This is a genomic window from Nonomuraea sp. SYSU D8015 (assembly GCF_008065375.1).
In the GTDB taxonomy this organism is placed as follows: domain Bacteria; phylum Actinomycetota; class Actinomycetes; order Streptosporangiales; family Streptosporangiaceae; genus Nonomuraea.
In genome coordinates this window covers 801,282-846,424 of the sequence record NZ_VJYI01000003.1, presented here as the reverse complement: position 1 = coordinate 846,424, position 45,143 = coordinate 801,282, and the positions used below count along the sequence as shown (strand labels likewise).

The following is a 45,143-nucleotide window of genomic DNA, read 5'->3' as shown; positions in this document are numbered from 1 at the left end:
GGAGGGCCCGTGGAACCCCGCCCACCCGACGCGACAGCCGGGCCGGCGTGCTGACCACACCACGCAATTCGACCTTCAGCCGGACCGTTTAGCCGACCACACCTTGATCACGAAAGATCGAGGCTAGCTGTAGCTATGCCACTGGCCCCCGGATGGAAAGCCAGCTGGCCATACTCTGCAGCGAACTCACGACGCTTCGAGTCGGTCGGTATGGCCATAGAGCGTGGACACCAATCGAGTGGAATGCCGACTATCCGTGCGTGTCGATCAGAGGAAATCCATAGGCACGACCGGGCGTGCGGAACCAGTTCTCGTCGAGGAAGCGGCCTGTCATCCGTCCCACGATGGTCAGAAAGGCGTGCGCCAGCCGTTCTTCGCCCTGAATTGGATACTCGTCCCGGGGAAGCCCTTGGGCGTAGGGCTCGAACAGCTGCCCGGGCAGCAATTCGCCCGACGGGAGTGCCGGAATTTCTGCGATCACATTTCCATCTCGGTAATAGACGAGGTCGGAGAGGCCATTGATCTCCCGGTGCCAATCGACCATGAGCATTCCTCGATTTCCGGAGCTGAGCCACCACCCTCCCGTTTCCGGGCCGCTTGTGCTGATCACAACAGACCAGCCAGGACTGTGGGGTCCGATCCAGAGACTGTCTTTCTCATCGAGCGGGACGGACCAGTCCGTCATCGTGGCCGCTTCCTCGATCAAGCGCACGTCACGCCTGGATCCTGGATCCAGGCGCAGCAATCCGGCGAGCTCGTCGAGGTCGTCTCGTTCCACCCAGAGCCCGAAGAAGGCTTGATCGAACCCGTGCGCCGCCAGCAGTCCATACTGATCATGTTCTGGCGATGCGGTTCGGATTGCGGTCATTTCGTCTTCTCCAGTTGCTCGGGTCACCCGTGTTCGGGTGCCGCCCAGGCGGCACCCGAACACGGTGTTCACAGATCAGTGCGGCCCTGGGAGCTCAGTTGACTATCCAGACCCAGAACTTGTCGTCGGGTAGGACCTGTTGCGGCTGTAGAAGCTCCCCAGGGCCTTTCGTGACTTCCGGGAGCGGTGCTGTTATGGCTCTTTCCGGCCGCGCGGAGAGAGTAGTGATTCTTCATACCGCTCTCCGCCGCGTTGCCGGCTTCGGTCTTGGTCGAGGCGAAGGGATGCCTTGTCACACTCGGCCCTCTTGTAGACCGGATCGAGCGACGACAGTACGGTAGCGGCTCCCGATGCGCACCAACAGCTCCCGCAGATCGGCGTAGCCGTGTTCGCGGGCACGGGCGTCGTGGCGCCGGCGGACCTGGCGGCTGCGTTCGGCGTTCGCGCGAGCGATGCTCTCCTGGAGGCGTTCGCGGACCTCCGGGCGTTGCATCGCGACGCGGCTGGCCGCGATTGCCTCGGCGCGGTGCTGCTGCAGCTTCGCGGCGTTGCGGCGCTGGGCATCGCGCGGGCCGGGCTCGCCGGTTAGGCGGCGCTTGAATCGCTCGCTCTGACCCCGCCGCACGTCGGCGGCCTCGAGTAAGACCGTCCTTGCCAGGCCGTGGCGTTCGCGATAGTCCTGAGTTGAGATGTCCCCGGTGTGCCATGGGGACGTGCTTGGTCAGGCTGCGATACCACCGTCCGCATTCCAGGCATTGCAGCCTCAGCCCGTCGTTGGAGACCGGCTGGACGCCGGGTAAGACGTCGGGCGGAGTCCCCGCAGGCGCCTGCGTTGTTCGGCCCGAGTCGCGCTGTAGGCCGCGTTGACACCGTGTCGCTCCCGCAGCTTCCTGGCCTGGCTTTCGGTGAACCCGAACCGCTCCGACATCTGCTGCAACGACAGCGCGCTGGTCTGGATGAGCAAGTCACTGATGTCGGCATACCCATGTCGGCGGGCGATGCGGTCGTTCTCCTCCCGGATTCGCGTCGCGCGGATCAGGGACGCGTTCAGAACGGCGGTTCGCCGGGGATCCGTGCGCTCCGAGCCCGCCTCGGGGGTCCGGAACAAGTTGATCGACCACGACGCGCCCCTTTCGGCTCATCGGCATCCTGCGACTGGTCCAAGCTGTGGCCACAGAATATGGTTTCTTGATCGCTGTTCGCCGGGTCAGCGCCCTTCGATGTTCACGAGACACACAACTCCCTACTGGTTAAGGTACGGGTGTGGCGCAGGAGTTCTCGATCAGTCTGCCCGACGACGTGTACGACCTCGTCAAGGCAATGGCCGAGCAGGAAGGCACCACCGTATCCGGCTATCTCGCCGGTCTCGCCAAGGAGCGTGCTGACGTTGACCGGACGTCCCGCGAACGCCTCGCCCGGCTGACCGCGAAGGATCGCGCCGCTGACCCCGACGCCTACGACCAGCGACGCGAGGAGATCCGCCAGCGCATGCGCGCCGCGAAAGTCGCAGCCGACGAAAAGAAGCGTGCCCAGAATGCCTGTTACGTCCTGCCTGACGCATCGGTGAGCGGCGGAGGCATGCAGCGAGAGGTTCGCGGAGCCGGCTGGGAGGACATCCGCGCGCTGAGCTACGGAGATCGTCTGTGATCGCTGCAGACGCGAACGTCCTGGTTCACGCCCATGAGTTCCACGCGGCCGCAGCCTCGAAAATCAGCGGCTGCGGAGCTCTTACACCTGCTGCTTCGTCAGCCCGATCATCTCGCCGATCCTCTTGGCCGTCAGATGGGTGGTGACCTTGAGGAACTCGGTGATGTCCGGTAGTCGACGGCCTGCGCTCGGGCGTCATGAGCGGTGCGGATGCGTTGGAAGCGGACCCGGAAGGCGTGCCGGGTGAGCATCCTGGCGGCGGTGCGGCCTGAAGCGAGGTGTCAACGCTGCTGGTGCTCAGAACTGCAGGTCGTCCCAGTTGATAGTGAGGGGTAGGGGATTGGTGATCGTTGGGGCGGGATCGGCTTCAGTCATGAGCGTTCCCACATTCTTGTAGAGCATCGAGGCGGGGTCGAGCCGGTAACGCTCAATGGTCGACACACCGGTTTGGTCCAGGTGGACGATCCAGTAGTGGGGGATGCCGGACTTGGCGTATTCAGCGAGCTTGTCGACGGTGTCCTGAATGACCGAGCCGGGCGACACGATCTCAACGACCAGCAGCGCATGCTGCGCGCGGAGTCTCTCGCCGCCTTCCTCGTCCAGGCATCGGTACAGTACGACGTCCGGGCGACGGTTGTGCAGCGGTACGTCTCGCAAGCGGAGATCCACGTCGTTAGCGACCGTGAGACACTCGTATCCGTGGCTCATGGCCTCTTTGGCGTAGCCCTCCAGGAGATTGGCCAACCGTCTGCCCGCGATCTGATGCCTCGGCGACGGAGCTTCGCAATAAGCCACGTAGCCGCCCACGATCTCTATGGCCCTTGAGATCTCTTCTGGGAGCTCCTCGTACTCCTCGGCCGAGATGAGGCTGGGCTGCGGACGGATGCTGCGGAACCAGCTGTCCTCCGGCAAGGCTGTCATCGGCAACTCCTCGGTCGTGCGCGGCAAGGCTAGCTTACGGAATTCGGCCAGTGGGCTGCGGCGATGGCGGTGGATGCGTCGAGGCCATTAGTGAACGTTGCGTTTCTATGCGATGGATCCTATTCTCATTAGAGAACGGATAGTTCTCTAAGGGGGCGTCATGGGGCTCGTGCTGTCGGGGCTGATACTGGCGATGCTGCTGGGTGCGCTCGATCAGACGATCATGGCTCCCGCCCTCCCCGCCGTGGCGGCCAGTCTCGGTGGGCTCGACCAGATGCCGGCCGTGGTCACCGCCTACCTCGTCGCCGCCACCGTCGTCATGCCCGTCTACGGCAAGCTGGGCGACCGGTACGGACGCAAGCCCACCATGCAGGTCGCCATCGTCGTCTTCGTGGCCGGCGCCGTGCTGTGCGCGCTCGCCACGTCGATGCCGCAGTTCATCGTCGCCCGCGCGATCCAGGGGCTGGGCGGCGGCGGGCTGATGATCGGGGCGCAGGCGATCATCGGGGAGATCGTGAGTCCGCGTGAGCGGGGGCGATACCTGGGGTTCATCGGTGCCGCCTACGTCGTGGCGGCCGTGGGCGGGCCGCTCGTCGGCGGGCTGTTCATCGATCGGCTCGGGTGGCGGTGGATCTTCGCCATCTATCCGCCGCTCGGGTTGCTGGCCCTGGTCGTGCTGAGTGCCACGCTGCGTCTGCCCAGGCCACAAAGGCGGGCGCCGCTGGACGTGGCGGGCGCGCTCACGCTTGCCGTCGCCGTCGTGGGCGTGGTCATGGTGGGGCAGACCGGGAATCCCGTCTTTCTGGTGGTGGCGGCCGCCGGGCTGGTGGCGTGGCTGGTGAGCGCGCGATTCGCCAAGGACCCGATTCTGCCGCTGCGGCTGTTCCGGGATCGGGCGTTCGCGGTGCCGGTGGCGATCAGCCTGCTCATCGGGTTCGCGTTGTTCGGGACGATCACGTACATGCCGGCGTACCTGCAGATCGCGCTGCGCACCAGCGCGACGCAGGCGGGGTTGCTGGTGACGGCGCTCATGGGCGGGGTGCTGCTGACCACGACCCTGTCCGGGCGGCTGATCACCCGGACCGGGGTGTACAAGCCGTATCCGGTCGTCGGCACTGCGGCGGCTGGGGCCGGGCTCGCGCTCATCGGGCTCGTAGGAGGCTCGGCGGTGGCACTGGCCGGCGCGATGTTGCTGACCGGGCTCGGGGTCGGGCTGGTCATGCAGGTCATGGTGCTGGCCGCCCAGAACGCCGTCGCGTACGAGGACCTGGGGACGGCTACGTCCTCGGTGACGTTCCTGCGGCAGATCGGGGCGTCGGCCGGGGTCGCGCTCGTGGGGGCACTGATCACCTTGAGGTCCGGAATATCCGCCACCACCGCGCCCGCCGAGTTGCCGGAGAGCGTGCGGGAGGCGTTCGCCGAGGCCGCGCCGCCGGTCTTCGCGGCGATGGCGCCGTTGCTGGTCGTGGCGTTCCTGCTCGCGCTGGCCCTGCCGGCGCGCCCGCTTCGCACCACCGCTTACGTCGAGGAGAGGGCATGATGAAGCTCGTCGCACCGTTGGACGCATTCGGCCGGGGCGACCTGGCCATGGCCGGGGGCAAGGGTGCCAACCTGGGGGAGCTGGTCAGGAGCGGTTTCCCGGTGCCCGGCGGGTTCGTCGTCACCACGAATGCCTATGATCAGGTCGCCCAGGGGCACAGCGGGCAGGCGTACTTCGAGCAGGTCGAGTTGCCCGGTGAGCTGCGGGAGGCGATTCTCGAGGCCTACGCCGCGCTCGGCGCGGGGCCGGTGGCCGTGAGGTCCAGTGCCACCGCGGAGGACCTGCCGGGGGCCGCGTTCGCGGGCCAGCAGGACACCTACCTCAACGTGGTCGGCGAGGAGGCGCTGCTCGACGCGGTACGCCGCTGCTGGGGCTCGCTCTGGACCGACCGCGCCGTCGCCTACCGCGCCAAGCTCTCCATCGACGACTCCGAGGTGAGCATCGCGGTGGTCGTGCAGAGCATGGTGGAGGCCGAGATGGCAGGCGTCATGTTCACCGCGAACCCGGTCAGCGGCGACCGCGGCCAGCTCGTCATCGACGCCAGCAGCGGCCTGGGTGAGGCGGTCGTGTCCGGGCTGGTCACCCCCGACCACTATGTGGTCGATGCTGAGGGGCAGGTGGAGTTCACGCCCGGGCGTCGCGAGGTCGTCATCCGGGGCGCGGCCGGGGGCGGTGTCACCCGGGAGAAGGGCACCGGGGCCGAGCGGCTACCCGACGCGGTGGTGGGGGATTTGGCGGTGCTCGGCAGGCGGGTCGCCGGCCACTTCGGGCGGCCGCAGGACATCGAGTGGGCGTACGCGGGTGGCCGCGTCCACCTGCTGCAGGCCCGGCCCATGACCGCGCTGCCGCCGCCCCCGGTCGGCAGCCTCAATCCGCTCCGGCGCAGGCTGGCCGCCGTGCTCATGGAATACCTGCCCGTGCGGCCGTACCCGATCGACATCACGACCTGGATCCCGCATGGCCCGGCGGGGCTGATGGGCAAGGTGACCGGTGCCTTCGGGCTGCGGCGCGGGTTCGAGGGGTTCCTGAGCGAGGAGGACGGGGTCGTCTACGCGTTCATACCGCCCAGGCCGCACCCCACGGTCGGGGTGCTCGCCGCGCCGTTCCGCATCCTGGCCAAGGCCCGGCGGTACGACCCGGCCCGCTGGACCGAGGACCCCCGCTTCGTCGCCTACTTGGCGGCCGTCCGGCGACTGAAGGAACGCGACCTGGCCGCGATGCCGTGGCCGGAGCTCGTCCGCGTGCCCAGGCAGGCCCTCGCCCTGGTGGCGCCGGTGGCCGACCTGCGCATCGACTACCTGCCGGGCACCGGGCTCGCGCTCCTGCGGCTGCTGGTGGCGGTCAAGCTGCTGCGGCGCGGCAAGCTGTTCGGCGACCTGATGTCCGGCGCGGTCACCCGCACCACCGAGGCCAACCGGGCGCTGGAGCGGCTGGCCCAGCTGGCCCGGCGCACGGGCGCGCTCGACGCCGACCCTCCGCCCGCCGAGTTCCGGGCCGCGTTCGAGGAGTTCCTGGCCGAGTACGGCCACCGCGAGACCCTCAGCCCCATCCTCGTCACCCCACCCACCTGGAGTGACGACCCGGAGACCGTCCTCGGCCTGATCAGGGTGCTGGCCGCCGAGCCGCCCCCGCGCAAAGAGGGCGACGACGCGCTGGACCGCCTGCTCGCCCACCCGCTCCTGCGCTCCCCGCGCCGCCGCGCCAGGATGCGGCGGTGGGTGGCGGCCGCCCGCGCCGGCATCGCCTTCCGCGAGGACAGCCACTTCTCCTTCACGATGCCGCAGCCCATCCTTCGCAGGTCACTCGTCGAACTGGGACGGCGGCTGCGCGACGAGGGCGTGCTGGACGAGCCGGAGGACGTCTTCCACCTGCGGCTGGAAGAGCTGGAGGCGATCAGGGACCCGGCCGAGGCGCGACTGCGCGATCTCGTACGGGCGCGGGCGGCCAAGCGGGAGGAGCTGGCCGGCGTGCGGCTCATCGACCCCGCCGCGGTCTTCCCGTCGCTCGCGACCGGCGACGCGCTCGTCGCGGGGTCGCCGGCCAGCGGCGGCATCGCGACCGGACCGGTGAAGGTGATCAGGGGTCCGGCCGAGTTCGGCAAGCTCGACGGCGGCGACGTGCTCGTCTGCCCGTACACCAACCCGTCGTGGACGCCGCTGTTCCAGCAGGCCGCGGCCGTGGTCGTGGACAGCGGCGGCGCGGCGTCGCACGCGGCCATCGTGGCCAGGGAGTACGGCATCCCGGCCGTCATGGGCACCGGCACGGGGACGTCCGTGCTCGAGGACGGCCGGCTCGTCACCGTCAACGGCGACACCGGCACGGTCACCGAGGCTGCCTAGGATGCATGCCATGGTGACCGACCACCGCAAGCTGCCGCGCCGCAGGGGAGAGGAGCTCAACGCCGCCATCTACCGGGCGACGCTCGACGAGCTGACCGAGAGCGGCTACGCCGGGCTCACCATGGAACGGGTGGCCGAGCGGGCCAAGGCCAGCAAGGCCTCGCTCTACCGGCGCTGGCCGACCCGGATCGAGCTGGTGACGGAGGCGGTCCGCAACACGCTGCCCACCGTCGAGTCCGTGCCCGACACCGGCACCCTGCGCGGCGACCTGATCGCCGCGCTGAGCCTCGCGGCGCACGCCCTGTCGGGACCCGCTGGGGAGGCCCTGCGCGGGCTTCTCGGCGAGGCGCTGAGCAGCGGATCCCCGGTGAGCGCCATGCGCAGGACCTCCCAGGGCATGGGCAGGAAGATCATGGAGGAGATCGTCCGGCGCGCGGTCGAGCGCGGCGAGATCGAGCCGGACGCGGCCACGCCGCGCCGGCTCGACGCCGGCCACGCGCTGCTGCGCCACCACTTCCTCTTCAACGGCACGCCCATCCCGGACGAGCTCGTCGTCCAGATCGTGGACGAGGTGCTGGTGCCGCTGCTCACCCGCGGCTGACCGGTCACGCCGGGCCGAGCCGGCCGAGGGCGGCGCGTCCCCGCTGGATTGCCCTCCGGGCGACCAGCGTCGACATGCCCACGCTGAGCAGCGCGCTGGCCGCGACCACGGCCACGAACCCTCCTGACGCCTTCGGCAGTCCCGGCACCACCAAGGCGGCGACGGACAGCCAGCCCAGCCCGTTGCAGATGGCCCCCACCGCGAGCGTGCTCACGCTGGTGCGCACGTTGTCGGCCATCGTGGGTTCGTTCGCCGCGATCGTCGGCAGCGGCAGCATGCCGAAGAGGATCATCGCCAGCGGGAACGGCCCGGCCCCTGGAACGCGCCGGTAGTGCAGCCAGGCGTCGACCGCGCCCCGCATCAGGTCCAGCACCGTGGGCAGGCGCGCCGGCCGGGCTCTGATCAGGTCGCTGACCTCTGACGCGTAGCGCTCGCGCCACGCCTGCGGGTAGAAGAGGAGCACCTCCTGTGCCAGGCATCGCATCATGCCGGCCCCCAAGCCGCGCGCCGGGAGCCCGCCTGCTCGACCCGCCGCAGTGTCGTCAGCTGCTCGTGCAGCGCCCCGCGGCCGCTCTCGGTGATCCGGTACGGTTTGCGCCGCTCGGACGAATCCACGGCTTCGATCCAGCCGCGCTCCTCCAGCCGCATCAGCGCGCCATAGAGGGTGCCCGGCTCCAGCGTGGTGCCCGAGAACTCCTCGATGTCGTTGATCATTCGATAGCCGTGCTTCTGGCCCTCGGCCAGGCTGATGAGCACGAGCAGCGCCACGTCCGTGAAGCGGCCGAGCTCTTGTGTCCTCCGTGCCATGTATTCAGTTAAACTTAGTAAGTTTCACTGAGCAAGACCCATCATCGCGGCCATGAGCCGCATCGAGTGGTCGAAGGCGGTGCGGCGCTCCTCGATGGTGTTGTTGAACTGGCCGAACAGCTCGAAGCTGACCCAGCCGTACAGGGCGGTCCACGCCGTCAGGCCGCGGAAGATCACGTCATCGGGAACGTCGGGGATGATGGAGCGGACGATGGCCGCGTCGCTCTGGAGCGAGGGCGGCGGAGGGGGAGCAGGCTGCGCCGGGGCGAGGGCGGAGGCGTGGTGGGCCTCCGACATGATGCGGCCGAAAACGATCGTGTCGCGCACAGCCGCCGGCACCGTGTCCTGCGGCGCCTGGTAGCCGGGCACGGGGGAGCCGTACAGCAGGGCGTATTCGTGCGGATGGGCCAGCGCCCAGTCGCGCACGGCGTGGCAGACGGTCAGCCACCGGCCGAGGAAGTCGTCGCGCGGGCAGCCGGCGTCGGCCTGCTCCACGGCCTCGCCCAGCGCGTTGTAGCCGTCGATGATCAACGCGGTGAGCAGGTCGTCGCGGCTCGGGAAATAGCGGTAGATGGCCGAGGAGACCATGCCCATCTCCCGCGCCACGGCACGCAGCGACAGGCCGCCCGCGCCCTCGGTGGCGAGGTGGCGGCGGGCGATGTCGGTGATCTCCCTGGTGAGCTCGGCCCTGACGCGTTCTCGGGCGGTACGGGCTGTCATGTCCAGCAGGCTATCAGAGCACTGGGAGAAAAAGAGAGCACCGCTCTTGACGAACACCGATCCGATGAGAGAGCATTGCTCTCGTAAGCGAACGCCCGTCACGCCATGGAGACGCAGATGCTCGAGCTCGGCAAGCACGCCAACGCGGCACTGATGTTCCTCCTGGAGCTCGGCGTGCTGTTCTCCGTGGGCTACTGGGGCTTCACCGTCAGCCCCCACTGGGGCGTCAAGCTCCTGGCAGGGCCCGGCGGCCCGGCGCTGTTCATCGCCGTGTGGGCGCTGTTCGGGGCAGGCGGCGGCGCGAACGCCACGTTCCCGCTCACCGGCCTCGCCCGCGCCGCCCTGGAGATCCTCTGGTTCGGCGGCGGCGCCCTGGCGCTCTACGCCTCCGGCCTGGTCGCCCCCGCCCTCCTCTTCTACGCGCTCTTCATCATCAACGCGGTCCTCCGCCTCGTCTGGAAGCAGGTCTGATCATGGGTAAGCACGTCGTCGTGGGTTCCGGCCAGGTCGGCACGCACCTGGCCACCAAGCTCCTCGCCCAGGGCCACGAGGTCACCGTCGTGACCCGCTCGGGCTCCGGGCCCGCCGGCGCGGTCAGGGTCGCCGCCGACGTGGCCGACAAGGCGAAGCTGACCGAGGTCGCCAAGGGGGCCGACGTCCTCTACAACTGCGTCAATCCGCGATACCACCGCTGGCTCACCGACTGGCCGCCGATGGCCGAGTCGTTCCTGGCCGCCGCCGAGGCGAGCGGCGCCGTGTACGTGATGCTCGGCAACCTCTACCCGTACGGACCGGTCACCGGCCCCATGACCGAGGACCTGCCGCTCGCCTCCACCAGCCCCAAGGCCCAGGTGCGGGCCAGGATGTGGGCCGACGCGCTGGCCGCCCACGAGGCCGGCCGGATCAGGGCCGCCGAGGTGCGCGGCTCCGACTACTTCGGCCCCGGCGCCACCGACCAGTCCTACCTGGGCGAGCGCTTCCTCGGCCCGCTCCGGGCGGGCAAGACCGTCCAGCTCGTCTGGCCGGCCGACATGCCGCACAGCTGGACGTACCTGCCCGACGTGGCCGACGCGTTGATCGTGGCCGGCCGCGACGAGCGGGCCTGGGGCCGGCCCTGGCACGTGCCGACCGTCGAGCCGCTGACCTTCCGCGAGATGGGGGAGCGGATGGCCGCGCTGCTCGGCCGCCCGGCGCCCCGGATGGTGCAGCTGCCCTGGCCGCTGGTGCGGGCGGTCGGCCTGTTCTCGCCCATGATCGGCGAGCTCCCGCACATCCGCTACCAGTTCGTCGCGCCCTTCGTGCTCGACTCCTCGGCCTTCCAGGGCACCTTCGGCGTCGCGCCTACCCCGATCGAGCAGGCGCTCAAGGCTACGCTCGACGCGTGAAGACAGCAATGATCGGCCTGGGCGACATCGCGGAGAAGGCGTACCTGCCGGTGCTCGCCGCACAGCCCGGCCTCGACCTGCACCTGTGCACCCGCAACAGCGCCCGGCTCGACCGGCTCGGCGACGCCTACCGCATCGCCCGCCGGTCGACCAGCGTGGACGAGGTGATCAAGGCGGGGGTCGACGCCGCGTTCGTGCACGCCGCCACCGACGCCCACCCGGAGATCGTCGAGCCGCTGCTCAACGCCGGGATCCACGTCTACGTGGACAAGCCGATCGCGTACACGCTGGAGGAGTCCGAGCGGCTCGTACGGCTCGCCGAGGCCGCGGACAGGTCGTTGATGGTCGGCTTCAACCGGCGCCACGCGCCCGGCTACGCCGCGCTCGCCGACCTGCCCCGGCATCTCATTCTCATGGAGAAGAACCGCGACAACGACCCCGACGACCCCCGCCGGGTGATCTTCGACGACTTCATCCACGTCGCGGACACCCTCAGGTTCCTCGTCCCCGGTCCGATCACCGGCAGCACGATCAGGACCCGCGTCAAGGACGGCCTCCTGGAGCACATCGTGCTGCAGCTGTCCGGCGACGGCTACACCGCCGTCGGCGTCATGAACCGGCTGAGCGGCGCGAGCGAGGAGTCCTGCGAGGTCATGGGCGACGGGGTCAAACGCCGCGTGGTCAACCTGGGCGACGTGATCGACTATCGCGGCGGCGAGGTCCTCACCCGTCGCCCCGACTGGATCCCGGTGGCCAGGCAGCGCGGCGTCGAGCAGATCTGCCTGGAATTCCTCACCGCCGTCCGCGAGGGCCGCCGGATCGGCGCGGAGGACGCCCTGCTCACGCACGCACTCTGCGAGGAGATCGTCAGCCGGGCCGCTTGATCCGCATCGCCCGGTCGGCCCTGGCGAACAGCTGCTCGAAGGGCCGGCCGCCCAGCCTGGCCATCACGGTGTAGCCCCTCGCGTCGCGCAGCGGGCTGGAGGACGACACGACGCCCGCGATCGCGCCGCCGTACAACACGGGGCCGCCGCTGCCGCCCGCGGCGGCGTGACAGTTGTGCGTGACCATCAGCCCCGGCCCCCGCGAGACGGCCTCGACCGCGTCGGCCAGGCACCGGTACAGCCGCAGCTGCGGGTACCCCTTGCCCGCCGGGTAGCCCAGCAGCTCCAGGCCGCGCAGCTCGGTGCCCCTCGCGGTCGGTATCGGACGCAGCCCGCGCCCGGTCACGTCCTCCAGCCGGGGGCCTCGCCGCACCACCCCGACCAGACCGACGTCGTACGGCAGCAGCTCGGGCGAGTACGGCCGGTTGCGCCACCTCGACGGAACCCACGTGCGCACGACCGGCCACATCCCCAGCCGCGCCCGCCCTTGGTCGAAGCCCGGCAGGAAGGCGAGGTGCTCGAGCAACCTGCCGTGGTGGTAGATGCAGTGCGCCGCCGTCAGCACCAGGCTGCGGCTGCGCGAGCCGATCACCGTCCCCCCGCACATCACGTCCTTCCGCGTGACGGGGTCCCGGCCGACGAGCACCCCGGTGAGCCGCCGCGCCCCCGTGTAGGGGCGCGGGACCGGGGCATAGCCCAGGCGATCGCCGTGAGGGGTCAGCACGCGGGAGACGGGGATGTTGCGTTGCGACATCTCGGCGACGGCGGCTGGATCGAGCAGGACCAGGGACAGCACCAACCTGAGCACCCTCCAGTGTTAGCAGAAGATGATCAGTGCTCTGAGCTGCGACATTCGCGTTTGCAGAACTTGTGTACTGGGAATATGGCCCCGCGCCCATGGCCGTTGATCGTGGGCGACCCCGGGAGCGTGTGCTGGGGTCGCCCGTACGGTCAGGGGTAGAGGCCGCGCATCTGGTGGGCCTCGGCGACGCGGCCCACGCCGATCACGTGCGCCGCCTGCCTGAGCGTCAGCCCGCGGGCGGCGGCCAGCGACTTGACCTCGGAGAACGCGCTCTCCATGAGGTCTCGCAGCTTGAGCTCGACCTCTCCGGAGCTCCAGGAGTAGGCCTGCATGTTCTGCACCCACTCCAGGTAGGACACGATCACCCCGCCCGCGTTGGCGAGGATGTCGGGCACGACCACGGTGCCGTTCGCGGCGAGGATCTCGTCGGCCTCGGGCGTGGTGGGCCCGTTGGCGCCCTCCACGATCAGCCGGGCGCGGATCCGCGGTGCGTTCGCCTCGGTGATCGCGCCTTCGAGCGCCGCCGGGACCAGGACGTCCACGTCCAGTTCCAGCAGGTCGTCGAGGGGCATCGCGTCGGCGTGGCGATAGCCGTGCACGCCGCCCCTCTCGGCCGCCCACGTCCGCAGGCCGGCGATGTCGAGACCGCCGCGCGCGTACACGGCGCCCGTGATGTCCGAGACGGCCACCACCTTGCAGCCGGCGTCGGCGAGGTATTGCGCGGCGAGCGCGCCCACCTTGCCGAAGCCCTGCACCGCCACGGTCACGCCTTCCGGCGAGCGGCCGAGCGCGGCCAGCGTGGCGATCTGCACGCCGCGCGAGGTCGCGCCGCTGCGCCCGAGCGAGCCGCCCAGCGTCATCGGCTTGCCGGTGACCACGCCGGGCACCGAGTAGCCGGCGCTGACGCTGTAGGTGTCCATGATCCAGGCCATGGTCTGCTCGTCGGTGCCGACGTCGGGCGCCGGGATGTCCTTCTCCGGGCCGATCAGCGGCAGGATCTCGTTGACGTAGCGGCGGGTCAGCCGCTCCAGCTCGCGCGTGGTGAGCCCGGCCGGGTCCACGGCCACGCCGCCCTTGGCGCCGCCGTACGGGATGCCCACCAGTGCGCACTTCCACGTCATCCACATCGCGAGCGCGGTGACCTCGTGGATGTCAGTGCCGGGATGGAAGCGGATGCCGCCCTTGGCGGGTCCGCGTGAGACGTTGTGCTGGACCCGGAAGCCCTGGACGACGTCGAGGCGTCCGTCCTCGCGCCGCACCGGGACCGAGACGGTCAGCGAGCGGCGGGGCGTGGCCAGCACCGTGCGGAGCCCGTGGTCGAGCCCGAGGTGCTCGGCCGCCTGGTCGAGCTGGTGGAGAGCGGAATCGAGGGCCTGACGGCCCGGAGTGATCAGCGCCGGCGTCCTTGACGGCACCATGATGCTCATGGAAGAGATTCCTCCTGGTATATACGCCCTGTTTCGCAGGGAAAGCGCCATTGCCTTCCCGTTATGGGCGATGTTGTCGCGATCATCCTAGGGTGGGGCGTTTGACCTTGCCTAGCCGTTCGGAGAAATCCAAGCCGCTGATCGGGATGCTGTGGACCGTGCCACTCTGGCAGTCTTGGCGGCAAGAGTGTGCCGAATCATCGAAATCGGGGGGTGGGATGCCCGCACTCGTGGTGGGACCGATGCTGCGACACGTCGATTCTGACAGCGCCTCGATCTGGGTGGAGACCGCCGAACCCTGCACGGTCACCATCGAGGCGGGCGGTAGGTCTTACCGGTCGCCTACCTTCACCGTGCACGGACACCACTACGCGATCGTGGATCTCGTTGAGCTCTCCCAGGATATCGCCTCCTATTCCGTGAGGCTCGACGGGGACCAGGTATGGCCCCTGGCGGGTCGCCCGCCGTCCCGGATCCGCCTGCTGCCCGCCGAAGGGGCACGGCGGCTGGCGTTCGGGTCGTGCCGCACCAGCGTGCCGCACGACGTGGCGCACGTGCGCGTCTACGGCGAGGACGTCCTGCGCTCCTATGGCCGCCACCTCGCCCGCTCGGACGACGCGGAGTGGCCCGACCTGCTGCTGCTCCTCGGCGACCAGGTCTACGCCGACAACCCCTCGCCCGAGATGCGGGCCTACATCTGCTCACGCCGGAGCACGCCGCCCCTCGACGAGATCGCCGACTTCGAGGAATATGCCGAGCTCTATCGTCAGGCGTGGACCGACCCGGAGATCCGCTGGCTGCTGTCCACCGTGCCGACCGCCATGATCTTCGACGACCACGACCTGCGCGACGACTGGAACACCTCGCAGCCGTGGCGTGAGCAGATGGCCGCGACGGACTGGTGGCCCCGCCGGGTGGTGGCGGGGCTGGGGGCGTACTGGGTCTATCAGCACCTCGGCAACCTCTCGCCCGCCGAGCGCGCGGCCGACCCGCTGCTGCGCACGCTGCTGGCCCTCGAGGGGAGCGACGGCGGCGACGCGCTCGACGCCTTCGCCGAGAAGGCCGACGCCGAGCCCTCCAGCAACCGCTGGAGCTACGCCCGCGACCTCGGGCCCGCACGCCTGATCATGGTCGACACCCGGTGCGCCAGGCAGCTGACGCCCGGCGACCGCCGCATGCTCGACCCGGACGAGTGGGCCTGGCTGGAGGAGCAGGTCGCCGCCCCGGCCGAGCGGCTGATCATCGCCTCTTCCATCCCGTTCCTGCTGCCGGAGGGCGTCCACGGCGTTCAGAACTGGAACGAGGCCCTGTGCGACGGCAAGTGGGGCCCGCTGGTCGCGCGGTGGTCGGAGAGGTTCCGGCAGGCCATCGACCTGGAGCACTGGGCCGCGTTCCGGCGCTCGTTCGACGACCTGGCCGGGCTGCTCATCCGGCTCGGCAAGCCGGTGACGATCCTGTCGGGTGACGTCCACTACTCCTACCTGGCCAAGGCCGACTCCGGCCCGGTTCACCAGGTGGTCTGCTCGCCGATCCGCAACCCGCTCAGCCGCCTGCTGCGCTGGGCCAACGTGTTCACCCAGTTCTCGATCGCCACGCTCGTGGGCGGCCTGCTGGCGCGGCTCGCGGGCATCCCGAGGCCGCCGTTCAGATGGCGGATCACCAAGGGCCCGTGGTTCCAGAACGCCCTCGCCACCCTCACCCTCCCCGACCAGGTCACCTGGTACGACTCCCGCGACGAGGAACTCAGGCGGATTGATGCTGTACGCCTGGACTGAAAATGGTTATCGTTTGCCGCTATGACTGAAGACCACTATTCACTCGCCGTCCCGTTCTACGACCTGTGGCACGAGGACGGGCACGTGCCCATGATCCGCGAACTGCTGCCTCCGCTGCTGAAAGGCGTGACGGAGAGCGTCATCGAGATCGGCGCGGGCACCGGCCTGATCACCAGGCTGATCGCCCGCGAGACGCCCGCCGAGATCTACGCCGTCGAGCCGTCGCTGGGCATGCGCTCGGTCCTGGTCAACCGGCTGGCGGAGGACCCCGACCTGCTGAGCCGGGTGACGGTCCTGCCGTGCGGAGCGCTGGACGTGGAGGTGGACGAGCCGGTCGAGGCCGTCGTGATGATCTCCGTGCTGCACAGCTTCCCGCCGGCCGAGCGGGAGGAGCTGTGGCGGGTGCTGGCCAGGCAGCTCCGGCCGGGCGGGCTGCTGGTGTTCAACCGGCGCGAGCGGGCGACGCCCGTGCCGGGCGAGATGGAGGTCATGGGCTCCTACCGGGTCGGCAGGCACACCTATGAGATCACGGGCCAGGTGCTCGCGGTCGCGGACGAGGCGGTCAAGGCCCGCTACCTCTACCGGATCAGGCAGCACGGTGTGGTGATCGAGGAGAACGAGGTGATCTCCGAGAGCCATTGGGTCGCCAGGGAACGACTGGACGCCGAGCTCGCCGCGGCCGGGTTCGCCCGGCAGGACGCCCCGGACGGCATGGAGGCCTGGCGCCTCGGCTGAAAATCGTGGGAACCGGTCCACGGCATGCGGCCAACAACAGGGTGACCGCATGAGAGAGGACCGGCACAGTGGTGGGTGTTCAGGACGTGCCCGAGACGCTGGACGACTCGACATTGATCGGGCATTCGCTCAGCGACCCCGAGAGCTTCGCGGCGCTGTTCGACCGGCATGCCGACGAGATCCACAGGTACGCGGCGCGGCGCCTCGGCGCGGAGCTGGCCGAGGACGTGACGGGGGAGGTGTTCCTCGTCGCGTTCCGGGGCCGGGCACGTTACGACCGCTCCTGGCCGGACGCCAGGCCCTGGCTCTACGGCATCGCCACCAACGTCGTGGCCCAGCACCGCCGCGCCGAGCGGCGGCGTACCGCGGCCATGGCCAAGGTGAACGTGGAGCGCCCGGGCACGTTCGACGACCGCAGCGCCGACCGGGTCACCGCCGAGCAGCTCCAGCCCCGGCTGGCGCGGGCGCTGACCCGGCTCAGCGCGGCCGAGCGCGATCTGTTGCTGCTGGTGGCCTGGGCGGACCTGACGTACGAGGACGCCGCGATCGCGCTCGGCGTGCCCGTCGGCACCGTCCGGTCCAGGCTGCACCGGCTCCGCGCCAAGGTGCGCAGGGCGCTCGGCGGCATCGATCCCTTCGGAGCATCAGAGGAGCGCCAGCATGGATGAGGACGAGATCCGCGTGTTCGCCGAGGGCAGGCCGGCCGTCCCGCCCTACCGGGCCGAGGCCCGCGCGCAGGCACGGGAGCGGCTGCTGGCGGAGGCGCGTCGCGGGGGCCGCTTTCGCCTGCCGCGGTTCGGCTGGCACGCCGCGGCCGCGTTCGCGGTGACGATCGCTCTGGTCGGCGGGGTGGGCATGACCCTGTCCCGGCAGGGCGGCGGCACCACGTCGCCGGTCCAGTCGGCCGTCCTGTCGGACCAGTTGGATCCCCGGCCCGGCCAGTACATCCTGATCGAGTCCGACACGATGTACCCCTCGTACGCGTACGGCAAGAACGGCGAGGAGTCGCGCCACCTCTACCGGACGCACAGGAAGATCTGGCAGTCGGTGGACGGCGGCAAGGACGGGCTGCTGATGATCAAGGGTCTCGACCCCAAGCCGTGGCCGGGCCGTGAGCTGCCGCCGTCCGACGTGACCGGGGAGCGCGAAACCGGCTGGACCGCGCTTCCTTCCTGCCCCGGCCGGCAGGACGGCCGCACCGACTACGCCTACATGAGCACGCTCCCCGCCGACGCCGCCGCGATGCGCGAGCACCTCTACAAGAGGAGCACCGAGAGCGAGGGCAAGGACATCAGCGCGGACATGGCGGCGTTCACCTACGTGGGGGACCTGGTCAGGGAGACGTACCTGCCCAAGGCCCAGCGTGACGCCCTGTTCGAGGCCGCCAAGGCCATCCCAGGCGTCGAGGTGGCCGAAGGGGTGGAGGACTCCGCGGGCCGCAAGGGGGTGGCGCTCGGCCGCAGGGACCCGCAGGGGACCCTCACGCAGATCATCTTCGACCCGGCCACGCACATGTTCCTGGGGGAGCGGCAGACGGTCGTCGAGGACAAGGGCGTGGGCGCCCCCGCAGGAAGCGTCCTGGCGCTGACGGCCCAGCTCAACGTGTCGGTGGTGGACGAACTGCCCGAGGCGCCGACGGAGGGCCGCGAGGCCGCGAGCTGCGGCCCCGCCCCGCTGCCGGACAACGAGCCGCCCTCGGTCGGCTCGACCGAAACGCCCGAGCCGCCCCCCACGTCGGAGGCCACCATAGAGGCCACGCTCGCCCCGAGCGGTGCGCCCGCACCAGAAGAGCCGGCGCCGACGAGGACCGTGACGGTGACTCCTCGGCCGGAGGAGCCCCTGCGGTCGGAAGAACCGACTGCGGCGCCTCCGCGGCCGGGCAAGTGACCACTTAGCCGGTGCCCGGGCGCCGTAACGGCGCCCGGCCCCGTGAATCGCAGGACCGTCCCCCTGGACAGGGCCCAGCCACGTACGGTGGTTGGGCCCACTTGGCCCCGCCGTAAAGGAACTAAGGCTTTTTGCCGATGAATTCGTAGAGCGCGTCGGCGAGCTGGTCGATCGCCCAGATCAGGTCGTCCTCGGAGACGACGATGGGCGGGGCGAGGCGGATCGTCGAGCCGTGCGTGTCCTTGGCCAGCACGCCCCGCTTCATCAGCGCCTTCGACACCTCCCGCCCGGTGGCCAGCGACGGATCGATGTCCACGCCGGCCCACAGCCCGCGCCCGCGCACCTCGACCACGCCCTTGCCGACCAGCTCGCGCAGCCGGGTGTGCAGCACCTCGCCGAGCTTGGCGGCCCTGGCCTGGAACTCGCCGGTGTTGAGGATGTCGATGACGGCGATGCCGACGGCGCAGGCCAGCGGGTTGCCGCCGAACGTGGACCCGTGCTGCCCCGGGTGGATGACCCCGAGCACGTCCCGGTTCGCCGCGATGGCCGACACCGGCACGACCCCGCCGCCGAGCGCCTTGCCCAGGACGTAGATGTCGGGCACGACCCCTTCGTGGTCGCACGCGAACGTGTGCCCGGTGCGGCCCAGCCCCGACTGGACCTCGTCGGCGATCATCAGGATGCCGTCGGCGGTGCACAGCTCGCGGATGTCGCTCAGGTAGCCGTCCGGCGGCACCAGCACCCCGGCCTCGCCCTGGATCGGCTCGACCAGCACCGCCACGGTGTTGGCGTCCACCGCGTCCCTGATCGCCTCGATGGACCCGTACGGCACGATCCGGAAGCCCGGAGTGTACGGGCCGAAGTTGTCGTGCGCCTCCGGGTCGGTGGAGAAGCTGATGATCGTGGTGGTGCGGCCGTGGAAGTTGTTCTCCATCACGATGATGTTGGCGAGGTCCGGCTCCACGCCCTTGACCTCGTAACCCCACTTGCGCGCCACCTTGACGGCGGTCTCGACGGCCTCGGCGCCGGTGTTCATGGGCAGGATCATGTCCTTGCCCGTGAGGTCGCCGAGCCCGGCGCAGAAGCGCGCGAACTGGTCGTGGTAGAAGGCGCGGCTGGTCAGGGTCAGCCGCTGCAGCTGCTCCTGGGCGGCCTCGATGATCTTCGGATTGCGGTGGCCGAAGTTGAGCGACGAGTAGCCGGACAGACAGTCCAGATACCGCTTGCCGTCCACGTCGGTGACCCAGGCGCCGTCGGCCTCCTGGATCACGACGGGCAGCGGATGGTAGTTGTGCGCGCTGCGGCGCTCGCTCAGCTCGATCAGCTCTGCGCTGCTGGTCATGTCAGTTCTCCCCCCTGATCTCCAGTGTGCAGCACTTCGGGCCCCCGCCCGCCTTGCGCAGCTCCGAGAGCTCGACCGGGATCACCTCGTACCCGCGGCGCTTGAGCTCCAACTGGAGGGTCGAAGCCTCGGCGTTGACGACCACGTTCGTGCCGTCGCTGACGGCGTTCAGGCCGAGCACCTCGGCGTCCTCCGCGGTGGCGAGCACCGCGTCGGGGAACATCCGGCGCAGCACCTCGCGGCTGCCTGCCGAGAACGCCTCCGGGTAGTAGGCGACGTTGCGGCCGTCGAGCGGGAACAGCGCCGTGTCGAGGTGGTAGAAGCGGGGGTCCACCAGGGTGAGCGAGATGACGGGGCGGCCGAGGTACTCCTGCGCCTCCTGGTGGGCCACCACGTCGGTGCGGAACCCCGTGCCGGCCAGGATGACGTCGTCGAGAGTGAGGAAGTCGCCCTCGCCCTCGTTGACGTGCTGCGGCTCCCGCACCGGGTAGCCGCGCTCGGCGAACCACCGCAGGTAGGCCGGGCCCTCGGGGCCGCGCTGCGGGTAGGCGAACCTGGCGCCGTAGACGCGGCCGCCCACGACCAGTGCGCCGTTGGCGGCGAACACCATGTCGGGCAGCCCCTCGATCGGGTCGATCAGGCTGACCTCGTGTCCGAGCTCCTCGTACGCCGCCTTCAGGCCCTCCCACTGCCGGACCGCCACGTCGCGGTCCGCGCCGGCCTCGGGGTGCATCCACGGGTTGATGGCGTACTCGACCGTGAAGTAATCCGGACGGCACATGAGGAAGTGTTTGGGCATGCAAGCTCTCCGTCGAGATTTGTGGGTGGATGTCCTGATCGGGGGGACGGAGACAGCCTAAGAATGCATGTTTATGCAGGCCAAGCGTTCGGCATTGCGTGTTCGCGCGGGTTCGTTGCGTGTGTCAGGCGGCTGCGGGCGATCCGTTGCGCAGGGTGAGCCGCAGCGGCCCGCATCAGGTGGCGGAACCCGCGCCCACCGCGCCCGGAGGGGCGTCCACCAGCCGCGACAGCACGATGGAGCTCTTGGTCCGCACCACGAACGACTCCGCTGCGATGCGCTCGATCACCCGCTCCACGTGCCGGACGTCCGTGGCCCTGATGTGCAGTAACGCGTCCGCCTCGCCGGTGATCGTGGCCGCCCCCACCACTTCGGGGAACTTGGCCACGGCCAGCGCGATGTCCGACGGTTTGGTCTTGCCCTGGCAGAACAGCTCGACGTACGCCTCGGTCGTCCAGCCGAGCGCCTGCGGCGCCACCCTGGCGCTGAACCCGGTGATCGCCCCGGTCTCACGCAACCGGTCCACCCGCCGCTTGACCGCCGACGCGCTCAGCCCCACCCGGTGGCCGATCTCCGCATAGGTCGCGCGGGCGTCGTCGACGAGCGCCGCGATGATGTCACGATCGAGCCGGTCCAGTTCCACGCGCTCTGTATACCGCCTGGCCAGGCTGGCGCGCGACGAGCGGCGCGCGGGAGACTGGACGTTCTGACGCCGCACGGAGGAATTTCGCCAGATGAGCCCAGAGATGAGCACCGCAACCTTCCCCGAGGGATTCGTGTGGGGAGTGTCGACGTCGGCCTTCCAGATCGAGGGCGCCACCGCCGACGACGGCCGCGGCCCGTCCATTTGGGACACCTTTTCCGCCGACCGCGCCGAGGCGTGCGACCATTACCACCGATATCGCGAAGACGTGCGCCTGATGAAAGACCTGGGAATGGCCGCCTACCGGTTCTCGGTGAGCTGGCCGCGGGTGTTTCCCGACGGATCCGGCAAGGCGAATCCGGCCGGGCTCGACTTTTACGACCGGCTGCTCGACGAGCTGGCCGAGGCGGGGATCACGCCTTATGCGACGCTTTATCACTGGGATCTTCCGCAGGCTCTGGAAGACGCCGGCGGCTGGCCGGTCAGGGACACCGCCCGCCATTTCGCCGATTACGCCGCCGCCGTGTACGACCGGCTGGGAGACCGGGTCGACACCTGGTTCACGTTCAACGAGCCGTGGGTCGCGGCGTTTCTCGGCTACGGCTCCGGCATTCACGCGCCCGGCCGGAAATCGGCCGCCGACGCCTTCCGCGCCGCCCACCATTTACTGCTCGCGCACGGGCTCGGCGCCCAGGCCCTGCGCGCGGCGGGGGCGGCGAAGGTGGGCGCGGTGCTCAACCTCTCGCCCGTCCTGACACCCGCCCAGGTGAGCGACCCCGGCAAGCCGCTGTCGGCCGAGGACGCCGAGGCCGTCGCCAGGATCGACGCCCTGGCCAACCGGCAGTTCCTGGACCCGATGCTGCGCGGCTCGTACCCGTCCGAACTGCTGCCGATCATCGAGCGCACGGCCGGGCTCGGCCACGTGCGCGACGGCGACCTGGAGATCATCGGCCGGCCCGTCGACCTGCTCGGCGTCAACTACTACACGCCCCAGGTCGTGCAGGCGCAGCCCAGCGAGCCCGCCGACGCCGCCTTCCCGGGCAGTGAGGGCGTGCTCTTCTGCACCGTTCCCACGGCGGTCACCGCCATGGGCTGGCCCATCGTCCCCGGCTGCCTGTCCCAGCTGCTGCGCCGCCTGGCCAGGGATTTCCCCGACACCGAGCTGATGATCACCGAGAACGGCGCCGACTTCGTCGACGTGGTCACCGCCGACGGCATCCACGACGTGGAGCGCATCAGCTTCCTGGAGGAGCACCTGCGGGCCGTGCGCGCGGCCGTCGAAGACGGAGCCAAGGTCCGCGGATACCTCGTCTGGACGCTGCTCGACAACCTGGAGTGGTCCGACGGCTACCAGCGTAAGTTCGGCCTCGTCCACGTCGACTTCGCCACCCAGCGGCGGCGGCTCAAGGACAGCGCGCTGTGGTACCGCGACGTCGTCAAGCGCAACGGCCTGACCGAGACCCGCCCGAAGCGGCCGACCCTCGAGACCGTGGCCGCCCGCGCCCGCGTCTCCCGCGCCACGGTCTCGCGCGTGGTCAACGGCGAGGCGTCGGTCAGCCCGGAGGCCCGCGAGGCCGTGCTGCGGGCGGTCAGGGAGCTCGGGTACGTGCCGAACGCGGCCGCCCGCAGCCTGGTCACCCGGCGCACCAACACGGTCGCCCTGGTCCTGTCCGCGCCCCGGCAGGGAGGCGACCAGCTCACCGCGGCCGTCGTCCAGTACGCCGCGAGCATGCTGGAGGGCGCGGGCAAGCAGATCACGCTCATGCTGGCCGACACCGCCGAGAGCCATCGGCGCATCGTCCAGCACCTGGAGGCCGGGTTCGCGGACGGGGTCGTGCTGCTGCCGCCCGACAGGGGCGACGCGCTCACCGAGCGGCTGGCACGTACCGGGGTGCCGGTCGTGCTCCTCGGCAAGCCGGCGATCGCCTCACTGGTGCCGTACGTGGACGTGGACAACACCGGTGGCGCGTACGCCGCGACCCAGCACCTCCTCGGCAGCGGCCGCCGCCGCATCGGCATGATCTGCGGCCCCATGGACCTGGTCGCCACCCAGGACCGCCTGGCCGGCCACCGGAGCGCGCTGGCGGGGGCAGGCCTGCACCCACTGGTGGCGCCCGCCGAGCTCACCCGCGCGTCCGGTGCGGCGGCGGCCCGGCAACTCCTCGGCGACGATCCGGCACTCGACGCGATCTTCGCGGCCACCGACCAGCTCGCCATCGGGGCCCTGCAGGCCGCACGGGAGGCCGGGCGGCGGGTGCCGGAGGACCTGGCGGTCGTGGGCTTCGACGACATCGACGCCGCCTCCGCCACCACGCCCGCGCTCACCACCGTGCGGGTGCCGGTGGCCGACCAGGCGCTGGCGGTGGCGCGGTTGCTGCTGTCCCGGCTGGAGGGCCGGCACACCGAGTCCGTCGTTCTGCCCACCCGCCTCGTGGTCAGGGAATCGTCCTGACGGGCGCGGCAACGGCGAGCGCGTCGTGGGTGAGCGCGTCGTGGGTGAGCGGCGGCATCTGACCGTGCACCAGAGCACTCGCACTGCCTGCCCGCCACCCGGCGGCCTTCAGACGAGCGCCGACTCCACATGAGCGCAACTCCGTCTGGGGCGCGCCCCGTTGGGCGCGCGGCCACTGTGGGCTGCGTTCCGCCTGGGGCGCGTTCCGTGTGCGGCGCGTTCCGTGTGGGGGGCGGTCCGTGTGGGGGCGGTCCGTGTGGGGCACCCGGCTCCACGCGGGCGGGGGGCTTGAGATCCGCGTCGGCTTCACGTGCGCGCCGGCCTCCAGTGGGCGCCGACTCCAGGTGGGGTGCCAGCTCCACGTGGACGGTGTGCTTCAGGTGTGTCTGCTTCACGGAGGCGCGGCTTCACGTGCTTGCATGTCAGCCCGTTCAGCCCTCCGATGGCAAGGGTGCCGGAGCAGCAGGCTGCCGAGCTGTGGAGCCGGGTGCGGCGGCGTGGCTTGCTGCGCGCGTGCGGTGGCGTGAGCTCGGTGGGCCGGTGGTGCGGGGTGAGCGCGGTGTGGCCGGGTGGGTTCGGTGTGACCGGGTGGGTTCGGAGCGTGGTCAGGAGGAGCGGGTGCGGCGGCGGAGGACGATGCGCTCGGCCCAGCTGGCCGCCTCGGGGTCCTTGAGCCCCTCGACGACGCCGCCGAGGTATGCGGTGGCCAGGCTGTCGAAGCCGCTGTCCAGCTGACGCAGGCGGCTGGCCTTGCGGCGGTCCACGGCCTGCAGGTACTGGGCGATGCTCTCCGCGTACCCGGCGTCGTGCTGATAGGCGGCCTGGGCGGCGGCGCAGGCGGCGGCCTCGGCGTCGCGCTTGGCCCGCAGCTCCCGCAGCCGCTGGTCGTTCGGGTTGTGCATCCGCCGGCCCAGGTCGGCGGCGATGAGCGCGGTGGCGATCAGCAGCGCCAGCAGCAGGATCATGGTGGGGAGCTGGCCGACGCCCTCCGACGTGGGGCCGATCTCCTGTCCGTCCACGATCAGCGGCTTGACCAGGGCGTCCCGGCGCAGCACGGCCACGGCGACGATGAGGCCGAGCCACACGAGGGCCACGCCGATCAGCAGCCAGCGCCCCTTGGCCGAGCTGCCGTGCTCCTGCCAGGACCGGAAGGCCCTGCCGTACATGTGCGGCGCCACCAGCATGATCAGCGCCGCTCCCGCGGCCAGCAGCGCGGTCATCGCCACGCTGTCGCCCCAGCTCAGGATCACCTGGTAGAGGATCGGGACCTCGACGATCAGCAGGAGCAGCAGCAGGAGCGCGGCGGGCAGCCAGCGGCGGATGACCGGCCAGCGGCTGCCGGAGATCGCGATCGAGCTGGGCCGGCCGTCACCGGGCCGCCGGCTCGGCTGCTCCAGCTCCGTGACACGGCGCTGGCTGTCCTCCAGCGCCTTGCGCGCCTCCCCGAACGCGCGCTGCGACTCCGACAGCCTGATCTTCTGCGCCTCGAACTCGGCCCGCGCCCGCTGGAGCTCCTGCTCGGTGCGATCCTCGAGCTCGGCCAGCTCGGCCAGCCGCTCGTCCTCCAGCTCGTGGAAGCGCGGCACGCTGCCCGTTTGGAGCGTGAGCGTGTCGATCTGACCCTCGGTGGCGTGTGCCCGGCCCAGCTCACGCTCCTCGCGGCGGCGGCGCGGCCAGTCGGGGAGGCGGTAGAGGTCGCCGTCGTACGCGACGGCGGGCGTGATGCGGGTGACCTGGCCAGGCTCGGGGGATTCGTGCTGCTTGCGGCGTAAGAAACGCATCGGGCCTCCAACGAGGGTCCTGCCTTCGATGCTAGCCGCGGGGATGTGGGATCGCGGGCCGTGGGGAACATGGGCATGGCGAGCGAACTGCCGGTCATCGATGCCTCGCCTCTCCTCACCGACGTGCCGGCCTCCGGGAAGCCAGGCGTCCCGGCCTCTGGGAAGCCAGGTGTCCGGGCCTCCGCGAAGCCGGGCGTCCCGGACTTCCGTTACGGACGATGGGCCTCAGGAGCTCGAGAACGTGAACCAGTTGACGTTGACGAAATCGGCCGGCTGACCGCTGCTGAAGGTCAGATAGACCGTGTGCGTCCCGGTGACGCCCGAGATGTTGGCGGGCACCGTGCGCCAGCTCTGCCATCCGCCCGTGTTGGCGATCGCGAAGTCGCCGATGGGCGTGGCCGTGGGGCTGTCCAGCCGCACCTGCACGAGCCCGCTCACGCCGGCGGCCGCCCCTGAGGCCACCCTCGCCCTGAACTGCCTGGCCGGCTCCGTGCCGAAGGTGACCCCGTCGTAGCGCAGCCAGTCGCCGTTGGAGATGGCGCCGACGTTCTGCCCGCCGCCCGTGTCGGTGGTCGTCTCGACCATGGTGCCCGACTGGGCCTGGTAGCGCTCGGCCTGGATGGTGGAGCGGGCGTCGACGGAGCCCGGCGGGTCGGTCGGGCCGGTGGTGCCGCTCTGCCAGACCGCCACGTAGTCCACGACCATGGGACGGCCGGGCACGGTCGCCGCCGTCGGCGTCTGGCCGCCGAGCGCGTTCGGGAACGCCCCGCCCATCGCCACGTTGAGCAGCAGGAAGTAGCCGGCGTGGCCGGTCATGTTGTTCCACGTCGTGGCGTCGAACTGGGATTGGCTCACGCTGTGGAACTGCTGCCCGTCCACGTACCAGCGCAGCTGATTGGGGCTCACGCTGCGGTCCCACTCGAAGCGGTAGGTGTGGAAGGCCGACTGGCAGGTGGAGCCGGGGCAGGCGCGGCTCGCGCCGAGGCCGGTGGTCTCGTTGCACGGCCCGCCCGGGTTGACGCCGCAGTGGAGCACGCCCCAGACGGAGTTGATGCCGTTGACGTTCTCCATGATGTCGAACTCGCCGATGCCCGGCCAGTTCCAGTAGTTCCCCCGGTAAGGCGACCCGAGCGCCCAGAACGCCGGCCAGTAGCCGAGCGCGGCGTCGCCGGTCACGTTCGGCATCTGGATGCGGCCCTCGATGCGCAGGATGCGCCCGTCGGCGGGCTTGAAGTCGGCCCGCCTGGTCTCGATCCTGGCCGACGTCCACTCGCCCGAGCCGCTGCGCAGGGGCGTGATGCGCAGGTTGCCGGAGCCGTCGAGGCTGAGGTTGGCGGTGCTGGAGGTGTAGTTCTGGACTTCGCCGGTGCCCCAGTTGGCCGGGCCGCCGGGGTACGAGTGTCCGGTATCGATGATCCAGTTGGCGGAGGAGGGCAGCGTGCCGGCGGCGCCGTTGAAGTCGTCGGACCAGACCAGCGACCAGCCGGACGGGGTGGGCGGGACGGCGGCCGAGGCGCTGACGGCCGCTTGGACGAGCAGCCCGGCGACTGCCGCGAGCGCCGCGGCGACGGCCGCCAGGCGGCGTCGATGCCTGTTCGCTGTTGTCATCGTCGCTCCGTGGGGGGTGCGGGAGGCGGATGGAGGTTAAGAGAGCGCTCTCTCAGCAGATATGAACACGGACTTAACTCGCTGTCAATATTCCGTACGAGTGCTCACTGATAGGGGTGCGATGGCGGTACGCGAGCTTGGAGAGCGCTCTCAGGTTCGATGCCGCTAGAGCAGGTCGACCGTGGTCGCCCCCGCCGACTCGAACGCCTCCCGCCAGAAGCTCTCCAGCAGGGGGAACCGCTCAGGGCTCGATGTCTTCTCCCGCAGGAAGCCATGGACGACCACCGAATAGCCAGACATGTCGGGCAGCAGCCTCGCGTCCCGAAGCTCTTTGATCTTCTGCTGGCGGGCGGCCTCGCTCAGGTCCAGCTTGTTGATGTTGAGGTCGCCCCGGTTGTTGATGAGATCGCTGAACACGATGATCTGGTGCGCCTTCTCCGGCTGGCGCTGGGCGCTGAGCTGCTTGACCAGGTAGCGCAGGGCGCCCAGCACGTCCGAGCCCTCGCCCTCCGCCGGGCAGTCGAACAGCCGCACCGCCCGGGGCACCACCTGAGTGATGCGATGCGCTCTGACGCGGTCCTCGACGACCGGGTTCTCGTTCGGGTTCTCGGCGCGGGTGGCGGCGATGGGCACCGGGTCCTGGCGACACGTGCTGCTCTCGGAGGCTCCCGTGACGGCCGCGAAGGCGATCCAGTCGCAGGACTGGGCGAAGGCGGGCAGCTTGGAGGTGACGTCGTTCCTGGAGGTGGCGGGCTCGGCGTAACTGGTCGAGTCCACGATCACGCCGCATATGCCGCGCGCCTCCGTGCCGCAGCCGGCCACACCGGCGACGAGGAGCAGCAACGCCACCAAGCCCGCCGATGACCGCCGCCCGCTCACACGTCCTCCTGCCCGGTGCCGTCGCCGTCCTGGGCGGGCCGGTGGTCCGGCGCGTCCTCAGGGGCGCGGTTTTCTGAAGCCTCCGGCTCCTGGCCGCGGGAGAGCTGGCGGCGGTGCGGCTCACCGGTCAGCTCGCGTGGCATGACCTCGGCCCGCCACACCTCGATGCGGTGCTCGACCTCACGCAGGATCCGCCCGATCTCCTCCCGCCCCGAGATCGCCGTCGCCGTCTCACCCGTCGGCTCCATCGCGATGACCTCGCCCTTCCACAGGGACGGGACCTCCTCCTTGCGCGGATGCGCCTGCAGCACGCCGCCCTTGTACGCGGCGATGAGCTGCTCGGCCCGGGCGTGCACGGCCTCCACCTCGTGGTCGCGCTCGATCAGCGCGCTCTCCCACTCCTGGGTGAGGTGCTCGATGAGCGCCCGCGCCCGCTGCACGCTGGCGTTGGCCTCCTCCACCACGACCCGCCGCCGCGCCTCCGCCCGCCGCGCCCTGGCCTCCGCGATCGAGATGAACGCGTCCACCGGCCGCTCGTCCTGGCCGGCCGCGCTCTCGTGCCCGTTCGCGTACGCCGCAGGCGGCTCCGGCCGCGTGTCACTCCTGCCTAACTCCCGCAGGATCTGCTCCCGAGCCCCGGCCGCCCGCTCCAGCAAGGCCGTACGGGTGGCCGCCAGCCGCCGGTCGACCTCGGTGATCTGCTCGCGGGCCCGGGCCCGGATCTCCGTCACGTACGCGGGCTGGAAGTCCGGATCGGTGAACTCGCCCAAGGGGTGCTGCCGGGCGTCCCGCATCCCCTGCCGGCGCGCCTCCTCACGATCGGCCAGCGGATCGCCCCGCTTGAACAGCCGCGACAAGAACGCCATCCGCGTCTCCTGGAGTGGTCCTTGGCCCCCAGACTAAGCGCTCACTCCGCGACGTGCCGGGTCGGTTGACGGCATAGGACGAATCCGGCTTCCGTCCGACCACGGCACCGGGCCCACGTTGCGTCGTAACGGCGGCCCGCCGGTGAAGGGGTCAGACGGCGTCTCCCTGGAGGGCCATCAGCCACGTGCGGCGTTTGGGGTTCGGCGGCCCGCCGTAACAGATGAAAAGGAACGGCGCCGCACGAGACGTGCGGCGCCGAAGATGATGGGTCAGCCCTTCTCCGCCTCACCTGTGGCTTGTTCGAGAGCGTCTTCGGGGGAGGCCTCCAGGTCCTGCTCGGCGTCGGCGCCCGCCTGGGCGGAGGCCTTGTCGAGGCGGACCCAGCTCGTCACGCTCTCCACCGCGAACAGCACGAACAGGTAAGCCGTCAGCACCGCCAGCACGGGCGTCACGATGCCGAGCGCCGCCCCCACGCCGATGATCAGCAGGCGCAGCTCCCAGCCGAGCCCAGCCCGGAACACCCAGGCAGGCGGCCAGATGCTCTGCCGCGTCCGGTAGACGGTGTCGTAGGTGTGGTAGCCCACGACGTAGACCAGCACGAACAGCAGCCACTTCGGCGCGTCGGCGGCCAGGCCGATCGCGATCACGGCGAGGAACTCGGTGCCGCGCAGCAGCGGCGGCGTGAGCCAGTCGAAGCGGCCCAGGTGGTCGCGCGGCGCCGTGGGCAGGATGAGCAGCAGGGCGAGCGCCACGGGCACGAGCAGCATCGGGCCGCGCTGAGGCAGCCCCACGACCGTGACGACGGCCACGGCGAGGAGGGCGGCGAGCGTGGCGGGCACGGGCGGCAGGCCGCCGCCCAGCCGGCCGGCCAGCGCGCCGGCGAGGGGGCCGTCGTCGCGGTAGGCGAGCAGGCGGGCGGTTTGGATGCGCCGGCGCTCCTCGTCGGGGTCCGGCGTGGGGGTGGCCATGGCCTGCGGTTGGGTGATCATGATACGAGCGACCTCATCAGGCGTCCGGTGAGAGTGTAGGCGGCGGCGACGGAGCCCCAGATCACCAGCGTCAGGAAGGTGATCCGGGCGTCGAAGAGGGCGGCGGTGATCGCGATGGCCGCGAACCGCTCGCCGATGGGGAACACGATCATCTTGCGCGCCCAGTGGACGGCGCGGAACTTGCCGGCCTTGGTCCACATCTTGAGCACACCGCGCAGGCCCTGGCTGCGCTCGACCTTGCGGCGGGTCAGCGCCGCGCGCAGCTGGCGGTCGTCGGGCGCGTTCAGCGGCAGCGTGGGCAGCTGGGCGGGCGGCTTGCGGCGGTTTGCGACGCCGAAGGAGAAGTCGAGCAGGTGGCGCACCGACTGCAGGCTGAGCGCGGCCAGCGCCAGGATCCAGATGTCCTCGCCGTTGCCGGCGATCACGTAGCCGACGGCCAGGCCGGCGAAGACCACGTATTCCTTGAACCGGTCGAACGTGGCGTCCAGCCAGGCCCCCAGCACGCCGAACTTGCGGGCGTAGCGGGCGACCTGCCCGTCGACGCAGTCGAAGACGAACGCGAAGTAGATCAGCACCCCGCCCAGCACCATGAACGGGCGGTCGCCCGTGGCGAAGCAGGCCGCCGCGGCCACGCCCAGCGCGATCGAGATCAGCGTCACCTGGTTGGGCGTCAGCCCGCGCCGGGCCGCCCAGCGGGCGATGAAGCGGGAGTAGGTGGAGACGAAGAACGTGGTGAAGAAGCCGTCGGCGCCCTTGACCGCGTTGTTGAGCCGGGCGCGGTCTTCGTCCATGGCGGCCATCTCGGCGCCGGCCTCGTTGACCTCCTCCTGGGTGGTGACCCGGCGGTAGAACAGGTCGCGGCGGCCGCGGATGCCGACCGACACCCCGTTGCGCACCAGGCCGAACACGACCAGTTGCACGAGGTCGTCGTCCGGGCCGAACGTGTGGGCCAGGGCGGCCAGCTGCCGGCAGGTCTCCGCCAGCACGGGAGCGTTGCGGACGCTGATGTGCAGCGGGCCGAGCATGACCGCGTTGGGCCTGGTCACGGCATGGGTCGCGGTGCCCACCGACACCACGCGCGACTTGCCGACACGGGAGCGCACGGGCAGCCCCTCGACGGAGCTGAGGCCGATCTCCGGCTCGGCCTCGTCGATCGGGACGCTGTCCTCCTGAGCCTGGGCCTCCTCCTCCGTCATCTCCGGACGAGGCTCCTTCGCCACGAGCGCCAGCGCACCGCGTTTGGTCTTGGTGATCTGGTAGATCAGCTCGTCGTGGACGACGGAGTTCTCAGGGATGATGAGCAGGCTCTCCGTTGCGGACTCCGCGACGTCGGCCAGGGACCGCAGGGCGGCGGCCACGTCGTCGGAGGCGATGACGGCCGGCCGTGGGTCGAGGGAAATGAGCTGGCTGCGCAGTCGCTCGCCGACGGTGGGATTGCCGGGCAGCGCGGCCAGCCTCAGGCCGGTCGGAGAGGTGTCGGGGCCGGGTGAGGGGCCCAGCAGGACCACGCGGGTCATGACTCCCTTTCGAGACGGTATCGGGGGGTTGAACAACGGGTAATGCGGGGACAGACGTCAAAGTCTAGTGAGGATCACGCAAAGTCGCGTCACCAGAGCATGCCCGTAACGCCGGGCCCGCCGGTATAGAGCCCGGCCGTAAGATGTCCTAGTGAGTCTCTACCGTGACGAAGGCGTAGTTCTGCGTACGCAGAAGCTCGGCGAGGCCGACCGCATCGTCACCGTCCTGGCCAAACGCACCGGCAAGATCCGCGCCGTCGCGAAGGGCGTGCGCAGGACCACCTCGCGCTTCGGGGCCAGGCTGGAGCCGTTCACCCACGTCGACCTGCAGCTCCACACGGGCCGCACGCTCGACGTCGTCACGCAGGCGGAGACCGTCAGGCCCTACGGCGAGGTCCTGGCCGCCGACTACCCCCGCTACACCGCCGGCACCGCGATGCTCGAGACGGCCGACCGGCTGACGCACGGGGAGAAGGAGCCGGCGCTGCGGCAGTTCCTGCTGCTGGTGGGCGGGCTGCGCACGCTCGCCGACCGGGCGCACGAGCCCAGGCTGGTGCTGGACGCCTATTTCCTGCGCTCGCTGGCCGTGGCCGGCTACGCGCCGGCGCTGGAGGCGTGCGCCAAGTGCCAGGCACCGGCGATCAGGGCGTTCGCCATCGTCGCGGGGGGTGTGGTGTGCGGGGCGTGCAAGCCGGCCGGCGCGGCCGTGCCGGCCGGGGAGACGATCGGGCTCATGACGGCGCTGCTGCGCGGCGACTGGGTCGCCGCCGACGCCTCCGACCCGCGTCATCGCAACGAGTGCAGCGGCCTGGTCGCCGCGTATCTGCAATGGCACCTCGAACACGGAATACGCTCTCTGCGACACGTTGAAAGGGAGCCCGTGTGAACGTACGACCTCCGTCCCCGCATCCGTCCGGCGCGACGCCGCCGCCGATCCCGCGTGAGCTGGTGCCCCGGCACGTGGCCATCGTCATGGACGGCAACGGCCGCTGGGCCAAGGCGCGCGGCCTGCCGCGCACCGAGGGACACAAAGCGGGCGAGTCCTCGCTGTTCGACGTCATCGAGGGGGCGCTCGAGCTGGGCATCCCCTATCTCAGCGCGTACGCCTTCTCCACGGAAAACTGGAAGCGCTCGCCCGACGAGGTGCGCTTCCTCATGGGCTTCAACCGCGACGTGATCAGGCGGCGGCGCGACGAGCTCAACGCGATGGGCGTGCGCGTGCGCTGGGCGGGCCGGCCGGGCCGGCTGTGGAAGAGCGTCATCTCCGAGCTGCAGACCGCCGAGGAGATGACCGTCCGCAACACCAAGCTGACCCTGCAGTTCTGCGTCAACTACGGCGGGCAGGCCGAGATCGTCGAGGCCGCGCTCAAGCTGGCCCAGGACATCGCGGCGGGCCGGGTCAAGCCGGGCAAGGTCAACGAGAAGGTGTTCGCCCGCTACCTGGACGAGCCCGAGATCCCCGAGGTCGACCTGTTCGTGCGGTCGTCGGGGGAGCAGCGGTTCTCCAACTTCCTGCTGTGGCAGTCGGCCTACGCCGAGATGGTGTTCCTCGACCGGCTGTGGCCGGACTTCGACCGCCGCGACCTGTGGGAGGCGTGCGAGATCTACGCCAAGCGCGACCGGCGCTACGGCGGGGCGATCCCCAACCACGTCTGACCGGCCACACCTTCCCGCCGTGCCCACCACTGCCCCCCGGCTCGATGCGCGGGCGGGCCGGCGGATCGATGGCAGAGGCGTTGTCACCTGGTCGGCGGGCGGACGGTCACCGTGGGAGAGCCGTCTTCGGCGCGGCCATCAGAAGGCGCTTGTCCGGTTTGCCGTTCGGCCCCAGCGGCGCCTCGTCGATGACGGTGATCGTCGCCGGTACGCAGGCGGCACCGAGCCGCTCCCTGACCAGCGTTGGCAGCGAACCGAGGTCGGGGGCACGGCCCGCCACCGGCACCACGAAGGCGTGCGCCGCCTCGCCGGTGTCCTCGTCCGGTGCGCCGACCACGTATGCCTCCGCGATGTCAGGCGAGGTGGCCAGGACTCGCTCGATCGGGCCGGCGTAGTAGAGGTTCGCGTTGACGATGATGACGTCCCGCGTGCGCCCGACCAGGTACAGTCGCCCGTCCTCGTCGAAGTGGCCCAGGTCCCGGGTGCGCACCCACCCGTCGACGAACACCTCCGCGGTCTCCGCCGGCTCGGCCCAATACCCGATGGCCTGCGCGGGTGTGCGGACGTACAGCTCGCCGTCGACACCGGCCGGGACCGGCCTGCCGGCCGCGTCCCGGATCACGACGTCGACGACGTCGGGGGGGAACCCGACCGAGGGAGGGACATCCGACGGCGTGGCCATGGAGATCGTGCCGGTCTCGCTCTGCCCGTAGCCCTGGAACACGACCGGGCCGAGCACGTCGAGCGCCTCGCGGAGGCGGGACGCCTCCAGCGGCGACCCGGATACCATGAGCGCCCGCAGGCTGCTCAGGTCGGCCGGGGCGCGCCGCTGGGCGGCGAGGAGTTTGTACAGGCGGGGCACGGTGATGACGCTGGCGGTCGCCCGATATCGGGTGATCGCGTCGGGGAACGCCGGCGGGTCGGCGACGACCATGGTCCCGCCCGCGGCGAGCGTGAGGACGCCGTACTCCATCATCACCTGGCTGCTCAGCGACCCGAACACGAGATAGCGTTCCAGCCGGGACGCCAGTTCGCGGATCGCCGGCGGCCACGCCGCCGGCCGGGCCGTCCACGCCGCGTTCATGGCGGCGTAGGTCTGCGCACAGGCCTTCGGCGTGCCGGTGCTGCCGCTGGTGTAGACGAGCCGGGCCACGTCGTGGGGCCGGCCGGACAGGTGCGGCTGACCGCCCTCGTCGGCTGCGGCCCGCAGCTCGGAGACGGTCAGCGTGCGCGGCGCGTGCTCCGGCCCGGTGCCCGCGTCGGTCACGACCGCGGCGACGTCCTGGCGGAGCACGTGGCGCAGCTGGCTGTCGGAAAGCCCGGGCCGCACCCCGACGACTCGGGCTCCCACGACGTAACCGGCGATCATCGCGGCGAACGCCTCCGGGGTGACGCCGAGCATCATGGCGAGGCCGTCCCCGGGCCCGATGGCCGCCGCGCGCAGCCCGGCCGCGAACCGCCGGACGAGGCCGAGCATCTGCGCGCCGGTGACGGTACGGGTACCGTGCTCGAAAACGGGCCGGTTCCCGGCCGCGGCCAGGAGGTCCAGAACGGACCGCGGGTACGGCTCAGCCGGCATCGGCAAGGCATTCCTTGAGGAAGACGGCCAACGGCTGCTGATGCACCGTGGGCAGGTCCCACCGGTTGTCCAGGTTCTCCGCGAGGTGGTGGACGCCGGCCGGCGCGCCGTCGCGGTAGTGCCGCACCACCGGGTGCAGATAGCTCGCGTCGTGGGCGTTGGCGGCGTCGTTCTCCGCGACCCGGGGGACCGAGATGTCGAACGGATCGACGGTGTCGTGATCCGGTCCGTACTCCAGGGTGATGACGAACCTGTGCGGGGCCTGGCCGAGCCCGCCGTCGGTGGCGTACGCCACCGGGACCTCCTGCTGGTACAGCGCGGTGGCGCCGGTCACGGTGACCACGTCGCCGAGCACGCCGAACTGCTGCCACAGCGCCGAAGAGCTGTTGACCCGGGCGATGATCGCATCGCTGATCGCGTCCGGCGTCGGCTCGACGTCATCGGCCGGCCAGGGCTCACCGTGGTAACGGGTGGCCAGGATCCGGTGGAGCGCACGCACCCCGTACCGGAAGCCGTGGATGAACCCGCTGGTGCCCTTCTTGAAATCGCGTTGCTGGGTGATCGTGCCGGCGAAGAACAAGCCGGGCACGGTGGTCGACTCGTACGCCGACGTCTGCTCGGGAAAACGGTCGTTGATGACCAGCGCGGGCCGGCAACCGTCGTCGAACGCCGAGGCGTCGAACCGGAAACCGGTGCACACGATCACCCGGTCGTAGAACAGTTCGCGCAACGCCTCCACGGTACGGGCGTAGCGGAACATCACCCGGTAGCGGCCGTCGTCACGGCGTTCGATGCTCTCTACCGTGCCGTCGAGGACCGAGTTCTGGGACTTCAGCTGGTAGGTGTCGAGGAAATTGTTGTTCACCGCGCGCAGGTGCCCGACGTAGTGCGACTGCCAGGCCATCTTGACCGAGTGCGGCCCGGCGACGTGGATGACCGCGGCCTTCTCCATGAGCGCCTCGGCGGTCTCGAACCCCGAGTTGCCCTTGCCGATCACCAGGACCTGCTGGTCGACGAAGGACGCCGGGTCGGTCTCGAACGTGTCGTAGCGTTCCGCGGTCTCGATGCCGGGGATCGGCGGGATGTACATCTGGGAGACGCCGGTGGCCACGATCAATCGCCGGCCCCGCCATGAGCGTCCGCCGCGGTCGGTGGCGATGAACCCGTCGTCGTCCCGGCTGATCCGGACGACGTCGGTGTCGTAGCGCACCCGGACGCCGGTCGCCGACGCGAAGTCGGACAGATAACGCACGAGATCGTCGGCCTGCGGGAAGTACCGCTCGCTGTACCGGGTGAACAGCAGCTCAGGGTCGTCGCTCAGCAACGAGTTCCAGTCCATCCGCAGCCGCCGCTCCGGGTCCTCGTACCCGGTGTGCACCTTGTTGATGGAGATCAGCTGGCGGTGCCGCGGGAACCGGGTGAAGAAGGTGCCCGGCCCGGCTCCGCGCTCCAGGACGACATAGTCATGACCGCTACGTTCCAGCAATGCGGCGAGTTGCAGCCCGGCCGGCCCGGCCCCGATGATCACGTAGTCATGCGCCATGATCCCGAAGCTATGGAGGAATTCTCAGAGGTTTCTGAGAATTCGCTTCTATGGTCCAGGCATGCCTGCCGTCGAAGGCTCCATCAGCCTCAGCGCCCCGCTGTGCCCCGCCGATCTGCACCGCGCCGCGACGCCGGTGTCCGTTCTAATCGACGAGGACGTCCGCAGCCGCGTCGAGCGCGGCCGTGACTTCCTCCGTGGCGTGCTGAGGGAGGAGGAACGCCCGGTCTACGGCACGACCACCGGATTCGGCGCCTTGGTCGGATTCCCCGGCAGGGACGAGGAGGCGGACCAGTGCGACAACACCCTGGCCCACCTCGGTGCCGGGCAGGGGCCGGATCTGCCCCTTGACGTGAGCCGGGCCGCGATTCTCGTGCGGGTGTGGTCCCTCGCGCAGGGGGTGTCCGGGGTTTCGGCACATGTGATCGACGGGCTCGCCGCGATGTTGGCGACGACGTTCGTGCCGGCGATCCCACGCTACGGTTCTGTCGGCGCGAGCGGCGACCTGATCCCGCTCGCCTACGCCACCCAGGCCCTGCGCGGCCGGGGACAGGCGTATGTCGACGGCCGGCGGATGCCCGCCGCCGAGGCGCTCCACCAGGCCGGGCTGATGCCGTTGGCCCTCGATGGCCGGGACGCGCTCGCGCTGGTCAACGGCACCTCCCTCACCACCGCCGCGACCGCCCTGGCCCTGGACGGCATCCGGTCCTCCCATCGCGCGATGCAGGCGCTCACCTGTCTGCTGGTCGATACGCTCGGCTGCGACCCGGGCTTCCTCGACCCGCGCCTCCTCGACGCCTATGGCCATCGTGGCGCGGCCGACGTCGCCGACGGCATGCGCAAGACCCTTGCCGGGATCAGCCCGTCCGGCACACGTGCGCTGCAGGAGCCGTACAGCATCCGCTGCTCCCCGCAACTGCTGGGCGCCGCCGAGGACGCACTGCGGTACGTCGACGGCGTCGTCGAGGCCGATCTGTCCAGCGTCAGCGACAACCCGTTGTTCTTCCCCGAGGACGACCTGGTCCTGCATGGCGGCAACTTCTTCGGGCAGCCTGCCGCGTTCGCCTCCGACGTCCTGGCAATGGTCACCGCGCAGCTCGGCAACCTCGCCGAGCGTCAGCTGGACCTCCTCGTCGACCCGGCCCGCAACGGTGGCCTGCCGCCCATGCTCGCCGCCGGGCCCGGCCGCCAACACGGGATGCAGGGGGTTCAACTCGCCACGACCGCGTTCGTCGCCGAGATCCGCCGCGCCGCCGTGCCGGCCGGCATGCAGAGCCTGCCGACCAACCTGCACAACCAGGACGTCGTGCCGTTCGGCACCCAGGCCGCCCTCCGCGCCTACGACATGGCCGCCCTGCTGCGCCTGCTCTGCGGTTCGCTGGCGCTGGGGCTGCGGCAGGCGGTGCACGTCGGCGCGCGCCGCCCCACGGCCCCGGGCTGTGCGGCGCTCCTCGACGCCCTGGTCGAGGCGATCCCTCCGGTCGATCCCGACCGCTCGTTGGACACCGATGTCCGCAAGGCCGCCGAGCTGCTCACCGCAGTACTCCCCTGAAGTCCGTGCCCACGCCGTGGCGGTCGGTGACCGCCACGGCGTGGACAGCTCAGGGTCGAGCGGTGCTCAAGCCTCATGGCGATGAGGCGTTCACGGGGCGCTCTGCGGTGGGCGACGGGGTGGTCGAAACGGGAACGGGAAGAGTGGGCCACCAGATACGGGAGCCCAGCAGCAGCGCGAGTCCCGGGACGAGGATGGAGCGGACCAGCAAGGTGTCGAGCAGGACGCCGAAGGCGACCAGCAGTCCGAGCTCGATCATGAAGACCAGCGGCAGCGTGGCCATGGCGCCGAAGGTGGCGGCCAGGACCACGCCCGCCGAGGTGATCACGCCACCGGTCGTCACCAGGGCGGCGACGACGCCCCTCGACGTGCCGGTCAGCGCGCTCTCCTCGCGGGCCCGGGTCATCAGGAAGATGTTGTAGTCCACGCCGAGTGCCACCAGGAACAGGAAGCCCAGAGTGATCAGCGTGGGGTCCAGTCCGGGCAGGCCGAGCACCTGGACGAAGAGGAAGGTCATCACTCCCAGGGCGGCGGCGAAGGAGATCACCACCGTGGCGATCAGGACCAGCGGCGCCACGATGGAGCGCAGCAGCAGGCCGAGGACCAGGGACACCGCGAGCAGGATCAACGGGATGAGCTTGCGCTCGTCGGCCGCGGCCGCTTTGACGGTGTCCAGGTTCTGGGCGCTCGGGCCGCCCACCCTGGCGGAGGGGTCGACCGCGGCGAGCCGGGTGCGGAGGGCCTCGATGGCGGCGTACTCGGCCGGGGTGTCGGGCTTGTCGCGGAGGAGCACCGCGAACTCGATCAGCCCGTTGCCGATCTGGCCCTTGGTGATCTGGGAGACGCCAGGCGTGCCCTGCGCGGCGGCGCGCAGCCGATCTCCCGTGTCCGCCTTGCCGATCACGATGAGCGGCTGGCCGCCGAGGTCGGGGAAGTGGGCGGGGATGAGCTGCAGCCCGCTGATCGACTCCGGCTTGTTGACGAACTGGTCCATCTGGCGCAGGGGACCTACCGGCGTCAGCAGGCCGAGCGCCATGACGCCGAGCAGCGCCAGCGACCCGGCCACGGCGGGGATCCGGCGGCGCGACACCAGGTCTCCGATCCGCGACCAGAGATTGTACGTGCTCGGCCCGCGGTCCCCGTCGCGGGGGATCCTGGGCCAGAAGGCGGGCCGTCCCAGGAGCACCAGCACGGCGGGGAACAGCGTCAGCATCGCCGCCAGAGCGCAGAGGATGGCCACGGTGGCGATCGGGCCGAGTCCCTTGAGGCTGTTCATGTCGGCGGCGAGCAGGCACATCAACCCGGCGATCACGGTGGCGGCGGAGGCGGCGACGGCGGGTGCGCTGCGCCGCCAGGCGATGCCCATGGCGATTCGCGGCTGCTGGTGCCGGCGGAGCTCTTCGCGGTATCGCGCGACGAGCAGCAGTGCGTAGTCGGTCGCCACCCCGAACACCAGGATGATCAGGATCGCCGAGTTCTGGTCGCTCACCGTCAGCCCGAACGCCTCCACCAGCAGGTATGTCCCCGCCTGCGACACCACGACGGCGGCGCCCGCGCACAGGAGCGGGATCAGCCAGAGGAGTGGGCTGCGGTAGGTCAGCACCAGGATCACGGCCACGACGACCGCGGCGGCGATCAGCAGGGTCTCGTCGATGCCGTCGAAGACGGTGTCGATGTCGGCCTCGATCCCGCCGGGGCCGGTCACCTTCACGTCGAGCCCGACGGGCCGGTCGGACACCACGGCCCGGAAGTCCTCGATATAGGACGACGGAACGCCCCGCTCGACCGGGACCGAGGCGATGGTGAAGGCCGCCTTCCCGTCGGGTGAGAGGTCGACCTTGCCCTCGTTCGGTGGAGGGACGCCGGGCTTGCCGAACTTCGCGACCAGGGTGTCGAGATGCCGCCGGGCGGTGTCCTTGTCCGCTTGCGTCAATCCGCTGCCGCGGACGTAGACGATCACGAACTCGTAGTCGTGCCCACGGGGGAGCTTCGTCTCAAGCTCGGTCACCTGGGTGGACTGGGCGCTCGACGGCAGATAGTCGACGACGCTGTCGCTCTTGACACCGTCGAGCTTGGCCGCCAGAGGAAGGGCGCCGGCGACCAAGGCCGCCCACAGGACGATCATCACCCAGGGTAGTGCCTTGACTGTGCGGTTCATCGGAGAAACTCCTTCGTCGGTGGGACCGGTCAGCCGGACTTCTGCCGGAACCGCCGGATGGCCAGCGGCGCGAAGACGGCCGTCAGGGCGGCGATCCACACTGCCGACCACATCAGCGGCCGGGCCACCTCACCGCCGAGCAGCAGCCCGCGCATGGTGTCCGCGACCGAGGTGACCGGATTGACGTTCACCCAGACCTGCAGCCAGCCGGGCATGGTGTCGGTCGGCACGAACAGGTTTCCGGTGAAGGCCAGCGGCAGGATGATCAGAAAGGCGAACTCCGACGCGCTCTCCGCGGCGCGCACGGTCAGTCCCAGCAGCGCCGAGCCCCACGACATGGCGAAGCCGAAGCACAGCAGCACCACGACGGCGGCCACGGTCTCGACGGCGCCGGTCTGAATGCGGAAGCCCAGGAGGGCTCCGACGATCAGCAGCACCACGATGGACAGCAGGTAGCGGACCATCTCGCCGAGGATGGCTCCGGTCAGAGGGGAGAACCGGGCGATCGGCAGGCTGCGGAAGCGATCGTAGACGCCCTTCTTGAAGTCGGTGCCCAGGGCGGTGCCCAGCCGCATCGTGGCGAACAGCGTCGCCTGCACGAGCATGCCGGGCAGGGCGAACTGCAGGTAGTCACGCCAGTCGCCCTTGATCGCGCCGCCGAACACGAACGTGAACAGCAGCACGATCACGATGGGCTGGACGACGAGCTCGATGATCTCCTCAGGGTTGGTCTTCAGGTGCAGCAGGCTCCGCCGGGTCAGCGTGAGCGTCTCTCGCGCGCCGGCGACGGGGACCGTGGTCATGAGTTCTCTTTCTCTCCTAGATCGGTTCGCCGGCTCATGAGCTCCGCGCGGCCGCGGCCGCGCGATGCCCGGTCAAGGTCAGGAACACCTCGTCCAGGCTGGGCCGTCGCAGTGCGAGTTCGGCCACCGCGACATCGGCCAGGTCGAGCCGGAGGACCACGGCACGCAGCACACCGGGTTCCACGACCGGTACGGTCACCCGCCGGTCCTCGACCGTGGCCGGACACTGCGCGATCTCGCTGATGATCGTGGCGACCGTTTCCCTGTCCCTCTCGTCCACCGGCCACACCTCGAGGACCTGACCGCCGATCTTGGTCTTCAGCTCGTACGGCGAGCCTTCGGCGATGACGCGGCCGTGGTCGAAGACCACGATGTGATCCGCGAGCTGGTCGGCTTCCTCCAGGTACTGGGTGGTCAGCAGCACGGTGGTGCCGTCGGCCACCAGCCCGCGGATCACCTCCCAGAGGCCGTCGCGTGCGGCAGGATCCAGACCGGTGGTCGGCTCGTCCAGGAACAGCACCTGCGGTCTGCCGATGAGGCTGGCGGCCAGGTCGAGCTTCCGGCGCATGCCGCCGGAGTAGGTGCCCGCCGCCCGCCTGGCGGCGTCGGTGAGCCCGAACTGTTCGAGCAGTTCCGTGGCCCGCCGGCGGGCCTCCTCACGCGAGAGGCCGAGCAGCCGTCCGATGACGAGCAGGTTGTCGAAGCCCGTGATGATCTCGTCCACGGCCGCGTACTGGCCGGTCAGGCCGATCACCTTCCGTACCTGCCTGGCCTGTCGCACGACGTCGTGGCCGCCTACATGGGCGCTGCCGCGGTCCGGCCGCGTCAGGGTGGCCAGGACGCGGACGGCCGTGGTCTTCCCGGCGCCGTTGGGGCCGAGAACTCCCAGGACCTGCCCTGGGCGTGCGGTGAAGCTGACGCCGTCGAGCGCGCGCGTGGAACCGTACTGCTTGCCGAGGTTCTCGGCCCGGATGGCGTAGGTCATGGCCCACCTCCTTCTCTCTGGATCGAGGATGGTCGCCGGCCCTGTCCCGGGCCGCACCACGCGCTGTTGCGGTGCTGTCATGAGGTGGAGGAGCTGAGCCGGTGAAAGGCGCGGTTGAAGTAGATGAGCGGAGCGCCGTTCTGGAACTGCACCCAATCGACCCGGCCGAGCAGGAGCATGTGGTCACCGGCGTCGTAGCGGTCCTGGATCGAGCACTCGATCGCGCACAGGGCCGAGTCGATCACGGGCAGGCCGGCGGGGGTCCGGCTGACGATGCCGGAGCCGAACTTGTCCGCCCTGGTGGTGGCGAAGCGGAGTGCGACCTCGTCCTGACCGTCGCGCAGCATGCTGACCGCGAAGCGTGCGCAGGAGGCGAAGACCGGGTAGCAGTTGGCCGTCTGCGCCAGGCACACCAGCAGGAGTGGCGGGCTCAGCGAGACCGAGCAGAAGGACGTCGCGGTGAAACCGTAGGGCTTGGCGTCCTCGTCCGTGGTGGTGATCACTGTCACGCCGCTGGCGAAGGCGGCCATGGCGGAGCGAAAGGTGTGTGGGGAGGTCATGGGAGGAGCACGACCTGTCCGGCGTAGTTGAGTCCCGCGCCGAAGCCCATCAGGAGGGCCATCCCACCGTGCGGCGCCCGCCCACCGCTCAGCAGGGCCTCCATGGCGAGCGGGATCGACGCGGCCGAGGTGTTGCCGCTGTGAGCGATGTCATCGGCGACCGAGACGTGGCCGGGTAGCTTGAGCCTGGCGGCCAGGATCTCGATCATCCGGAGGTTGGCCTGGTGCGGGATGAACGCGGCAAGGTCGTCCGCGGTGACCCCGGCCAGCTCCAGCGCCCGCCGGCCCGCGGGGACCATGTGCTCCACCGCCCAGCGGAAGACCCGGCGGCCGTCCATCTTCATCATCGGGGGTGGGAGCGTGGGATCGCCGCGGAAGGCACCCCATGAGGTGTTCATCCGCAGTGCCTCGCGGGAGGAGCCGTCGGCGCCCCGGACCACGGGGCCGATGCCGGGCACGTCGGAGGGACCCACCAGGACGGCGCCCGCGCCGTCCGCGAAGAGGAAGGCGATGCTCCGATCCGCCGGATCGACGATGTCGGTCATCCGCTCGGCACCGATGACCAGCACGTGCCTCGCCTGGCCCGTCGAGACCATGTCGCCCGCGATCGCGAGGGCGTGGCAGAAGCCGGCGCAGGCCGCCGACACATCGAAGGCCCCGGCCCTGACCGCGCCCAGGTCATCCGCCACCCTGACGGCCAGGGGCGGCGTCTGCACCAGGTTGGACATGCTGGCCAGCACGACGCAGTCGACCTGAGCGGCGCCGACGCCGGCGTGCTGGAGCGCCCTGCGCGCCGCCGACACGGCCATCACATCGAGCGTCTCGTCCTTCTCGGCGAACCGGCGGTAGTGGATGCCGGAGCGGTCGACGATCCATTCCTCCGTCGAGTCGATCCACTCGCAGATCTCTCTGTTGGTCACCACGCGGCGCGGCCGATGGACGCCCACTCCGAGAATCCGGCTGTGCGTCCGTGGCGCCGCCAGAAGCTGGCTGGTCATGGCAGTCTCGGACCTCCTTGCGTCGGTGTCCGGACCATGCTTGCCAGGCTCGGTGGAAAGCAGCTCAAAGACCGCTGGAAGCGACGGCCTCGAGCCCTTCTCGAGGATTCTTCCAAGGCTGCGCGTCATCTTGACCGGCATGAAGGAGTTCACATTCGACGACCTGAAGCGCGTCGTCAGCAGCTGTCTCGGCACCGCGGAGGCGGCCGAGCTCACCCTGGAGACCGCCGACGTGTCCTTCGACGAGCTCGGCCTGGACTCCCTGGCCAGATACGAGGTCGCCATGGTGCTTCAGGAGCAGCTCGGCCTGCCCATCCCAGACGAGGACATCGACCGCATGCTCTCCCCTCGCGCGGCGCTGGACTACGTGAACGAGAGGCTGGCCACGGCGGCATCCTGACCATCGGACCGATGGCGCCGGCTCATCCCCATGATCGCTCGGATGGCCGAAGCCGAGCTAAAGTCGCCCTGTGGAGTTTCGGATCCTGGGTCCTCTCGAGGTGCGGCGGGACGGCCGGCTGATCGAGGTCAGGGGCGCCCGGCTCCGAGCACTGCTCATCATGCTCGGCCTGAACGTCGGCCAGGTGATCCCGGCCGACCGGCTGATCAACGAGTTATGGGGCGACGAGGCGCCGGTCGACGCGGTCAACGCGCTGCACTCCCTGGTGTCGCGGCTGCGCTCGGCCATCGGCCGCGACAAGATCGATTCCCGGCTCGGCGGCTACCTGCTGGCGGCCGAGCCCGACGACCTCGACGCCCATCGGTTCGAGCGCCTGGCCGCCGCCGGCCAGGCCGCGCTCGCCGAGAAGGATTTCTCCCGCGCCGCCGAACTGCTCGGCCCGGCCCTCGAGCTGTGGCGCGGTCCCGCACTGCTCGACGTCGCCGACGCGGCGTTCGCCCAGGGCGCCATCGCGCGGCTGGGCGAGCTGCGGCTGTCGGCCACCAAAGACCGGATCGAGGCCGACCTCGCCCTGGGCCGCCATGCGAGCCTGCTGCCCGAGCTGGAGGCGCTCGCCGCCGCCCATCCGCTGGACGAACGGCTGCGCGCACTCCAGATGCGCGCCCTGTACGCGGCCGACCGGCAGGTGACTGCCCTCGAGGTCTACGAGCAGACCAAACGGGCCCTGGCGGAGGAGCTGGGCGTCGATCCCTCGCCCGAGCTGGAGACGACCTACCTGGCCGTGCTCCGGCGCGACGCCCTCGTACGGGGCGGCACTCGCCAGAAGAGGCGCACCAACCTGCGGGCGGCGCTCACGTCGTTCGTGGGCCGTGACGTCGAGGTGGAGCTGGTTGAGCGCTGCCTGGCGGAACATCGCCTGGTCACTCTGGTGGGCCCGGGTGGATCGGGCAAGACGCGACTGGCCAGGGAAGTGGGCGCGCGGGCGCTCCAGCGGACGCGGGACGAGGTCTGGCTGGTGGAACTGGCCGCGGTCACCGATCCGGCGGACATTCCGCGGACCATGGCCGCGGTCCTGCAGCCGCCGGAGGGAATCCTGCTGACCGGCGTGCGTGACGGCGAACCCCCTGCCTTCGACCTCGACCATCTCGTGACCGTGCTGGCCTCCCGGCGGATGTTGCTCATCCTCGACAACTGCGAGCACGTGATCGAGGAGGTCGCCCGGCTGGCCGAGGCGCTCCTGGGCTCCTGCGGCGGACTCCGGCTGCTGGCCACCAGCCGGGAGTCGCTGAACATCGCGGGGGAGAGACTCGCCCCGGTGCCGCCACTCCTGGTGCCGTCCGACGCGACACGGCTCGCGGAGGCACTCGACGCCCCCGCCGTGCGGCTGTTCGCCGACCGCGCCGCCGCGATGGTGCCCGGTTTCACGGTCTCCGAGCGCAACGTCGCGGACGTGGTGCGGATCTGCCGCAGACTGGATGGGATGCCGCTGGCCATCGAGCTGGCGGCGGCTCAGATGCGCGTGCTGTCCGTCGAACAGCTCGCCGAACGCCTCGATGACCGGTTTCGCCTCCTCGTCGGAGGCAGTCGTACGGCGTTCCCCCGCCACCAGACGCTCCGTGCGGTCGTGGACTGGAGCTGGGAACTGCTGGCTTCGCCGGAGCAGGCCCTGCTGCGGCGGTTGTCGGTGTTCGCGG

The 45,143-nt window shown here is 70.5% G+C and carries 41 protein-coding genes (1 of these 41 only partly in view); 18 read left to right on the top strand and 23 right to left on the bottom strand.

Going from position 1 to position 45,143, the window contains the following annotated elements; translation table 11 throughout:
* Positions 1–250: 250 nt before the first annotated feature.
* Positions 251–868, bottom strand: coding sequence for a hypothetical protein (locus ID574_RS19240; protein ID WP_188190247.1), 618 nt, complete (start codon positions 866–868; stop codon positions 251–253).
* A 385-nt stretch (positions 869–1,253) separates the two neighbouring features.
* Here ID574_RS19240 and ID574_RS19235 point away from each other — a divergent pair, with 385 nt between their 5' ends.
* Together ID574_RS19235 and ID574_RS19230 are read left to right on the top strand one after the other, a co-directional pair.
* Positions 1,254–1,457: a hypothetical protein gene (locus ID574_RS19235; RefSeq protein WP_188190246.1), complete on the top strand. Its 204-nt coding sequence runs from the start codon at positions 1,254–1,256 to the stop codon at positions 1,455–1,457.
* A 674-nt stretch (positions 1,458–2,131) separates the two neighbouring features.
* Positions 2,132–2,515, top strand: a complete 384-nt coding sequence (locus tag ID574_RS19230) for a hypothetical protein (RefSeq protein ID WP_188190245.1) — start codon at positions 2,132–2,134, stop codon at positions 2,513–2,515.
* Between the two features lie 297 nt (positions 2,516–2,812).
* On the opposite strand, the gene ID574_RS19225 is transcribed toward ID574_RS19230, so the two are convergent.
* Positions 2,813–3,436 carry a Uma2 family endonuclease gene (locus tag ID574_RS19225; protein WP_188190244.1) on the bottom strand — a complete coding sequence of 208 codons (624 nt, stop codon included), beginning with the start codon at positions 3,434–3,436 and terminating at the stop codon, positions 2,813–2,815.
* Positions 3,437–3,596: 160 nt separating this feature from the next.
* Between ID574_RS19225 and ID574_RS19220 the strand changes: the two genes are divergently transcribed.
* Genes ID574_RS19220 through ID574_RS19210 form a run of 3 tightly spaced genes read left to right on the top strand, consistent with a single transcriptional unit; the run spans position 3,597 to position 7,916 of the window.
* Positions 3,597–4,976 carry an MDR family MFS transporter gene (locus tag ID574_RS19220; protein WP_188190243.1) on the top strand — a complete coding sequence of 460 codons (1,380 nt, stop codon included), beginning with the start codon at positions 3,597–3,599 and terminating at the stop codon, positions 4,974–4,976.
* Positions 4,973–7,315, top strand: coding sequence for a PEP/pyruvate-binding domain-containing protein (locus ID574_RS19215; protein WP_336245522.1), 2,343 nt, complete (start codon positions 4,973–4,975; stop codon positions 7,313–7,315). The genes ID574_RS19220 and ID574_RS19215 overlap by 4 nt, the downstream gene beginning before the upstream one ends.
* A gap of 10 nt (positions 7,316–7,325) precedes the next feature.
* Positions 7,326–7,916: a TetR/AcrR family transcriptional regulator gene (locus tag ID574_RS19210; RefSeq protein ID WP_188190242.1), complete on the top strand. Its 591-nt coding sequence runs from the start codon at positions 7,326–7,328 to the stop codon at positions 7,914–7,916.
* 4 nt (positions 7,917–7,920) lie between these two features.
* Here ID574_RS19210 and ID574_RS19205 read toward each other — a convergent pair whose 3' ends face one another.
* The 3 genes from ID574_RS19205 to ID574_RS19195 are packed head-to-tail and all read right to left on the bottom strand — an operon-like array spanning position 7,921 to position 9,443.
* Positions 7,921–8,403, bottom strand: coding sequence for a hypothetical protein (locus ID574_RS19205; RefSeq protein ID WP_188190241.1), 483 nt, complete (start codon positions 8,401–8,403; stop codon positions 7,921–7,923).
* The gene (locus tag ID574_RS19200) at positions 8,400–8,723 is read right to left on the bottom strand and encodes a PadR family transcriptional regulator (protein WP_188190240.1); all 324 of its coding nucleotides are present in this window, start codon (positions 8,721–8,723) and stop codon (positions 8,400–8,402) included. Before ID574_RS19200 ends, ID574_RS19205 begins: the two co-directional genes overlap by 4 nt.
* Positions 8,724–8,747: 24 nt before the next feature.
* Positions 8,748–9,443, bottom strand: coding sequence for a TetR/AcrR family transcriptional regulator (locus ID574_RS19195; protein WP_188190239.1), 696 nt, complete (start codon positions 9,441–9,443; stop codon positions 8,748–8,750).
* Between the two features lie 117 nt (positions 9,444–9,560).
* On the opposite strand from ID574_RS19195, the gene ID574_RS19190 reads away from it, so the two are divergent.
* The 3 genes from ID574_RS19190 to ID574_RS19180 are packed head-to-tail and all read left to right on the top strand — an operon-like array spanning position 9,561 to position 11,712.
* A complete protein-coding gene (locus ID574_RS19190; protein ID WP_188190238.1) occupies positions 9,561–9,914 on the top strand; it encodes a YrdB family protein in 354 nt (117 codons plus the stop codon).
* A gap of 2 nt (positions 9,915–9,916) precedes the next feature.
* The gene (locus ID574_RS19185) at positions 9,917–10,828 is read left to right on the top strand and encodes an NAD-dependent epimerase/dehydratase family protein (protein WP_188190237.1); all 912 of its coding nucleotides are present in this window, start codon (positions 9,917–9,919) and stop codon (positions 10,826–10,828) included.
* Complete coding sequence (locus ID574_RS19180) at positions 10,825–11,712, top strand: Gfo/Idh/MocA family protein (RefSeq protein WP_188190236.1); 888 nt, start codon at positions 10,825–10,827, stop codon at positions 11,710–11,712. Before ID574_RS19185 ends, ID574_RS19180 begins: the two co-directional genes overlap by 4 nt.
* Here ID574_RS19180 and ID574_RS19175 read toward each other — a convergent pair.
* Together ID574_RS19175 and ID574_RS19170 are read right to left on the bottom strand one after the other, a co-directional pair.
* Positions 11,696–12,520 carry a trypsin-like serine peptidase gene (locus tag ID574_RS19175; RefSeq protein WP_188190235.1) on the bottom strand — a complete coding sequence of 275 codons (825 nt, stop codon included), beginning with the start codon at positions 12,518–12,520 and terminating at the stop codon, positions 11,696–11,698. The two genes, ID574_RS19180 and ID574_RS19175, sit on opposite strands and share 17 nt — an antisense overlap.
* A 143-nt stretch (positions 12,521–12,663) precedes the next feature.
* Positions 12,664–13,941, bottom strand: a complete 1,278-nt coding sequence (locus tag ID574_RS19170; RefSeq protein WP_188190234.1) for a Glu/Leu/Phe/Val family dehydrogenase — start codon at positions 13,939–13,941, stop codon at positions 12,664–12,666.
* Positions 13,942–14,159: 218 nt separating this feature from the next.
* Here ID574_RS19170 and ID574_RS19165 point away from each other — a divergent pair, with 218 nt between their 5' ends.
* From ID574_RS19165 to ID574_RS19150, 4 genes are all read left to right on the top strand, one after another.
* Positions 14,160–15,716 (top strand): alkaline phosphatase D family protein, encoded by a 1,557-nt coding sequence (locus ID574_RS19165; RefSeq protein ID WP_442939310.1) that lies wholly within the window; start codon positions 14,160–14,162, stop codon positions 15,714–15,716.
* A gap of 21 nt (positions 15,717–15,737) precedes the next feature.
* Positions 15,738–16,451: a class I SAM-dependent methyltransferase gene (locus ID574_RS19160; RefSeq protein WP_188190233.1), complete on the top strand. Its 714-nt coding sequence runs from the start codon at positions 15,738–15,740 to the stop codon at positions 16,449–16,451.
* A 68-nt stretch (positions 16,452–16,519) separates the two neighbouring features.
* Positions 16,520–17,119: an RNA polymerase sigma factor gene (locus ID574_RS19155; RefSeq protein ID WP_188190232.1), complete on the top strand. Its 600-nt coding sequence runs from the start codon at positions 16,520–16,522 to the stop codon at positions 17,117–17,119.
* Positions 17,112–18,338 (top strand): CU044_5270 family protein, encoded by a 1,227-nt coding sequence (locus tag ID574_RS19150; protein WP_188190231.1) that lies wholly within the window; start codon positions 17,112–17,114, stop codon positions 18,336–18,338. Before ID574_RS19155 ends, ID574_RS19150 begins: the two co-directional genes overlap by 8 nt.
* A gap of 121 nt (positions 18,339–18,459) precedes the next feature.
* On the opposite strand, the gene rocD is transcribed toward ID574_RS19150, so the two are convergent.
* From rocD to ID574_RS19135, 3 genes are all read right to left on the bottom strand, one after another.
* Positions 18,460–19,680, bottom strand: coding sequence for an ornithine--oxo-acid transaminase (rocD, locus tag ID574_RS19145; RefSeq protein ID WP_188190230.1), 1,221 nt, complete (start codon positions 19,678–19,680; stop codon positions 18,460–18,462).
* A gap of 1 nt (position 19,681) precedes the next feature.
* On the bottom strand, positions 19,682–20,518 hold the full coding sequence (gene ddaH, locus ID574_RS19140) for a dimethylargininase (RefSeq protein WP_336245524.1): 837 nt from the start codon (positions 20,516–20,518) through the stop codon (positions 19,682–19,684).
* Between the two features lie 136 nt (positions 20,519–20,654).
* Positions 20,655–21,122, bottom strand: coding sequence for an Lrp/AsnC family transcriptional regulator (locus ID574_RS19135; protein WP_188190228.1), 468 nt, complete (start codon positions 21,120–21,122; stop codon positions 20,655–20,657).
* Between the two features lie 103 nt (positions 21,123–21,225).
* Between ID574_RS19135 and ID574_RS62385 the strand changes: the two genes are divergently transcribed.
* Positions 21,226–23,574 (top strand): GH1 family beta-glucosidase, encoded by a 2,349-nt coding sequence (locus ID574_RS62385; protein ID WP_188190227.1) that lies wholly within the window; start codon positions 21,226–21,228, stop codon positions 23,572–23,574.
* A 605-nt stretch (positions 23,575–24,179) separates the two neighbouring features.
* On the opposite strand, the gene ID574_RS19125 is transcribed toward ID574_RS62385, so the two are convergent.
* The 6 genes from ID574_RS19125 to ID574_RS61615 form a co-directional block, all read right to left on the bottom strand.
* Complete coding sequence (locus ID574_RS19125; RefSeq protein WP_188190226.1) at positions 24,180–25,355, bottom strand: hypothetical protein; 1,176 nt, start codon at positions 25,353–25,355, stop codon at positions 24,180–24,182.
* A 225-nt stretch (positions 25,356–25,580) separates the two neighbouring features.
* Positions 25,581–26,963, bottom strand: coding sequence for a glycoside hydrolase family 16 protein (locus ID574_RS19120; protein ID WP_188190225.1), 1,383 nt, complete (start codon positions 26,961–26,963; stop codon positions 25,581–25,583).
* Positions 26,964–27,128: 165 nt separating this feature from the next.
* Complete coding sequence (locus tag ID574_RS19115; RefSeq protein ID WP_188190224.1) at positions 27,129–27,842, bottom strand: hypothetical protein; 714 nt, start codon at positions 27,840–27,842, stop codon at positions 27,129–27,131.
* On the bottom strand, positions 27,839–28,708 hold the full coding sequence (locus ID574_RS19110) for a hypothetical protein (RefSeq protein WP_188190223.1): 870 nt from the start codon (positions 28,706–28,708) through the stop codon (positions 27,839–27,841). The genes ID574_RS19115 and ID574_RS19110 overlap by 4 nt, the downstream gene beginning before the upstream one ends.
* A 270-nt stretch (positions 28,709–28,978) precedes the next feature.
* Positions 28,979–29,698, bottom strand: coding sequence for a DUF5941 domain-containing protein (locus ID574_RS61620; protein WP_188190222.1), 720 nt, complete (start codon positions 29,696–29,698; stop codon positions 28,979–28,981).
* Positions 29,695–31,215, bottom strand: a complete 1,521-nt coding sequence (locus ID574_RS61615; protein ID WP_188190221.1) for a CDP-alcohol phosphatidyltransferase family protein — start codon at positions 31,213–31,215, stop codon at positions 29,695–29,697. The genes ID574_RS61620 and ID574_RS61615 overlap by 4 nt, the downstream gene beginning before the upstream one ends.
* A 151-nt stretch (positions 31,216–31,366) precedes the next feature.
* On the opposite strand from ID574_RS61615, the gene recO reads away from it, so the two are divergent.
* Together recO and ID574_RS19090 are read left to right on the top strand one after the other, a co-directional pair.
* Positions 31,367–32,101, top strand: a complete 735-nt coding sequence (recO, locus tag ID574_RS19095) for a DNA repair protein RecO (RefSeq protein WP_188190220.1) — start codon at positions 31,367–31,369, stop codon at positions 32,099–32,101.
* Entirely contained in the window at positions 32,098–32,871 is a 774-nt protein-coding gene (locus tag ID574_RS19090) for an isoprenyl transferase (RefSeq protein ID WP_188190219.1), read from the top strand. The genes recO and ID574_RS19090 overlap by 4 nt, the downstream gene beginning before the upstream one ends.
* Positions 32,872–32,977: 106 nt before the next feature.
* Here the strand turns inward: ID574_RS19090 and ID574_RS19085 are convergent, their stop codons facing one another.
* Both ID574_RS19085 and ID574_RS19080 read right to left on the bottom strand, forming a co-directional pair.
* Positions 32,978–34,450: a class I adenylate-forming enzyme family protein gene (locus ID574_RS19085; RefSeq protein WP_188190218.1), complete on the bottom strand. Its 1,473-nt coding sequence runs from the start codon at positions 34,448–34,450 to the stop codon at positions 32,978–32,980.
* Positions 34,440–35,993: an NAD(P)-binding domain-containing protein gene (locus ID574_RS19080; protein WP_188190217.1), complete on the bottom strand. Its 1,554-nt coding sequence runs from the start codon at positions 35,991–35,993 to the stop codon at positions 34,440–34,442. Before ID574_RS19080 ends, ID574_RS19085 begins: the two co-directional genes overlap by 11 nt.
* Positions 35,994–36,054: 61 nt before the next feature.
* On the opposite strand from ID574_RS19080, the gene ID574_RS19075 reads away from it, so the two are divergent.
* The gene (locus tag ID574_RS19075) at positions 36,055–37,545 is read left to right on the top strand and encodes an aromatic amino acid ammonia-lyase (RefSeq protein ID WP_188190216.1); all 1,491 of its coding nucleotides are present in this window, start codon (positions 36,055–36,057) and stop codon (positions 37,543–37,545) included.
* 73 nt (positions 37,546–37,618) lie between these two features.
* Here the strand turns inward: ID574_RS19075 and ID574_RS19070 are convergent, their stop codons facing one another.
* The 5 genes from ID574_RS19070 to ID574_RS19050 form a co-directional block, all read right to left on the bottom strand.
* Positions 37,619–39,703, bottom strand: coding sequence for an MMPL family transporter (locus tag ID574_RS19070; RefSeq protein ID WP_188190215.1), 2,085 nt, complete (start codon positions 39,701–39,703; stop codon positions 37,619–37,621).
* Positions 39,704–39,732: 29 nt separating this feature from the next.
* Positions 39,733–40,506, bottom strand: coding sequence for an ABC transporter permease (locus tag ID574_RS19065; RefSeq protein ID WP_188190214.1), 774 nt, complete (start codon positions 40,504–40,506; stop codon positions 39,733–39,735).
* A gap of 34 nt (positions 40,507–40,540) precedes the next feature.
* A complete protein-coding gene (locus tag ID574_RS19060; RefSeq protein ID WP_188190213.1) occupies positions 40,541–41,491 on the bottom strand; it encodes an ATP-binding cassette domain-containing protein in 951 nt (316 codons plus the stop codon).
* Positions 41,492–41,568: 77 nt separating this feature from the next.
* The gene (locus tag ID574_RS19055; RefSeq protein ID WP_188190212.1) at positions 41,569–42,051 is read right to left on the bottom strand and encodes a flavin reductase family protein; all 483 of its coding nucleotides are present in this window, start codon (positions 42,049–42,051) and stop codon (positions 41,569–41,571) included.
* Positions 42,048–43,049, bottom strand: coding sequence for a beta-ketoacyl-ACP synthase III (locus tag ID574_RS19050; protein WP_188190211.1), 1,002 nt, complete (start codon positions 43,047–43,049; stop codon positions 42,048–42,050). The genes ID574_RS19055 and ID574_RS19050 overlap by 4 nt, the downstream gene beginning before the upstream one ends.
* 139 nt (positions 43,050–43,188) lie before the next feature.
* On the opposite strand from ID574_RS19050, the gene ID574_RS19045 reads away from it, so the two are divergent.
* Positions 43,189–43,449: an acyl carrier protein gene (locus tag ID574_RS19045; protein WP_188190210.1), complete on the top strand. Its 261-nt coding sequence runs from the start codon at positions 43,189–43,191 to the stop codon at positions 43,447–43,449.
* 70 nt (positions 43,450–43,519) lie between these two features.
* On the top strand, positions 43,520–45,143 hold the 5' portion of the coding sequence (locus ID574_RS19040) for an ATP-binding protein (RefSeq protein ID WP_188190209.1). It continues 1,535 nt past the right edge of the window; only the first 1,624 of its 3,159 coding nucleotides appear in the window; its start codon is at positions 43,520–43,522; its stop codon lies beyond the right edge, outside the window.

Excerpts from the sequence above, each read along its gene's own strand:
- ID574_RS19210 (WP_188190242.1), top strand. The coding sequence starts at position 7,326 with ATGGTGACCGACCACCGCAAGCTGCCGCGCCGCAGGGGAGAGGAGCTC.
- ID574_RS19195 (WP_188190239.1), bottom strand. The coding sequence starts at position 9,443 with ATGACAGCCCGTACCGCCCGAGAACGCGTCAGGGCCGAGCTCACCAGG.
- ID574_RS19055 (WP_188190212.1), bottom strand. The coding sequence starts at position 42,051 with ATGACCTCCCCACACACCTTTCGCTCCGCCATGGCCGCCTTCGCCAGC.
- ID574_RS19150 (WP_188190231.1), top strand. The coding sequence starts at position 17,112 with ATGGATGAGGACGAGATCCGCGTGTTCGCCGAGGGCAGGCCGGCCGTC.
- ID574_RS19240 (WP_188190247.1), bottom strand. The coding sequence starts at position 868 with ATGACCGCAATCCGAACCGCATCGCCAGAACATGATCAGTATGGACTG.
- rocD (WP_188190230.1), bottom strand. The coding sequence starts at position 19,680 with ATGACCAGCAGCGCAGAGCTGATCGAGCTGAGCGAGCGCCGCAGCGCG.
- ID574_RS19170 (WP_188190234.1), bottom strand. The coding sequence starts at position 13,941 with ATGAGCATCATGGTGCCGTCAAGGACGCCGGCGCTGATCACTCCGGGC.
- ID574_RS19080 (WP_188190217.1), bottom strand. The coding sequence starts at position 35,993 with ATGGCGCATGACTACGTGATCATCGGGGCCGGGCCGGCCGGGCTGCAA.
- ID574_RS19065 (WP_188190214.1), bottom strand. The coding sequence starts at position 40,506 with ATGACCACGGTCCCCGTCGCCGGCGCGCGAGAGACGCTCACGCTGACC.
- ID574_RS19225 (WP_188190244.1), bottom strand. The coding sequence starts at position 3,436 with ATGACAGCCTTGCCGGAGGACAGCTGGTTCCGCAGCATCCGTCCGCAG.
- ID574_RS19160 (WP_188190233.1), top strand. The coding sequence starts at position 15,738 with ATGACTGAAGACCACTATTCACTCGCCGTCCCGTTCTACGACCTGTGG.
- ID574_RS19125 (WP_188190226.1), bottom strand. The coding sequence starts at position 25,355 with ATGCGTTTCTTACGCCGCAAGCAGCACGAATCCCCCGAGCCTGGCCAG.
- ID574_RS19165 (WP_442939310.1), top strand. The coding sequence starts at position 14,160 with ATGCCCGCACTCGTGGTGGGACCGATGCTGCGACACGTCGATTCTGAC.
- ID574_RS62385 (WP_188190227.1), top strand. The coding sequence starts at position 21,226 with ATGAGCACCGCAACCTTCCCCGAGGGATTCGTGTGGGGAGTGTCGACG.
- ID574_RS19185 (WP_188190237.1), top strand. The coding sequence starts at position 9,917 with ATGGGTAAGCACGTCGTCGTGGGTTCCGGCCAGGTCGGCACGCACCTG.
- ID574_RS19085 (WP_188190218.1), bottom strand. The coding sequence starts at position 34,450 with ATGCCGGCTGAGCCGTACCCGCGGTCCGTTCTGGACCTCCTGGCCGCG.
- ID574_RS19215 (WP_336245522.1), top strand. The coding sequence starts at position 4,973 with ATGATGAAGCTCGTCGCACCGTTGGACGCATTCGGCCGGGGCGACCTG.
- ID574_RS19200 (WP_188190240.1), bottom strand. The coding sequence starts at position 8,723 with ATGGCACGGAGGACACAAGAGCTCGGCCGCTTCACGGACGTGGCGCTG.
- ID574_RS19190 (WP_188190238.1), top strand. The coding sequence starts at position 9,561 with ATGCTCGAGCTCGGCAAGCACGCCAACGCGGCACTGATGTTCCTCCTG.
- ID574_RS19120 (WP_188190225.1), bottom strand. The coding sequence starts at position 26,963 with ATGACAACAGCGAACAGGCATCGACGCCGCCTGGCGGCCGTCGCCGCG.
- ID574_RS19070 (WP_188190215.1), bottom strand. The coding sequence starts at position 39,703 with ATGAACCGCACAGTCAAGGCACTACCCTGGGTGATGATCGTCCTGTGG.
- ID574_RS61620 (WP_188190222.1), bottom strand. The coding sequence starts at position 29,698 with ATGATCACCCAACCGCAGGCCATGGCCACCCCCACGCCGGACCCCGAC.
- ID574_RS19110 (WP_188190223.1), bottom strand. The coding sequence starts at position 28,708 with ATGGCGTTCTTGTCGCGGCTGTTCAAGCGGGGCGATCCGCTGGCCGAT.
- ID574_RS19050 (WP_188190211.1), bottom strand. The coding sequence starts at position 43,049 with ATGACCAGCCAGCTTCTGGCGGCGCCACGGACGCACAGCCGGATTCTC.
- ID574_RS19045 (WP_188190210.1), top strand. The coding sequence starts at position 43,189 with ATGAAGGAGTTCACATTCGACGACCTGAAGCGCGTCGTCAGCAGCTGT.
- ID574_RS61615 (WP_188190221.1), bottom strand. The coding sequence starts at position 31,215 with ATGACCCGCGTGGTCCTGCTGGGCCCCTCACCCGGCCCCGACACCTCT.
- ID574_RS19060 (WP_188190213.1), bottom strand. The coding sequence starts at position 41,491 with ATGACCTACGCCATCCGGGCCGAGAACCTCGGCAAGCAGTACGGTTCC.
- ID574_RS19205 (WP_188190241.1), bottom strand. The coding sequence starts at position 8,403 with ATGATGCGATGCCTGGCACAGGAGGTGCTCCTCTTCTACCCGCAGGCG.
- ID574_RS19075 (WP_188190216.1), top strand. The coding sequence starts at position 36,055 with ATGCCTGCCGTCGAAGGCTCCATCAGCCTCAGCGCCCCGCTGTGCCCC.
- ID574_RS19220 (WP_188190243.1), top strand. The coding sequence starts at position 3,597 with ATGGGGCTCGTGCTGTCGGGGCTGATACTGGCGATGCTGCTGGGTGCG.